The sequence below is a fragment of the Paraburkholderia sediminicola genome (assembly GCF_046026855.1).
GTDB classification, from domain to species: domain Bacteria; phylum Pseudomonadota; class Gammaproteobacteria; order Burkholderiales; family Burkholderiaceae; genus Paraburkholderia; species Paraburkholderia sediminicola_A.
Genome location: NZ_JAQQET010000026.1, coordinates 57,672 through 115,342 on the forward strand (window position 1 = coordinate 57,672; position 57,671 = coordinate 115,342).

Consider the following 57,671-nt stretch of genomic DNA (forward strand, 5'->3'; position numbering starts at 1 on the left):
AAAATGTTCCCCCCGTGGAGGAGGCACGCCGGAACTCCCTTCTTGCTGATTTTTGCACGAACATGATCGCTGAGACTGACGTTCTTTCATTTTCTCTACGCGGTCGCCAAAAGAACACAATCATCTTTCGAAACTTCACGTCGAAGGCCGCGCTCGCGAACTATTGCAGGCCTTGCAGTGGGAAAATACTAGGGCATCGGCATTTTTTCGTAGTTTTGCCGGTGCTTGATTGCGCATTCTATGAAAGTTGGGACAATACTTACCACTTCTTTTTTACCAAGCCCGGCATTGCCGATGCCGCGCTAGATTGGGCAAAGCAAAGCAACGTATATCTACTAGCACATAAATAGTCGGCCCCGCAAAATGCAGTTTGCGTAGCGAGCTATGCCGAGGGTGCGGCCTGTTGACGAATGGTAATCAGCCCATCGAAAGTGGTTGTGACGAGCAAGCGCAGGCCTCAGCATGATATTGGCGAGCCAATGCAGCAACGCGAGGGTAAAAAATACTCGACGTCCTGTCCGTTTGGATTTATCCGAAAGCCGCCCGGCTCGTTACCGGTTAGAGGTGACCGCGAGCTAATTCCAGAAGGTCCGAATAGGAAACCGGATTGCCGATGACGTAAGCATACGCGTTCGTCTGCCCATTCGCCCAGCCAATCGGGTCTTCACTTATGAACCTTCCGGTCGTCGGGTCGTAGTACCCATTGCGGTCGTAATGTGTCAAGCAACGGATGCCAGACGAAATGCCGATCTATGAGCATTCGTACGCACCACAGTGACGCCTTATCAGGTCAGGTCGGTGCTGTTGCAATCTTGAATAACGCCTCATCGTGCGTGACCAGAAACAACGTTGGACATCCCGCTCCGAGTACGTGCAGAGGGACACGTCTCATGACTTGATCCCAGAAGATGTTCGTATGCTCATCGTCTGAATTGAGAACGCTAAATCCCTAACGGTTGACGAAATTTACGTGGGGTGCAAGCCCATTTTTCCTGCTATAGACATGCCACTCATCAAAGCCTGGAGTCGGAAGCTGCGAGACAGTCGCCACCTTCGGGCTGATCGCGAGCGCTCCAACCTTGCTCCATCCGGCTGCAAACTCATCGTCGGTTGGTGTGTATGGGCCGCTATCACAGCTCGCTACGGCGACATACCGTCCTATCAGCAACTGCGGACAGCGTCGCGCAAGGTCATCCATACAAGCGTCCGTTCCGTCGTCCCACTCCACGATCCAATATCCAGCACGGTAGCCCGTTCTCACCATTCTTGCCCCACACGTATAACGTCGATCCACTCTATCCAGTCGGCCCTGAACAATCCAACCCTCGTTCCTGTCCAGCGAACAGGCTCCAATCGATCGTGAACTGACACCTCAAAGGTTGGATCTCTGTCCAACTTTTGGGGTGCAGTTCATCGCGCGCGGCCCTTCGTTCACGTCACGGACTCCTAGCAATAACCGGAACCTTAACCACTACATGCTTCGTTGACGATCCGGAATATCTCGTCTGTGTCGTCTATGACACTTTCATCTCCTGAGAAATAAGACATCTCCAGTATTCCGTCATTGAATACATCAATCTCAATGCGCATGCCGGGTAACGTCAAGGAAACCAGTATCGAGTCCGGACGGTGTCTACTTAAACTGTAGAACACCCGCCGACTGTCGAGTTTTTCCAGCAAGTCATATAACGCGTGAGTCATAGCGCCTCCATCAAAACTCACTTTCTGAACCGACCGTCGTTCAAGAGCTTCCAGGCGGTCTTGGCGTCACGGTCTCCGCTGCGCGCCAACGAATTTACGCAGACATCGCATCTCCGGTTACGCGGGCGTCAGCGGTATGAACTCTATGCGGATATTTCCATCACGAAGGCGCAGGCATTCTGGACTTAAAAATCACAATCCCGAGTCGAACGCCAATCCATATCCCGCACGCCATTCCGAATGGGAACAATGCCAACGTAGCCTCACGCCACCCGTGCTTCGCCCACAGAGAAAGTCCACTACTGGCAACCACTACCAGCAAAACCGCCGAGTAGAAATCAATCAGTTGCCACGGTGATAACAAACCGTTCGACCATCCTGGTAGCCTCCATTTCTTAGCTTTTGGCCAGAAAATATGGTTTAAAAGGAGAGCACACAAAGCCAGGGAAAAGCCCATCGCACCTGCTAGCGCGCCAAGGAATACCCAACTTTCAAACGGCATATTGGCAACAGGTTGCACGGACAATCCTGCCACAAACACTACTGTTAGCACGATCACCTTGATCGCAGGCCAGAACATGAGTTTATTTGCCACGACTATAGGTCACCTCAATGCCAACTGCAGCACAAGCAGCGCCCCCAAAACCTGCACTTGGAAAGCCGATCGCGATACCGCCGCCCGCCCCTCGATAAGGCCGCCCCCCGAATCCCGGAAGGCCTGACGAACCAGACTGGTTGAATTCCACGCCGCTGGAGGCACCGACGCTTGCATTAAAAGGACCTAAGCTAGTGCCCGCCTCCGCAAAACCACCGATAGTTACCGACGAACCATCGCTACTTCTACTTGGTACTGCGCCGTTTGGATCGAAACTAAGCCCTATACCTGCGCCGCGCCCGCCGCGTATCCCCACCCCAGTAATGCTCGAAGCCGTTGGGGCAGAGCCGTCGCCGTAGACGGTGACCTGTACGCCGAAACCCCCATACACACTCCCGCTAACGCTCCAGAAACCGAAAGGGTCGTACAGCGACACGGGATTCCCATTGACATAAGCATACGCATTCGTCTGCCCACTGGCCCACCCAACCGGATCATCGCTAATGAACCTCCCGGTCTGCGGACTGTAATAGCGATTGCGGTAGTAGTACATCGGTACTGCGATGCCCCCAACTGTTCTCAGTTGGGAGGTCGCGTCCTAGTTACACCACTCGGCCGTACGTACCGCTTACTATTGGCGCATGTCGAAGTACAGGTGGCACATCTGTCGGCCATGCAAGCGTCAGTTGACCAGTGCAAGCTCTACGCAGACATTTTGGAGCATGACGAAGCAGGTATTCTTGATTTAAAAATAAAAACCGCGAGTCGAACGCCCACCCACATTCCGCCTCCTATTCCGAAAAATACTAATGATTGGGTAGATTCACGCCATCCATATCTGAGAAAGAGAGCCACCCATTCACCAGCGCTCATTGACAAGATCGCCATTGAGAAAATATGCATCCATTGCCATGGAGACAGCAGGCCATTGGACCATGTTGGCATCCCCCATTTTCTTTTTTTTGGCCAAGCAAGATGGTGAAGCAGGAGAAAACCCAAGGAAAATAGCGCCCCCATTACCGCCCCCACTAGTCCAATAAATGCCCTAACTGCGAGCGGAAAATGGTCAAGCGGTGACGCAAAAAGTCCTGCGACCAGAGCGCCCAGTATCACTACTACCTTGATCGCAGACGAAACCGTGAATTTATTTGCCACGGGTATAGGTCACCTCAACGCCAGCTGCTGCGCAAGCAGAAGCTCTAAATCCGTCACTCGGAAATCCGACCGCCATACCACTGCCGCCCCTCGATAGGGCCTGCCTCCGAATCCCGGAAGACCTGAAGAACCGGACTGGTTAAATTCCACGCCCCTGGAAGCACCAATGCTAGCGCCGAAGGGACCCCAGTTAGCACTCGCCTCTGCAAAGCCACCTATAGTTACCGATGAACCCGTACCGGCTCTACTGGGAGGCGCGCCGTTTGGGTCATAGCTAACTCCCCCACCTGCGCCGAAGCCACCGCGTCCTCCAATGCCCGTAATATTTAAGCCGTCCCATAGACAGTGACCTGTCCTCCGACAACTACGTAGCCGCCGGCGCCGATACTCCAGAGCCCGAAGGGGTCGTACAGCGACACGGGATTCCCATTGACGTAGGCATACGCGTTCGTCTGTCCACTCGCCCAGCCTATGGGGTCTTCGCTAATAAATCTTGCTGTTGTGGGGTTGTAGTACCTATTGCGATAGTAAACCAACGCCCCGACACGAATCCACCCTCACACGGACCGCTTTCCCTTATCAGGCAAGCCTTTGCCGCGCATCGATTTCACCAGTCAGAGAATTTTTTCCAGACGCGATTCTCGATTGATTCGTATCTCGAAACAAGTGTTTATTCAGGAGCGTTACGCGGTAACAGGCGCATGGCCAGCGTTACCGCGTAACGCCTCAGATATCCAGATCCATCCGGCCAGCGTAGTAATCAGCCTGCCCGCGGGGTAACTTCCCTGCCCGCTTCAGCGCCGCCTCTCCGGACGATGGATCGAGACCGCCGGCTTCAAGCCCGGATCCCGCGTGCGTATCACCGTCGAGCACCAGAATCTCATCATTACACCGCTTTAAATACAGAAGGGCCGCTCATCGCGCGGCGCTTCGTTCACGTAACGACGTTAGATCATCGGAGCGCGGCAATTAAACGAGTTGAACCAGCCTTCCGGCCACTCTTCGCGCTCGCTCAACATCCGCCTGCAATCCCATCTGTTCTGTCTCTGCCCATAACAGATATTTGATCACGTCCTCAACCGACTGCCTTTGCGCAATGAGTGCGCAAACCTTGGTGACATAGGCGTCGTATTCATCCTTCGCGGCATCTTCCCCCCCGATACCTATTGGATCCCACTCACGAAGCAGAACCTCTTTGACTGCATCCTGCAAGGCTTGGCTATGCCGCTGTTTTCCGCTCATCGAGTTGCCCCTCTATTGGCCCCAAACCGTTACAACCCGACCTGCTGGGTTCAGCACTACAACGGCACCGGCCCCTGTGTACCTGGTAGTCCCATTCGATCGCTCGGTAACGCTGATTGGATTGTTCACCGCGTCGCACATAGCGCCCGGTGAAACATCTCGGTTAATAGCCTGATTCAAGCCATGCCGCGTAAATCCCGTGATTATCCCTGCCTCACCAAAGGGATCGCTGAACTGCACCGGATTCCCGTTGACGTAGGCGTACGCGTTCGTCTGCCCACTTGCCCAACCGATCGGGTCCTCACTGATGAACCTTCCGGTCGCTGGGTCATAGTACCGATTCCGGTAGTAAACAAACGTTAATGTGGCGCTCCCAACGATCTTGTAGTTGGGAGGTCACGTCGTAGTTGTACTGATCGAACGTACGTACCGCGCGATTGAAGCTTGCCAAACTGCGTTATTGACAGTCATGCGGCATCGGGCGACCAATTCAAACCCTATTCAGATGTTTTCCCGCACGACGAAGCAGGCACTCTCGACTTAAAAATAATGTACCCAAGTCGAATCCCGACCCAAAGCCCGCACGCCATTCCAAATGGAACTAACGCCTGCGTAGATTCACGCCATCCATGTTGAATCAGAAGAGAAAGCAAACAACTCGCGCCTGCCAGCAAAAGACTCAACGAAAAAAAATGCATGAGTTGCCACGGTGACAACAAGCCATTCTTCCATCTCGGCAATCCCCACTTTCTCGATTTCGGCCAAAAAAGATGATTCAACAAAAGAGCAAAAAAAGATACAAAACTCATCACCACGGCTGCAATCAGTCCAATGAATGCGTTAGTTCCAATCGGAAAGTTATCAACTGACGACGCACATAGTCCTGCGACAAGAACCCCTATTAGCACTATTACCTTGATCATAGGCCAGATCATGATCTTATCTCCCACGAGTCCACGTCATCTCTAGACCCGCCGAAGCGCATGCGGAAATACCCTTCGAGCCCGGTGAGCCCACCGTAACGCTGCCGCTCGGCCCTCCATATGGCCTCATCCCAATACCCGGGATACCCGAAGAGCCGGATTGATTGACTTCCACGCCACGCGAATAACCGATGCTCCCGGTAACAGGCCCCCACCCAGCGCTAGCCTCCCCGTAGCCGCCAACAGTAACCGATGAACCTACATTATTTTTGCTTGGGACTGTGCCGTTCGGATCAATGCTAAATCCCCCGCCCAAGCCTATACCCCCACGTATCCCCACTCCCGTTATGCTCCATCCGTCCCCGTAGAGCGTGCCCTGACCGCCCACAACTACGTGCACACCGCCGCTGATGCTCCAGAGACCAAACGGATCGTATAGAGACACTGGATTCCCGTTGACGTAGGCATACGCATTCGTCTGCCCACTGGCCCACCCAACCGGATCCTCGCTAATGAACCTTCCGGTCTGCGGACTGTAATAGCGATTGCGGTAGTAATAAAGCCCGGTCCCGTCATTCTCCCGCCCAGTGTACTGCTGCGGGTTCGCGTCCGCCGCCCCGGCCAGCGTCGTCTTTCCGTATGGCTCGTACCGATACTGCGTCACGATCTGCTGATTCGCGTCCGTGAGCGCAATCACGTTGTTGTTCCCGTCGCGCAGGACATACCGGTCCTTGCTCGCGTCATCACCGATACGCCGGTAAGTCAGTTCGTCCAGTCCTCCTTCAGGATACGGCGAGAACAGGCGCGTGCGCTTCGACCAGTCGTCATCCGGCAGAATCAGGTTCAGCTCGTCGCCAATCCACACAAAACGCGTCTGCTTGCCGTCGACCGTCATGTTCCTGCGACGGCCCGAAGCGTCGTAGCTGAACGCCGCCGTGGTCGCGCCCGTGATCCCGCCTAGCGCTCCCTGCAGGTTCCAGTTGTACTGGTTCAGCCCATCGCCAGTGAGGTTGCCGTTCAGGTCATAGGTGAACGTCTTGCCCGCCCAGCGCGTGAGCTGGTTCGCGCCGTTGTACTGCGCGTCGCTTACCGGCTGCGGCAGATCCACTTTCGCCAGACTGCCGCCCATCTTCGTACGCCGACCCGCCAGGTCATAGCCGTAGGTCAGGTCACCCAGCACGCTGCCGTCGGATCTTTTGTACGTGATGCCCGTCAACTGGCTCGCTGCATCCCACGTATAGGTCGCCGTGACACCGTTCGCGAGCGTCGCCTGTGCAAGACGGCCCAACGCGTCATAGCCATAGCCGAACTGGCGCGGCGCCTCGTCGTTCTCCACCGACTGGATTTGCGTGACCCGATGTTCCGCGTCGCGGCTATAGGTCACCGTCACGCCGAACATGTCAATGCCGTCCAGTTCGCGCGTTAAAGCGTTGTACCGGTACGACCAGCTGCCCGACTGCTGCGGCCACTCATACGTGCTCACGAACTTCCCTGTCACACTGTCGTAGTAGAAGATCGTTGTCGCAGTGCGCCCTTCCCTGCCGCCCGGCTCGGCTCTGGCGTAGTCGTCCAGACCCCGGAGGCGGTCCAGCGTGTTGTCCCACGAGTAATTCCACCTGCGCGTGGACGCAACGCCCGCCGCGGGCTGGAAGGCAGTTCCCTTTAGTCTGCCCGCTTCGTCATACGTGTAACCCGTCACCTGCCCCTTGCGGTCCGTCACGCTCTGCAGTTGCCCCGCTGGCGTCCAGGTATAGGTCTCGCTGCGGCCCAGCGTGTCCGTTTTACTCACTGGACGGCCAATCGTGTTGTACGCGTAGCGCGTCGTGACGCCCTTCGGATCGGCCTGACTCAGCAGGTGACCATTGCGGTCCCACGTGAAGCGGGTCACGCCACCGAGTGCATCGGTGATGTCGGTGGTGCGGTTCAGCGCGTCGAGCGTGCGTGCAGTTTTGTTGCCCAGCGGATCCTGCACAGCCGTCACACGACCCGCTGCGTCGGTAGTGAACTGCGTGGTGCGATTCAGCGCATCGGTGACGCCAGTCAGATCCGGCCCGGTCCAGGCGTACTTCGTCACACCCTTCAGCGCGTCGGTTACCGTGAGCGGACGCCCCTGGCCGTCGTTCGTCAGCGTCGTGCGTTTACCCGTGCGGTCTGTGATGGTCAGCAGGTTGCCGTTCGTGTCGTAGGTATAGACGGTGCTTACGCCGCGCTGCGGATCGCCTGCCTGCGCTTCTGTCAGCAACTGGCTATAGCTGTCGAAGGCGCGTGTGACCAGTGTGCCGTACTGATCGGCCGCGCTGATCCGATTGCCGTTCGTATCGTAGGCGTATGTGTACTGACGGTCGGTCTCCGTGAGGTTCGTCACGCGCCCGTTCTGGTCGTACGTGAAGGTCTGCACCTGCTGCATCGGCAGGCCAGCCGGATACGTGTTACGCACCACGCGGCCGTTCGTATCGAACGCAAGGCGTCGAATGCTGCCACGCCGGTCCGTCACGTCGGTCTGCGTGACCTTGCCATCCGCGAATGTGTACGCGAAGCCGAACGTGCTGCCATCGGCAAGCTTCTGGAAAGTGACGCGGTCGTTATCGTCGTAGGTGCTGGTGACCTGGAGATTGCCCTCGGGGTCGGTGACACTCACCAGTCGCGACTTGCTGTCCCAGCCGTATTTCCACACGCCACCGGCCGCGTCCGTCACCTGGCTGAGGCGGTCCTGGCTGTCGTACTGGTACTTGACCTGCCGGTTCAGCGGATCGGTCACGCGCGAGACCAGCGGCGTGCCGCGGCTGCCGCTAACCGACGTGAACGTCAGCGCCCGGCCATTCGGGCTCGTCACGCTGATGACTGCACCGGTGGCGCCGTCACGGGCGATCACGACCGCGTTGCCGTTGCGGTCCTCGACGCGGCTCAGCCGGTACAGGCCGTTGATCATCGTGAAGCGCCGCATGCGTCCGTCGCGCAGCGTGAGGACCCTGGTGACACCATTGCGGTCCCCATTGACGATACTGGCGTGGTAGTACTCGCCCGGGCTCGTCAGGTTGTCCCACGCCGTGCTGGACCCGGCGCGTACGGTGAATGGGATACGGACTCCGCTTGGCAGGCGCAACTCGATGCGCTGCCGCACGCCGTTGCCGTCCGCAGCGCTGAGCGTCAGATAACTGTCGTAGGCGAACGTCGCCCCGACACCGAAGGCGCCGGCCATCGGTCTGCCCGAGGTGTCGTAGGCGCTGCTGCGATAGACCCGGGCGAGATCCACGTCAATGACGTCGGCCAAGTGCAGATCGTGGGCGACCTGATGGAACTGGCCGGTGTACAGGTTGACGGGATCGCCACCCGAGGTACTGCTGCCACAGCCGGCCGTCGCATTGCCCCCGCAGCCTCCACCGCCGCCGGCGCTGTCCGTGCCGTCTGAGCCGCCGATGTCCCCGAAGCCACCTGAGCCGCCACCGCCCCCGCCCCCGCCACCGCCCATACCGCCAGAATTGCCGTCCACCCCATCGCCATCACCGGTCACGGTCCCCTCAGGCGAGAACGGTTCATCCGTGCCGCCACGGGAGGGCCCTGTGCAGTAAGCGTGAATGACGCCGGTGTTGTAGCAGGCCATGCCGTGAACGTTGGCTGAAGCCGTCAATTCGCAGCCCGGATCACCCGGATAGGCACCGGCTGCAACATAGGCGTCGGTGCAATCGTCGGCATGCGCGCGCGGCGCGACAAACCACGAAAGCAGGACAAACAGGAACAGCAGGAACGAGCGCCGCACAGGCTGGCAACGCGCGACAGAGGCGTAGATGGCGTGCATAAGGAAAGGCGTGTGGAACCGGACGGACAACAGGATGGGAAACCCGGAAACAATCAACGGCCCGCTCAACGCGCGGCAGTCTGATCGGCGGGAACACGCGGCGCTTCATCCGTGCGGGCCGCGAAGATCGCGCCCTGCCGACGGATCGCGGTGATATTGCCCGCCGCGTCGTAGTCGTAATACGCGGTGTTGCCGGATACCGTTACCGACACCAGACGGCCCAACGCGTCATAGCCATAAGTGATGTCATCGGCATGGGCGAGCGCGGACGACAGCAGCAGAACAACAATCCCGCAGCCGCCAGCAAGACGCTCGATCACTTTTATTCGCATACCGTACGAATCTGTTGAAACCGATCGCTCAACGACATGAACCTCATTCATCGATAACCCCTCTAATGATATTTAGCAAGGCTTACTTAATATCAATGAAAGATATCGACAATCGATACGGATTGCCATCTCCTTTGTGTCAAATTTGGTCAAGACACAAAAGCGCGATTCAGATCAAGACTTCTGCCACTGAGTCATGGGCTCGACGACTGTTTATCGTCTTGGCCTGTTAGCGCGCCCGCCCACTCGCCCCGGTCGCAACAAGCGCAACCTCCTGCTCGGAACAGCACCAGATCAGCAAGCCCAAACCGCCCGAAATCCCCGCGTGCCCCGTCCCAACCCCAAAAACCCGCACCCCCCTCCCTTTCCGTTAAAATCTACGGTTTAGCACTTCGCTCCACGGCCAGCTCGCGCGCTTCGGCGTTTGCGGCGCGGCCCTATGCCCGAAAGGCACTTCATGCTCACGTTTCAGCAAATCATCCTGACACTGCAGTCCTACTGGGATAAGCAGGGTTGCGCGTTGCTCCAGCCGATCGACATGGAAGTCGGCGCGGGCACGTCCCACGTCCACACCTTCCTGCGCGCAATCGGTCCGGAACCGTGGCGAGCAGCCTATGTGCAGCCGTCGCGTCGCCCGAAAGACGGCCGCTATGGCGAGAACCCGAACCGCTTGCAGCATTACTACCAGTACCAGGTCGTGCTGAAACCGGCGCCGGAAAATATCCTCGACCTGTACCTCGGTTCACTCGAAGCCCTCGGTTTCGACCTGAAGCAGAACGACGTGCGCTTCGTCGAAGACGACTGGGAAAACCCCACGCTCGGCGCCTGGGGCCTTGGCTGGGAAGTGTGGCTGAACGGTATGGAAGTCACCCAGTTCACCTACTTCCAGCAAGTCGGCGGTCTGGATTGCAAGCCGGTGCTGGGCGAAATCACCTACGGTCTCGAACGTCTCGCGATGTACCTGCAGAAGGTCGAGAACGTCTACGATCTGGTCTGGACCGAGTGGGAAGAGCAGGGCCCGAACGGCCCGGAACTACGCCGCCTGACTTACGGCGACGTGTACCACCAGAACGAAGTCGAACAGTCGACCTACAACTTCGAGCATGCGAACGTCGATCTGCTGTTCACGTTCTTCAACAGCTACGAAGCGGAAGCGAAGCGCATGATCGAAGCGCAGATCGCGCTGCCCGCTTATGAACTGGTGCTGAAGGCCGGCCACACGTTCAATCTGCTGGACGCTCGCGGTGCGATCTCCGTCACGGAACGCGCGGCGTACATTGGCCGGATTCGCGCGCTGTCGCGTCTGGTCGCACAGGCTTACTACGAGTCGCGCGAAAAGCTCGGTTTCCCGATGCTCGGCAATCCGGTGCACGGCGTGCCCGGCCTCACGACCGACGCACAAGATGCTGCGATGCCCGCGTGGGCGCCGCCGCTGAAAATCGAACGCAAGATCGATCCGGACTGACGAGAACATCAAGAAATGACTCAACCCCATCAAGCTACCCTGCTCGTCGAACTGCTGACCGAAGAACTACCGCCGAAAGCGCTCGCGCGTCTGGGCGACGCTTTCGCTGAAGGCATTGCGCAGCGCCTCGCGGCGCGCGACCTGGTCGAAGGCGAACTGTCGTTCGAACGTTATGCGACGCCGCGCCGCCTCGCCGTCACGATCAGGAACGTGCGTTCGGTCGCGCCGGAAAAACACGTGCGCGAAAAAGTGCTGCCGGTTTCCGTCGCGCTCGATAAAGACGGCCAGCCCACCGCGCCGCTCGCCAAGAAACTGGCCGCGCTCGGCTTCCCCGATTTTTCGGTGAATGATCTGGAACGCGCACAAGACGGTAAGGCCGAAGCCTTCTTCCTGCGCTACGCCGCGCCGGGCGCCACGCTCGCTGAAGGCCTGCAAAGCGCGCTCGACGAAACGATCGCCAAGTTGCCGATTCCGAAGCCGATGACGTATCAGCGCCCGGACGGCACCAGTGTGCAGTTCGTGCGCCCAGCGCACCGTCTGACCACCTTGCACGGCGAACAGGTCGTGCCGGTCACGGCACTGGGCGTCGATGCCGACGACACCACACTCGGCCACCGCTTCCTGTCCGAAGGCTTCGTGCAGATCCAGCACGCGGATTCGTACGCCGACACCCTGCTGCACAAAGGGCATGTGGTCGCGAGTTTCGCCGACCGCAAGGAAACCATCCGCACGCATCTGCTCGCGCAAGCCGACGGCGACCAGGTCGTCATGCCTGAATCGCTGCTGGATGAAGTGAATTCGCTGGTCGAATGGCCAGTGGTCTACGCCTGCCGCTTCGAGGACGAATTCCTGCAAGTGCCGCAGGAATGTCTGATCCTGACGATGCAGACGAACCAGAAATACTTCGCGTTGACGGACGCGAACGGCAAGCTGCGCTCGCGCTTCCTGATCGTGTCGAATATCGAAACGGCCACGCCGGGCGATATCGTCGAAGGTAACGAGCGCGTGGTGCGTCCGCGTCTGGCCGATGCAAAGTTCTTCTTCGAGCAGGACAAGAAGAAGCCGCTCGCCGATCGGGTGCCGCTGCTCGCCAACGTCGTGTATCACAACAGGCTGGGTTCGGCGCTGCAACGCGTCGAGCGCGTCGAAGCGCTGGCCGGCGCGATTGCCGGACTGATCGGCGCAGATGTGGCCCTCGCGAAGCGCGCCGCGCGTCTCGCCAAGGCCGATCTGATCACCGACATGGTCGGTGAATTCCCCGAGCTGCAAGGCACGATGGGCACGTACTACGCACGCCACGACGGCGAGCCGGAAGAAGTCGCGCTGGCATGCTCGGAACACTATCAACCGCGTTTCTCCGGCGATGCGTTGCCGGCCACGGCAACCGGCACCGTCGTCGCGCTCGCCGACAAGCTCGAAACGCTGGTCGGTATCTGGGGCATCGGTCTGCAACCGACCGGCGAGAAAGATCCGTTCGCGCTACGCCGTCATGCGCTCGGCGTGCTGCGGATCCTGGTCGAGAAGCAACTGCCGGTCGACCTGGTCGAACTGCTGCGCACCGCTTACGCGCAATTCACCGCCGTGCCGGGCGTCGCCGATTCGACGCAAGCGATCTACGAATTCAGCATGGACCGTCTGCGCGGCCTGCTGCGCGAACGCGGCTACGCGCCGGGTGAAATCGACGCAGTACTGGCACTGAACCCGACGCGCCTCGACGACATCGTCGCGCGTCTGGATGCGGTGCGCGAATTCGCGGCACTGCCGGAAGCGGCATCGCTCGCGGCAGCCAACAAGCGCATTTCGAACATCCTGAAGAAGTCGGAAAGCGCCACGAACGGTGGCGTGCAGGTCACGCTGCTGACCGAAGCGGCGGAAAAAGCCTTGCATGCACAGCTCGAACAGGTCGCGCCGCGCGTGCAATCGCAACTCGCCGCACGCGACTACACAGGCGCGCTGACCGCGCTTGCCGCGCTGCGCGAACCGGTCGACACGTTCTTCAACGACGTGATGGTCAACGCCGAAGATCCGGCGTTGCGCGCCAACCGTCTGGCCTTGCTCGGCGCACTGCATCAGCAGATGAATTGCGTCGCCGACATTTCCCGACTCGCCGCCTGAGCCCCGCGCCATGCCGACCAAAAAAGTGGTGATCCTCGACCGCGACGGCGTGATCAACGTCGATTCCGACGCGTTCATCAAGTCGCCGGACGAATGGGTTGCCCTGCCCGGTTCGCTCGAAGCGATCGCGCGGCTGAACCAGGCGGGTTATCGCGTTGCTGTCGCGACTAACCAGTCTGGCATCGGCCGCGGCCTCTTCGACATGAACGCGCTCAATGCAATGCATCTGAAAATGCATCGCATGGCGGCAGCGGTCGGCGGTCGCATCGACGCGGTGTTCTTCTGCCCGCATACGGCGGAAGATCACTGCGAATGTCGCAAGCCGAAGCCCGGTATGCTGAAGATGATCGCTGAACGTTTCGAAGTCGATCCGCAGAATACGCCAGTGGTCGGCGACGCGATGCGCGACCTGCAAGCGGGCGCGTCGCTCGGACATCCGACTCATCTGGTGCTGACCGGCAAGGGCCGCAAGACGCTCCAGGCCGGCGACTTGCCAGAAGGCACGCGCGTGCACAACGACCTGCGCGCGTTCGCCCTCGACTTTCTTTCCGACGCTCAAGAGTGATGCGCACCACGCGCGTCCCCAACCCTCACTGACCACGCCGATGCGCTTCATTCGTTCTTTGCTGCTGCTGATCTACTTCGTGCTCTTCACGGTGCCGTACGCGACCGCCTGCTTCATCGCGTTTCCGTTCATGCGCGCCGACAATCGCTACTGGATGGCGGCCGGCTGGTGCCGCGCCACCCTCCACACAGTGCGCTGGCTGAATGGCATCCGCTACAGGATCGAAGGCTATGAGAACCTGCCCGATGGTCCGGCCGTGCTGCTATCCAAGCATCAATCGGCTTGGGAAACGCTGGCGTTTCCGGCTCTGATGCCGCGGCCGCTGTGCTACGTGTTCAAGCGCGAACTGCTATTTGTGCCGTTCTTCGGCTGGGCGCTCGGCATGCTGAAGATGGTTCACATCGACCGCAAGGAAGGCAAGTACGCGTTCGATTCGGTCATCAAGCAAGGCAAGCAGCGCATGGCAGAAGGTGCCTGGGTGATCATGTTTCCGGAAGGCACACGTACGCCGACCGGCAAGCAAGGCAAGTACAAAACTGGCGGTGCGCGTTTCGCGATTGCGACCGGCGCACCAGTCGTGCCGATCGCGCACAACGCCGGACGTGTGTGGCCGCGCAACTCGTTTCTCAAATATGCGGGTATAGTCACAGTGTCGATCGGCAAGCCGATCGACACGACGGGGCTCACGCCCGACGAAGTGAACACGCGCGTCGAAAAGTGGATCGAAGCTGAAATGCGTCGCATCGATCCTACCGCGTACCGCGCGGCGGAAAGTACTTCCGCCGCCGCACCAATCTGACGCGCCCGCGCCCTCGAAGGCGCATTTGCGCGAAGCCGAATCCGATGCAGAAGTCTCCTACGTCGCAGCCCGCTGCGGCGCTCGATAACCGGCAGCTCGATCTCCCGCTCTTCGCCGAGCCGGGGTCGACGTCGTCGTCCCCTTCACCCTCCGCACCCTCAACGGGTTCGCAAGGAGGGCAGCAGCCGGCCGTGCCGCTCGCGCCGGACGGCAGCAAACTGCGCAGCCTTACCATCGGTTCGCGCACGCTGCACTATGTGCTGAAGCGTTCGGCACGCCGTTCGATCGGCTTTGCGATCGACAGCACCGGCCTGATGATTACCGCACCACGCTGGGTCACGCTCGCCGATATCGAAACCGCGATCACCGAAAAGCAGCGCTGGATTTTTACGAAGCTGATCGAATGGCAAACGCGTGTCGAACAGCGCGCGTTGCCTAAGGTCGACTGGAAAGATGGTGCGGAAGTGCCGTATCTTGGCCAGCCGGTGCGCGTCAAGCTCGGTTCGCCGCAAGGCACGCTCGCGTTCAGTGCGGATGAAGCCGCACTGCAAGTGCCGCTGCCGTTGCAAGCGGACCCGCAGCAAATCAAGGATCGCGTGCAAGGCTGGCTGCAAGGCGAAGCAAAACGCCTGTTCGGCGAACGCCTCGATATCTACTCGGAGAAGCTGGGCGTCAACTATCGCGCGTATGCACTCTCTTCGGCGGCCACGCGGTGGGGCAGTTGTTCGAGCGACGGCAAAATTCGTCTGAACTGGCGGCTGATCCACTTCCCGCTGTCGATCATCGACTATGTTGTCGCGCACGAGCTCGCGCATCTGCGTGAGATGAATCACAGTCCGCGCTTCTGGCAGACGGTCGAATCGATTTTTCCGGAATTCCGTGAAGCGCGGCAGACGTTGAAGTCGCATCCGCCGGAATTGCTGCCGACGCTTTAAAGCTTTCGGGCTTTCTTCGGCCGTTCAAGACTTCAGTCTCCGGCCTTCCGCTATGAAGCCTTGAAACCCGGCGCCTCAACTCGAAGCGCCGGCCTTCTGAAACCCACCGCTCATTCCGCGCAGAAAGTTTCCTGCAGGTGACGCCACGTTACCTTGCCGTGCGCGTCCAGATCCATCACTGCTGTGGAGCGCCGCACGTTCGCATTGCCCGCTTTGTCGCGCTGATACTCACGATATTTGACCACCGCACCCGATGGATACTCGGACACGATCTCCATATCGCGGATCGAGATTTGCGAACCGGGACGCGCGCCGCTCAGCTTCGCAAAAGTCTCGCGCAGGCTCGTGTGGTCCAGTGCGAGACCGGACGGCATGACCAACGTGAACTGCGGAGCGAAGCGCGCCATGATGCGCTCCAGTGCGCCATGATCCGCAGAACCGTCGAACAACGCCTGAATTTCGACGTGGATGTCGTCAAGTTCTTTGAAGTAGGGATTGCTGTTATTCATTGCTTGTCCTCGCCCAGCCGCCTGCGTCACTTTTTCTTCTGGATGAATTCGATCTTGTAGCCGTCCGGGTCCGTCACGAAAGCGATCACGGTGGTGCCGTGTTTCATCGGGCCGGCTTCGCGCACAACCGTGCCGCCTTGTGCCTTGATCTTGTCGCAAGCGGCATAGGCATCGTCGACCTCGACGGCGAGGTGACCGAAGCCGGTGCCAAGGTCATACGACGGCGTGTCCCAGTTGTGCGTGAGTTCAAGAACGGTGCCGTCGCGTTCGTCTTCATAGCCGACGAAGGCGAGCGTGAACTTGCCGTCCGGATAGTCATCCCGGCGCAGCAATTTCATACCGAGCATTTCGGTGTAGAAGGCAATCGAGCGGTCCAGGTCGCCGACCCGGAGCATGGTGTGAAGCAGGCGCATCGTGTACTCCCTAGTGCGTGATGTCGAGAACGACAATGTACCCGGAATCGCGCCGCGCTGCAGAGCGCGCCACACGCGGCGACACGCGTGGCACACCCGTTTTCAACCCGCGCTCTTCGCCTCGTCGCGCAATGCGCGCCGCAAAATCTTGCCGACATTCGTCTTTGGGAGTTCGCTGCGGAACTCGATGATTCTGGGCCGCTTGTAACCCGTCAGTTGTTCCTTACAGAATGCGAAAATGTCCGCATCGGTGAGCGCCGGGTCTTTCTTCACCACGTAAAGCTTCACCGCTTCGCCCGCTTCAGCGTCCGGTACGCCGACCGCCACCACTTCGAACACGCCCGGATGTTTCGCCACCACGTCCTCGATTTCGTTCGGATAGACGTTGAAACCCGACACCAGAATCATGTCTTTCTTGCGATCGACGATCTTCACGAAGCCCTCGTCCGTCATCACGCCGATGTCGCCGGATTTGAAGAAGCCGTCCGGCGTCATCACCTTTGCAGTTTCATCGGGACGATTCCAGTAGCCGGCCATCACCTGCGGCCCGCGAATACAGATTTCGCCGCGCTCGCCGAGCGGCACTTCGTTACCGTCGTCGTCGCGAATCGAAATATCCGTGGACGGCAACGGCAAACCAACCGTCCCGGTGAACGCGGTGGACGTCGGCAGATTGGTGGTCGCGCACGGCGAGGTTTCCGAGAGCCCATAACCTTCGACAATCGGCACGCCGGTGAGCGCCTGCCAGCGTTGTGCGACGGCTTGCTGCACAGCCATGCCACCGCCGTTCGATTGCAGCAGCTTCGAGAAGTCGAGCGTTTTGAAGTCAGGTTCGTTTAGCAGCGCGTTGAACATCGTGTTCACGCCGGGAAACGAGTTGATTGCGTAGCCTTGCAAGACTTTGATCAGCCCCGGCAGATCGCGCGGATTCGGAATCAGAATGCCCATGCCGCCACAACGCATTGTCAGCAAGCCACAGATCGTCAGCCCGAAGATGTGATACAGCGGCAATGCGACTACCGTGATGTACTGCTTGATGTCGGTGCGCCCGCGATAAACCGGCTCGCGCCACAACTCCGATTGCAAAACATTGGCGATCAGATTGCCGTGTAGCAAGGTGGCGCCCTTCGAGACGCCGGTGGTGCCACCGGTGTATTGCAGCACTGCCACATCGCTTTGCGCCAGCGTGACGGGTGTGAAGCCCGCGTCCGAACCACGCGTGATCGCATCGTTCAACGCAATGCGCGACGTTGGCGGCACATTGTCCGCAACCTCAGGACTTCCCGCACCGAGCATTTCGCTGATCGAGGTCAGTACGACATGCCTGATCGACGTATTGGCCTGCACGGCCTCGAGCGTCTTCGCGAACGGTTCGAGCAGCACGATCGCTTCCGCGCCGCTGTCGTTCAACTGATGCTCCAGTTCTCGCGGCGTGTACATCGGATTGACGTTCACCAGCACGTAACCGACACGCAGGATCGCCGCCATGACCACCGGATACTGCAACACGTTCGGCAGCATCACGGCGATGCGCGCGCCGCGCGCGAGGCCCAGCCATTGAAACCACGCGGCAAGATCGCGTGACTTCGCATCGAGTTCGCCGTAGGTCAGTTCGCGACCCATGCAGACGAATGCGCGGTCTGCCGCGTGCGTTTGGAAGCTTTGCTCCAGCAAGTCGCCAACGGAGCTGAACTGCGTAGTGTCAACCTCCGCCGGGACGCCCGGCGGATAGGACTTCAACCAGATTTTTTCCATGTCTCTTCCCTTGATTTCGCAATGCGATGCGCCGATGCACGATGCGCCGCTGCGCCGACGCGCCAATGCGAGCCGCGTTGCGTCTATCGCGTAGTAAGCGCGGGCATACGCCGGGTTGGCCGGTCGAAGCAATCGAAGAAGCTACGCAACTGATCGACTGTGCCACGCTCCAGCATTACTGTGCCGCTCTCGAGACACTTCGGCAACAGCGTCGCCATGTTGTTCAGTATGCTGTACAAGGTGCCGGTTTCAAGCGCAAGTTGAACGTCGATCGTCGAGGGGGTGCGCTCGTGAATCTGCAGCACGCCACGCCGTAGTTCGAGCGCGTGCGTTTCATTGCGATCCGTTACTCGGAATGCGAGTGTCATCCGCACATCGGTGCAACGTTCAGGATCGACGTTCACGCTGAAGCGCTGGAACACATTGCGCAACGGTTGGGCGCGCAACACATCCACCGAGGCGAGACTCGAGCTGCCGCCAAACGGCAATTCGTCGTAGGCGTGTTCGAGTTCGCGCGCCGCGCTCAGATACCAGTTGCGCCAGTTGGTGTTCACCGTGCGGTAGCCCAACTCGCGCAGCGCACTCGCCTTGATGCTGCGAGCGTCGGCGTCAGTTGTATCGAGGCGCACTAGCAGCGTGGCGAGTTCCGCGGCCCAGCGCCAGTCGCCGTCACCCAAAGCGATACGGGCAGCGGTGCGCACCGCCTCCACGCCGCCCATCATCTTCACCATACGTTGCGAACGTTCAGCACGCGGCAACGGATCGAGCGACGCCGGATCGCCATCGAACCAGCCGAGCTGACCGCTATACACCTGGCGTACCGAATGCTTGACCGTACCGTAGTATTCGCCGAGCCACGCATGCTCCGCGAGGTGCGGCGGCAGCGCGGGAACGGCCTCCGCAAGTTCGTCCGGGCTCAGGCCGAAGTTCATGTGGCGGATGGTCTGATCGTGGATGAACTGGATCGCGTCGCGATACACGCACAGCACCTCGGCGACATACTGCGCGCCCGATACCGGCCGGCCATGCGCCGGCACCATATGCGCCGCGCTGAAGCCGCGCATCATGTCGATGGTCTGATACCAGCGCACCGGATCGCGGTAACGTGTACCGCGCAGCGTATGTACGTTCGCGAGACACTCGCCCTGGATCACTTCCGCCGACAGCAGCACGCCGAGTTCGGGTAGCCACATGACGATTTCGTCGTCGGCTTCCGAAGGCGCGTAACGAAACTCGAAGCGCACGCCCGCCAGCACGATGTCGAGCTTGTCGTCGAACACGCGGGTCGGTGCGAAGAAACTCGCCGGCTCGGCGATCAGCACCGGTCCGATGCCCGCGTTGACCTTGCCCGTCGCGCCGGGCGGCAGCAGCGTGCCGAAGCTGTAGGCCGAACGCGTGGCGAGAATCGGCGCCACGAGGTTCGCGTTGTTGATCACTGTATCCATCAACGAACGGTGCGCGATGATCTCGACGCTGCCGGCTTCGAGCGCGACCTCGTCGACGAAGGCGCGCACGCCGCCTGTGTGGTCCGTATGGTTGTGCGTGTAGACCACGGCCTTGACCGGCAGCCCGGCGTGCCGGGGATCGATGGCGCAGAAGTCCTCATAAATGCGTTTTGCCGCGGACACCGCCTCGGTCGCATCGATCACCACGATACCGTCGTCGCCCACCACGAAGATAATGTTCGCGATCGCGTAGCCGACCGCGCAATACACGCGCTCGGCTACGCGATAGATGCGCTGCGCCATGCGCTGCGAGTGTTCAGTAAGACGCAGCGGCACGGTCGGCGCGGCAATGGCGAAGGCGAGATTCACGCCGGCGTCGAACGCGACATCGAGCGGTTCGCCGATATGCGGCGCGTCGAAGGCGGGATTACGGACCAGTTCGGGGCAACATGAGTTCATGCGGTGTCTCCTTGAATATTCGGCTGCGCGCAATGGGAATCGCGCTGCACCTGGATCGATCTTCGATTGATAAACCGGAATCTTTATTCCGTTTTTCAGGTAAAAAAATCAGCGGTCCGGCAAACCGAGACAGCGCCGCAACCGGATTTGCAGCCACGTCCGCAGTTGCCGGCTGGAGAGCGATAAAGGACCGGGGTCGTTCAGCACGCTGTTGACCAGCATGCCGAGAATCATTTGCAGGGTGGCGCGCACTTCGAATTCGAGCGACTGGGCAGCGTTGCCTGCAGCCTTGATGCCGCGCGACTGCGCCAATGCGCTGACGAGACGCGGCACGATCAGCGCCAGAACCTCGTCGTTGGTCGACTTCACGGCGTCCCAGCTGGCTTTGCGCTGCGACGCCCGCAGCAACGACGCGTGATACAGCCCGCGATTGCGCCGGAAGGTCGCTACGTAAAACGAAATGACCGCATCGGCAAGCGTGCCCGCGTCGTTCGACCGCCAGGCAGGATCACGCTCGACGGTCTCCCGCACGTGCCCGAGCCCCTCTTCCATTGCCGCGTTCTGGACGACTTCGAAGAAGCTGTCCTTGCTGTCGAAGCGCCGATAGAACGCGCCAATCGACGTACCCGCACGCTCGACGATATCGTTGATCGACAGATCGTCGAGATTGCCGCTCGCTTCGATCAGCTCGCGCCCGGCGAGCAGCATGCGAACGAGCCCCTGCTGGCTGCGCGTCTGACGCGGCGCCGCGATGGCGCTGGGCTGCGCTTCGCGCCCGCGTGGTGAAGTCGTCGTCATGCGGTGTTCAGCTTCGGTTCGCTGCTCTGAGGAAATGAAGATTCACGACAAACCGGAATCTGGATTCCGGATCGTCCGCGATCAGGATTGCCTTGTCAACCGCATTCAGGGTAAACAAGGGGGTAGGTCACGCGATTAATCAGCCGGCCGCTCAGCGGTCCCTTCATGGGGCCCGCGAGTCGGGAGGCAACAAGCTCTGCGCGGCGCGGTTGGCGTTCTCCATCACCTGTTCGGCGAGTCCCAACGCAGAATATGCAGCGGGCGAAGGCGTGCGCTCGGCCAGATACACCAGCGCGAACTCGAGCGCGAGACGCGGCGGATTGGCGAGCGGGATGCGCGCCAGTCGCCGCGCCTCCAGATCGCGCCGCACCGCGGACGCTGTGGCGAACAGCACGGCATCGGTCTGCGCAACGAAGTCCTTCAGTACCGTCACGTCGTTGCATTCGATCTGAAACGGAATCTGCTCGTGCGCGCGATACTTGAGCAGGCGATGCAGGGCGTCCTTCATGAACGCGGGCAAGCTCACCGACACCAGTGGGAACTCGCGCAACGCCGTAAGCTGCACCGTGTCTCGCCCAAACAAGGGATGGTCCGGCCGCGCAAACCAGCCACCCTCGTGACGCGGCAGACGTTGCAACGTGACATCGGGCGTTACGGGCGGCACACGGCGGTCGGCGACCATGAAGTCGATCTGTTCGGCGTGCAGCTTGGCAAGCATCGCATCGCCTTCGCCGAGTTCGATCGACACCTTGATCTTCGGAAAGCGCCGCGCGAACTCCACCAGCAGGTCCGGCAGCAGCACGACGGCCGCATAGGGCCCGAGGCCGATGCGCACCTCGCCGAGCTCGTGCGCCTTCAGCAGTTCGACGTCGCGGAACAGGCAGCGCGTTTCGAACAGCACGCGCCGGGCGCGCTCGACCAGCAGCCGCCCGGCCGCCGTCATCGCGACGCCGCGCGCGGCGCGGTCGAACAGTTTCATGCCGACTTCTTCTTCGAGCGCCTGAATGCTGCGGCTCAAAGCCGGCTGGCTCAGATGAACCCGCTCCGCCGCGCGCGCAAAGCTGCCTTCCTCCGCGAGCGCGATCAGATGGGTAAGGCGGCGGGAATTGACCTCATGCATAGTTTGCAAGCTCCCGATAACGAGAATGCACTTGAACAATTCACTTATACCACCTCAAATGGGCGAAAACCCAGCGCGCCGCGCAAGAAATGGAGACACGCTTTGCCCACTTTCCTCAGCAGCACGAAACGCTGCACGGCGCTTGCCGAAACGGCGCCGACTCATCCCTCCCAGGCACGTGAGCGTGCGCAAGGTCACCGCTGGGTAATCGTCGCCTCGCTGTTCCTGTTCATGCTGATCAACTTCGCCGACAAGGCCGTGCTCGGTCTGGTCGCGATCCCACTGATGCACGACATGCAGCTGACGCACGGTCAATTCGGCCTTGTCGGCAGCGCGTTTTTTGTGTTGTTCTCGATCTCGGGGATCGCCGTCGGCCTGTTCGCCGACCGCGTCAACATGAAATGGCTGCTCGCCGCGCTCGCACTGATCTGGGCGGTGGCGCAATTGCCGCTCGCATGGCCAACCAGCTTTGCGGTGTTGCTGCTGTGCCGCGTCCTGCTGGGGGCAGGCGAAGGACCGGCTTCGCCGCTCGCACTGCATGTGGTCTACACCTGGTTCGACGACGGCGAACGTAATCTCCCTACTGCGATCGTTCAACAGGGGGCGACTGCAGGTGTCATCATCGCCGGACCGTTGCTCACCTACATCTCGCAGCGGTGGCACTGGCACGCAACGTTTCTCACACTCGGGGCTGTCGGCATCGGCTGGACTGTCTTGTGGCTGTGCCTGGGCAAGACGGGCAATCGTCAGCACAACCCATCACCCACGCTTGCAGTCGAATTGGCGGGCCCTCGTGCTGTGTCATTGCGCTTCCGGCGCATGCTGAGCGACCGCACCGTCATTGGTGTGATGCTGCAATGCTTTGTCGGCTATGCGGTAATCGCGATCGGCTTCACCTGGATGCCTGCATATTTCCGGCTTGGCCTGGGTTTTGCCGCGACCCAGGCCGGTTGGCTGTTCGCGCTGCAAGTCGCGGCGCAGATCCCGCTCGGCATCGCGCTCGCAGTGGCATCGCATCGAATGCTCAAGCGCGGTGTGCCGTCGAAGGTGGCGCGCGGCAAAGTGATCAGCGCGGCATGCGTCGTGAGCGGGTTTGCGTACTGCTCACTGTTGTTCGGTGCGCCGCCGTTCGTCAAAGTCGCCTTGATGGGACTCGCCAGCGCGTTGGCGATCCAGACTTTCACCTTCGGTCCGATGCTGGTCGCCGAAGTCGCGCCGGCGGCACGGCGCGGGGCGCTGCTTGCGGTCACGAACTCGATCGTCACCACCGCCGGACTGATCGGACCCGTCGCGATGGGCAAGCTGCTCGGCGTGGCAGGCGACGCGCGTGGCTATGAGATCGGCTTCGCGGTGACCGGCGTGTTACTGCTGGTTGTGGGTATAGGGGGGTTCGCATTGATCGATCCACAACGGTCGAAGCAGCGCATGGAAGCCACGCCTGCGTAAAACTCGCGACCGCGCTTTTGCACGGCTTTCGCGCCCGCCCGCGTCGGAGCGCTCGCGGCAGCGTGTTCGCCACCGCGAGTTACGCCATGAATGTGAACGGCGAGCACCGCAGCACGGTGGAGGGTAATCTGGGCGCGCGCTGGAGTTGGTAAGGGCTCAGAACTGATGCCGTATACCGGCCATCAGGCCGATCTGACTACCCTTCTGCGCAAGACCGACACCATTGACGCCCTGCAACTGCGCCCCGATCAGGTCGCCCCGGTATAGCGAGTAATCGCCCTCCAGATAGACATCCGTGCGCCTCGACAGGTTGTAGTCGGCGACCAGTTGGTACTGCCATGCCGAACCGTCCTGCGCGGCGGTCTTGCCGTCCTGCAAAGTACGCCAGACATTCGCGGCGAAGTGCCACGTGGTGCCGACCTGCTGCGTGATGCCGCCCATGATCATGCGGCGCCGCGAAAAATCCGTGTACTTGAGCGCAGCCAACGCAGGCGCGGTGAACGGCCCGTTGGCGAAATTCGAAAAACCGGCGTCATTCTGATCGACGATATAGCCGACGGAGAAGCGGGTCATGTTCCACGTGTACGAACCGCCGAAGGTCCACGCTTTCGCGGCTGCGCCGTTGACCGAATCTTTCGACTCCTGATACGCGCCGCCGAAGGTGAACGGGCCACCCGGTGCATAAGCAAGCGCCAGGCCGACCTGGCTGCCGTACGAATTGCCTGCGTTACCGCCGAATGCGTAGCCGGCGGCAAGATGGAAGCCGGCATATTTCGCCTGATACTGGACCTGGTTGCTGGTCCAGATACCACCGGTCATGGTCACTTCCGGCTGAAAGCTGAAATCGTATGGAATCCAGAGATTACTGCCGTAGCCGCCGATGGTAATGCCCTCGATCATCACGTTGTACTGACGGCCGAGGATCACTTGACCATAGGAGTCCGAGCGCACGCCCACTTGCGCCTCATTGAAGAACGGCAGGGTGGGATCGCTTTGGCCGCCGTTCATGTAGAAACGGTTTTCGAGCTTGAAGAACGTAGACCAGCCGCCGCCCAGATCCTCGACGCCCCTTATGCCCCAACGGCTCTCGGTCATGCCGCCGTTGCCGAGCCCGATCGACGAATCGCCGGCTGTGTTGGCGTGGGTCAGATATCGCACACTTTCGTCGATCACTCCGTAGAGCGTCACGCTCGATTGAGCATGCGCCATATGGCACGCCAACGCTGCGGGCACAGCTGCCATTGCCCACCTGGATACGTTCTTCATATTGTCTCCTCGTACAGGTTTCCGCTTTTCGCGGATATTTCGACACCGTCACGCCTGATGCAAAGTACCGGCACGCTGCTCATTGAGGCCGCGCAGATCGACGGTCAAGGTGAAGGGCCCACATAGAATCCCTGCACGACGGCCAATGCAGGCCGTTTGAATGACCTGATGAAATGCACGTGGGTGAACCTTAGCGCGAAACCGGGACCGTAAGAAAATAGACTGAAGTAAGTGTTGTTATGTCATCGAAGTGCTTGCAGCTTGCAGGAAGCACGCGTAGACGGTGGGGTCATCGCATCCCGGCGCGGACGATTTTGATATCGTATGAACTATCGCTGCTCTTCTGCTCCTGTTAAGCCGGTTTAAAAGTCAGACTAGCCATTCGGCCGACTACCGCGATCCGTGCCGCGACCGCATACTGACCGCCGACCCTTCACACCGCCCGTTCTTTTCGTCACGCCACAAACCCATGAGCACCACCGCCCCGCCCGCGCGCCGCACTCCAGATAGCTTCGCCATCCTGTTGATGGTCGGCTTGTGTGCGATCTGGGGACTCCAGCAAGTCGCGATCAAGAGCACCAACGCAGCACTGCCGCCGGTATTCCAGGCGGGCCTGCGCTCGGCGATCGCGGCCTTGCTGGTATGGGGCTGGGCACGCTCACGCGGCACGCCGCTCTTTCGCGATGACGGCACATTGGGCGCGGGCTTGCTCGCGGGCGTGCTGTTCGCGGGGGAATTTGTATGCATTTTTCTCGGCCTGACGCTGACCAGCGCGTCGCGCATGGCGGTCTTTCTGTACACCGCACCGTGCTTCACGGCGCTCGGGCTGCACTGGTTCGTCGACGGCGAGCGGATGCGGCGCATTCAGTGGCTCGGCATCCTGGTGGCGTTTGCGGGTATGACGCTGGCGTTCGCGGACGGCTTCCTGCACGGGCATGCGGCGCAGGGGGCGACACTGACGGGTGTCGCCGGTGACGCGCTCGGCGTGCTGGCCGGCATCGCGTGGGCCGCGACCACCGTGGTGGTGCGCGCCACACGCCTCGCCCAATCGAGCGCCAGCAAAACGCTGTTCTATCAATTGATGGTGTCGGCGATCGTCCTGCTCGCACTTGCGCTCGGGCTCGGCCAGGCGCACGTGGCAACCGTCACCCCGCTGGCGGTGGTGAGCCTCGCGTATCAGGCGGTGGTCGTGGCGTTCGTCAGCTATCTGGTGTGGTTCTGGCTGTTGACGCGCTACATCGCGTCGCGCCTGTCGGTGTTCTCGTTCCTGACACCATTGTTCGGCGTGACCTTCGGCGTGCTGTTGCTCGGCGAGTCGTTCAGCCTGCGCTTTCTGATGGCGGCGGTGCTGGTGCTGACCGGCATCGCGCTGGTCAATGCACCGGTGAAGCGGCCAACGGTTTAGAAACGTGGGTGGGATTTCATGCGCGCTGCAGGGCGCAGCGCGCTTGCTTCAAGCCTGAACTGCGCAGTTCACGCCTCGTCAGTTTCTGCGGCGGCGGCCGCTGCGCCGCGCGTCGGCGAAGCCGCCACGATCTGCGCCACACGCACGTACTCAGCCACCGGCACGTCTTCGGCGCGGCGTTGCAGATCGAAGCCTAGCGCCTCGAAATCCACCGAGTCACGAAACGCGGCCAGGGTGTTGCGCAGCATCTTGCGCCGCTGCGAGAAGGCCGCCATCACCACTTCGCCAAGTACACGCTGGTCCACGGGCGGCAGTTCATGCAGTTCGTACGGGATCATCCGCACAATCGCCGAATCAACCTTCGGCGGCGGGTTAAATGCTTCGGGCGGCACGTCGAGCTGCTTGTCGATCACGTAGCGGTATTGCAGCATCACCGAAAGGCGGCTGAACGCCTTGGTGCCCGGCTCCGCCACCATGCGCTCGACGACTTCGTTTTGCAGCATGAAATGCTGATCGATCACGCGATGCGCGAACGCGGTCAGATGAAACAGTAACGGGCTCGAAATGTTGTACGGCAGATTGCCGACAATGCGCAGCGACGCCTTCTCGCCTGGTGCAGCCAGCGTTCCGAAGTCGAACGCGAGCGCATCGCCCGCATGCAGTTCGAGCAGGTCGCCGAATTTTTTCTTGAGGCGGCCGATCAGATCCCGATCCAGTTCCACCGCGTGCAACGGCGCCTCGGGCGTCGCCAAACGCTCGATCAGCGGCTCGGTGAGCGCGCCGAGCCCCGGCCCGATCTCGACCATGCGCTCGCCGCGCTGCGGCCGGATCACGTCGACGATCGAATCGATCACGCCCGTATCGACCAGAAAATTCTGTCCGAAACGCTTGCGCGCGATATGGCCTTGGTGCCGGCCCTGCTGCTGTCTGCTGGTGGACATCGAAGAAACGCTAAGAAAGAGAACTGCTTAAAAGAGAGCAAGCGGAACAACCCGCAATCGCGGCAAACGCTGATAAAACCGTGCGATCTCGCCGCTGAAACGGCCTGCCCGGCAATGCTACGCCATCGACGCCGCTGGATCAGACCGCTCGGCGGGAGGACGCGATCGACACGGCAGTATCAGCCCGCGCGGCGGTGCTGCGCCATCGAAACCGCCGTATCGATCGCGGCGATCAGACTGCCTGCGTCGGCACGGCCGGTGCCGGCCAAGTCGAGCGCTGTGCCGTGATCGACCGAGGTGCGGATGATCGGCAAGCCGAGCGTGACGTTGATGCCTTCGCCGAACGTTGCGTATTTCAACACCGGCAGGCCCTGATCGTGGAACATCGCCAGCACGCAGTCGGCCTGTTCCAGATAACGCGGCTGGAACAATGTATCCGCCGGATAGGGACCGGGCGCGTCGATACCTTGTTCGTTCGCGAGCTTCAGTGCGGGAGAAATCACCTCGATTTCCTCGCGGCCCAGATAACCGTTTTCGCCCGCATGCGGGTTCAAACCCGTCACGAGAATACGCGGCGCGGGCAAACCAAAATGGTGACGCAGATCGTGATCGACGATGCGCAGCGTCTCAACGATGCCTTCGATCGTCAGCGCGGCGGAGACGTCTTTGAGCGGCAGATGCGTGGTAGCAAGCGCAACGCGCAACGGGCGCCTGCCGGTGCCGGCCAGCATCATCACCACGCGCGGCGTGTGTGTGCGCTCGGCCAGATATTCCGTGTGGCCGGTGAACGGCACGCCGGCATCGTTGATGGTGCTTTTTTGCAGCGGCGCGGTGACGATCGCGTCGAACGTGCCAGCCACGGCGCCGTCGATCGCGCAGTCGAGCAGATCGAGCACGTAGCGGCCGTTGGCGGCGTCCAGCTTGCCGGCCAGCGAGGGCGCGCCGAGCGGCCGATGCTGCACCTGCACGCGCTTGCCGTCCGCCACCAGCGCAGCCCAATCGACGCCAACCGCGCGCGCGCGTTCAGCCAGCAAATCCGCATCGCCCAGCACGGTGAACTGTGCTCCCGGCCAGTGCGCCGCCGCGCCCGCCAGCGCCTGCGCGGTCAGTTCGGGGCCTACGCCGGCTGGCTCGCCGGTCGTGATCGCGATCTGCAACGGAAGGCTGGTGGACTGCGCGGCGGTTGTCATGATGCTTATTGCGAGCTGGTCAGAGTGGGCTTCACTTCCACGTAGGCGGTGTCGCGCAGTTCGCGCAGCCAGTCAGCGTAAGCCTGTTCCGCCTTGCGCTGACCGATCGCCTGACGGGCCAGATCCATCTGCTGTGAAACCGAACCTTCCGATTCGCGACGGCCCAGCACCTGAATCAGGTGATAGCCGTATTCGCTGCGCACCGGGTCGCTGATCTGACCGTCCTGCAAGCTGTTCATGGCACGCTCGAATTCCGGCACTGTCTCACCCGGGCTGATCCAGCCGAGGTCGCCACCTTGCGACGACGAACCGTCTTGCGAGTAGGTGTGCGCGAACTTCGCGAAGTCGCCACCTGCGGCGATCTGGTTCTTGATTTCGAGCAGTTTCTGACGTGCCTGCGGTTCGGACATGCCGTCGCCGACGCGCAGCAGGATGTGGCGAACGTGCGTCTGCACGAGCTTCGGTGCATCGGAGCTGGTGCCCTGCCCCGCGCGACGATCGACGAGGCGCACGACTTCGAAGCCATCGTTGGTGCGGATCACATCCGGAGCGACCTCGCCCGGGCGCAGAGCCGAGGCGGCCTTGACGAACTCAGGCGGCAGCTTGGACGGCGGCAGGAAACCCGTATCGCCACCTTTCGACGCATCCGGCGCTTGCGAATTCGACTTCGCCAGTTTTTCGAAGTTGGCGCCGCCCTTGGCTTCAGTCAGCAGGGCCTGAGCCTTTTTCTGCGCGGTTTCGATGTCGGTTTCCGAGGCGTTCAGCGGCGCTTTCACGAAGATGTGCTGAAAGTGCAGATCGCTCGTCAGGCCGGAGTTCGGGCCGCGCTGGCTGGCAATGTAGTTCGCGACTTCGGCGTCCGATACCGTGACCTTGCTGTCCACTTCCTTCTCACGCAGACGCGAGAGCGTGAGCTCGGTGCGCGCGTCGTTCGTGAAGGTGGTCCAGGGCACGCCTTGCGCCTCGATACGCGAGCGATACATGTCGAGCGACATGTTGTTCGCCTGCGCGAGCCGCTCGAGCGTTTTTTGCACGGCGGCGTCGTCGATGTTGATGCCGTCTTCCTTCGCCTTCTGCAACTGGATGCGTTCCAGCACCATCTGGTTGAGCACCTGCTGGCGCAACTGGTCCATCGGCGGGACCGGTGCGTTCTGCTGGTTCAGCCGGTGGGTGATCAGGCCGATGCGCTCGTCGAGCTCGCGCCGCGTGATGACACCATTGTTGACCACTGCGGCAATAGTGTCGACCGTCTGGCCGCTATTGCTGGAGAGCGCCTGCGCCTGAACCGGCGCAACCGACAGGAAAGACGCCACAGCGGCAAAACCGGCCGCAAGCGTTGCCAAGCGAAGCTTTTTCATGATTGCCACAGATACTCCAATGATGTCGGGCGCGCCTGGCCCGTCTTTTCGCATTCTATAAATGATCGGGCGAGCGTCATTCGTAATTGGTGAAACGCGCTTCCGGCGGCGGCGGCGGCGGCAACGGCGTGTACCCCGCCACGCTGGCGCGGAACGCGGAAATCAGCCCGTTGTCGACGCTCGACAAGCCCTTGAACGTCAACTGCGCGAGAAACCGCGTGCCTGTCTGTTGCTGGGAAGAAGTGTTCACCCCGTTCGCATAGCGCTGAATCCCGGCGCCGAGCGTCCAGCAGTCGGCGTCGTATTGCAGGCCGATCAGACCGTCGACGATCCGATGGCCGCCCAGGTCGTAATTGAAGCGGCCTACCCCGTACACACGGTGCGTCAGCGGCCACTGCCCCGAGATCAGCACCTGATTGATCGGCTGGTTGTCCAGCGTGGTGTTCGCGCGGGTGTAGCGATACGCGACATTGATCACCTTGCTGGTAGCCGGACTGAACCCGAAGCCGATGCTCGTCTTCGTCAACTGATTGTTGTCGGCATTATATTGGAACGCCGTTTCCGACGCGAAACCGGCGCCGAGCTTGAGCGACGCACCCACGATCAGGTCCGAATGCGTGGCCTGCGTGCTGGTCTGCGTAGGCAGCAGCGTGACGCGCTGATCCTGAAAGTAATACTGCTGCGCGATCACGAAGCGCGCGCGTTCGTCACCCGTGGCCGGGTTGATGAAGCGCGTGGTAATCGCCGCGGTCAGACGGTTCGCGTCGGCGATCCGGTCGTTACCGACGAATGTGTTCGGCGTGAAGATTTCCGCCAGCCCGAAGTCGGAGTCGGCCGTATCGAACAGCGGCGCGTTTTCCTGGTTGCGGTACGGCGTGTAGACGTAGTAGAGCCGCGGCTCCAGCGTCTGGATGTAATCCTCGCCGAAGATCCGCACCGAACGGTCGAAAATCAGCCCGGTGTCGAAGGAGAGCGTCGGGATCGACTCGGTGAAATTCTTCGGCGTACCGGGTGTAGCAATATTGTTCAGGTTGTACGACGCAAAGTGCCACTGCACCTTCGGCGTCACAAAGTAACCCGGCCCGACCACCGAATACGACAGGTACGGGTTGAACATCACCCGTTGACCCTGGGTCGTGTCCGCGGTGGTGATGCGGAAATTCGAGTAGTCGGCTTCCGCGCCGTAGTCGAAGCCGCCGACGTTGTACTTCGCGTACTTCACGTTCAACTGCGGCTCGCGGCCGTATGGCGCCACCGAAGGCGTCAGCGTCTGCCAGTGCTGTTCGCGGGCGAGCACCGACCACGGGCCGTTGTTGTACGTCAACCCTGCTTCCTGTTGATACAGGAGCTGGGTGCCGTTCATGAACTGGCTGACCGACGACGACAGATCTTCCGGATACGTGTTGTCCGAGACCTTGTTGTAGTAGATATAACCGCCGAACCCGTTGCCGAAGTTCTGGTTGTGCTGGATGTACAGCGCGTAGCGGTTGGTGTGGGTCAGGTGGTCGTCCGGCAGATACTCGCCGGTGATCGAACCGGAATACGTGGGCGACAGGTAGCGGAACGTGGTCTGCAACTGCACACCGCGCTTCGAAATCAGGCGCGGCGTGACCATCAGATCGCGATTCGGCGCGATGTTGAAGTAATACGGTACCGACAGTTCGAAGCCGTTCGACGAACTGAGCGAGAACGTGGGCGGCAGCACCCCGCTGCGCCGTTCGCCCGACAGCGGGAACGACAGCCACGGCGACGCGAATACCGGCACGCCCTGGAAGAACAGCACGCTGTTATACGCGACGCCTTCGTCCGCGCCGGTGTCGAAATCGAACTCGCTGCCCTTGATGTACCAGGCCGGATTCTCCGTGCACGAGCACGCTGTGTACGTACCCTTCGTGAACACCGAGCGCTCGTTGTCGAGCAGGTCGACGCGCTCCGCGCTGCCCGAGCCACCCGTTACGTTGAAGTGGTACTTCGGCGCGGACATGAAGCCTTCGCTCGAGTCCACCCGCATATGCGCTTCCGGGCCGGCGAACGTGGCGCCGTTGTTGTTCAGGTGAACCTGGCCATATGCGTCGGCCATGTCCGTGTCCTGATCGTAGTGCAGCGCGTCGGCCTTGATCACGAAAGTGTTACGCCGCACCTCGGCCGAGCCTTTCGCGGCCATGTCCTGGTCGGTGGTGCCGCTCGTCGTGTCGCCGAGCACGAAGGTGGCCGGCTTCTGGCCTGATTGCAATGGATGTTCTTCGAGCTGTGGGGCAAGCTGCATGCCCCAGGGCGCGTCGATAGGTTGCGGCTGCGCGGCTTCCCCCACTAGCTGGGCGTGGGCAAGCGCGGGCATCAGGCCCGGAACGGCGATCAACGCCGCTACGAGCCGCCTTTTGCGCGGCACTACGGCACAAGAGGGAGTCGTTTGGGAAAGCTGTCTAGGCGGCATGTATCGTTTGGCGAATCGACCCGTCCATCAGCTCCTGCAGTCACGATCCACCGCCTGCACATCCCGACCGTGACAGTCGGCTGCACATCAATGTTTACAATCTGTCGAACGATGAGGCGGGCGGTAAAGCAGAATGCGCGAAAACTGGCGTGAGTCGCGTCAAAAAAGTCGTGGGGTATTATATGGCAAGACGTTGCCCCTCTGAATTTGCTGCCGGTTTTCATGACGCTCCCCCCTTCCAAAGACACTACCCAAGATTTCACCGACTGCCGCCTCGAACTGCTCAAGGCCTGGCTGAACGCCCATGCAGCGCGCTATGCGCTTGATCTCGACACGCTTCTCCCGGCTTCGTCCGACGCCAGTTTTCGCCGTTATTTCCGGCTTGCCGGTAAGGCGGCGGAAGGTGAAGGCATCGGCACCCTGATCGCCGTCGATGCCCCGCCGCCCGAAAAGTGCCGCGAATTTGTGCAGATCGCGCAATTGCTCGACGCTGCCGACGTGCATGTGCCGCGCGTGCTGGAGGTCGATTTCGACGCCGGGTTCATGCTCGTCACCGATCTGGGCACCGATTCGTACCTCGGCGCGCTGACGCAAGCGCAAAGCGCGGATGAACCCCGCCGTGCCCGCTCGCTGATGCATGACGCGCTCGATGCGCTGATCCGCTGGCAGCTCACGTCGCGCGAAGACGTGCTGCCGCCGTTCGATGAAGCTTTCCTGCGCCGCGAGATGGAGTTGCTGCCGGAGTGGTTCATCGGCCGCCATCTGGGCCGCGAGGTCGACGAGAAGACCCGCGGGCTGCTCGATCGCACCTTCGCGCTGCTGATCGCGAGCGCCCGGGCGCAGCCGCAGGTGTTCATGCTGCGCGATTTCATGCCGCGCAATCTGATGATCGCCGCCGCGCCCAATCCCGTGAATCCCGGCGTGCTGGACTTCCAGGACGCGGTATACGGCCCGATCACGTACGACGTCGCCTCGTTGCTGCGCGATGCGTTCCTCAGCTGGGACGAAGAGTTCGAGTTGGATTGCTTCGTGTACTACTGGGAGCGCGCGAGAAAAGCGGGCCTGCCGGTCGATCCGGATTTCGGCGAGTTCTACCGCCAGCTCGAATGGATGGGGCTGCAACGGCACATCAAGGTGCTGGGCCTGTTCTGCCGGATCAACTACCGCGACGGCAAACCGCATTACATGAAGGATCTGCCGCGTTTCATCGGCTATGCCCGCAAGGTCGCGGAACGCTATGCGCCGCTGCGTCCGTTCGCAAAGCTGCTCGACGAACTCGAAGGCCGCGCGAATGAAGTCGGCTACACGTTCTGACCGATGACGATGTCTCTGAAGAAAGCGATGATTTTCGCCGCCGGGCGCGGCGAGCGCATGCGTCCATTGACCGACACGCGCCCGAAGCCTTTGCTCGAAGTGGGCGGCAAGCCGTTGATCGTGTGGCAGATCGAACGCCTCGCGAAGGCAGGGTTTCAAACCATCGTGATCAATCACGCATGGCTCGGTGAACAGATCGAGGCCGCGCTCGGCGACGGTTCGCGTTGGGGTGTACAACTGCGCTACTCGGCCGAGCATGAAGCGTTGGAAACCGCGGGCGGAATCGTGCAGGCGTTGCCGCTGCTCGAAGATGACGGTACGAGTGAAGTGTTCGTCGCGGTCAGCGGTGACGTGTGTGCGGATTTCGATTACGCAACGCTGAATACTCGCGCTGCAAAACTCGCGGCAATGCCCGAGCCCGGTATGCACCTCGTGATGGTGCCGAACCCGGCATTCCATCCGAACGGTGACTTCGGTTTGGTCGATGGAATGCTATCGCTCGACGCCCAGCCGCGCTTCACGTTCGGCAATATCGGTCTATACGACACCCGCATGTTCCGCGATCTGCCGCGCGGCACGCGGCGCGCGCTGACACCCTACTACCGCGAGACGATTGCACGCGGTCTCGCGAGCGGCGAATTGTATGAAGGTTTGTGGGAGAACGTCGGCACACCCGCGCAACTACAGGCTTTGGATCAGCGTCTGAACGAACGCTGATCGCGGCAAGACGTTGAGCGGCACCATGCGATAACGCGGCGCTCAACATACAACGACCAAGGCCAGGAGGTCGGCGCTGAAGGCCAGGCGCTCCGCGCCGGGCACGCTACACGTGCCATCCAACAAGCACACGCGGCACACCCCGCCGCCGCAAAACTCACCGCCCGCCGTCCCCCGCCCCCACCGTTTCAGCCGACTCCGGCGCCTCTGCGGCACGCTGCTGCAGTGCCCACATCTGCGCGAACAAGCCGTTCGCACGCAGCAATTCGGCGTGCGTCCCACGCTCGACGATGCGCCCCTTGTCCATCACGATGATCTGCTGCGCATGCACCACCGTCGAAAGACGGTGCGCGATGATCAGCGTCGTGCGCTCGCGGGCGATCTGATCGAGCTCATGCTGGATCGCGCGCTCCGAACGCGAATCGAGCGCCGACGTGGCCTCATCGAACAGCAGGATCGGCGGATTCTTGAGGATGGTCCGCGCAATCGCAACACGCTGCTTTTCTCCGCCTGACAACTTCAGGCCACGCTCGCCGACCGGCGTTTCGTAACCCTTCGGCAGCCCTTCGATGAAGTCGTGAATATGCGCCGCGCGCGCCGCCGCAATCACTTCTTCACGCGTGGCCGACGGACGACCGTAAGCGATGTTGTAGTAAATGGAATCGTTGAACAGCACCGTATCCTGCGGCACGATGCCGATCGAAGCACGCAGTGAATCCTGCGTGACGTCGCGAATATCCTGACCGTCGATGGTGATCGCGCCGCCCGTCGCGCGGTCCAGATCGTAGAAGCGGAACATAAGCCGCGCGAGCGTCGATTTGCCTGAGCCGCTATGGCCGACCACCGCCGTGGTACTTCCCGCCGGAATTGTGAAGCTCACGTCGTGCAGAATCTTCCGCGCCGGCTCATACGAAAAGTTCACATGCTCGAAGCGCACCTGCGCACCGCTCACCCGCAACTCTGGCGCGTCCGGCACATCGGGCACCTCCTGGGCCGCGCCAAGCAGCGTGAACATGCGGTCCATATCGGTGAGGCTTTGCTTCAGTTCCCGATACACGACGCCGAGAAAATTCAGCGGAATGTAGAGCTGCAACATGAAGGTGTTGATCAACACCAGGTCGCCGAGCGTGAGGCGCCCAGCCATCACGCCTTCGGTCGCGCGCCACAAAATGAACACGAGACCCGTGCCGATAATCGCCTGCTGCCCGAAGTTCAGCGCCGACAGCGAACGCTGCGATTTGATCGCAGCCGTGCGATAGCGTTTGAGATTTTCGTCGTAACGTTGCGCTTCCCACTCTTCGTTGCCGAAGTACTTCACTGTCTCGTAGTTGAGCAATGAATCGATCGCGCGCGAATTCGCCTTTGAATCGAGATCGTTCATCGTGCGGCGAAAATGCGTACGCCATTCGGTGACTTTCACGGTGAATATGATGTACGCGGCGAGCGCAATGAACGTGACAATCGCGTAATACGCCTCATATTTGATGACGAAAAACCCGAGCACGAGACCGACTTCGACCAGTGTCGGCAGAATGCTGTAGAGCGAATACGAAATCAGCTGCGTAATGCCGCGCGTGCCGCGTTCGATATCGCGCGACATGCCGCCCGTCTGCCGATCGAGATGAAACCGCAACGACAGTGCATGCAGATGGCGGAACACTTTCAGCGCGAGCTGCCGCACCGCGCTTTCGGTCACCTTCGCAAACAGAATTTCGCGCAGCTCGGTGAAAAGCGAGGTGGACAGCCGCACCACTGCATAGGCGACCACCATCAAACCGACCCCGCCAAGCAGCACGATGCCCGGTGAATCATGCGCGCGGCCGAGCGCGGTGAGATGCTTCACCGAGGCGAGGCCGTCGATGATCCGCTTCATCACGATCGGCACGCCGAGATTGGCGACCTTCGCGCCAATCAGGCAGCTCAACGCAAAGCCCACGCGCCATTTATAGGTGGCGAGATATGGGAGCAGCGACAGGATCGTTTGCCAGTCGTTGCGCGGCTGGGTCGAGATCGGTGAAGGTTCGGACGAGGGCGTACGGCGCATGGGATCGGCTACTGGGGAGAGTGTGGAAGCGACGGAGTTCGCAGCGGCGCGTCGACCGGCAGCGTGCAAACCCTGCACCCTGCTTTATGGCTCGCGACCCGGCTGGGCGCTTTCCCGTACAATTCCTGATCTTTCTATTGTCGCAGAAGCTGGCTGGCGCCGCTTTTCATGGGTTGTCCGGCCGTCGGTTGCACGTGGGTCGTGCGGCTGTGCGGTGTCGCTGCGTCGTGCAGTCGTCGTGAAATCCCCCGCCAGCCTGTCGAGCCGACCGAGCCATTACGAATTTCAAGGGTGCCCCGATGACCGATATTCTTCAACTTCCGCAAAAGCATTGCGCGCTGCGCGTCGTGCCGCAACCGTCGGACGCGAATGTCCACGGCGACGTGTTCGGCGGCTGGATCATGGCGCAAGTGGACATTGCCGGTTCGATTCCGGCAAGCCGCCGTGCCAACGGGCGGGTGGCGACCATCGCGGTCAACTCGTTCGTCTTCAAGCAACCGGTTTTCGTCGGCGATCTGCTGAGCTTTTACGCGGATATCGTCAAGACGGGCAACACGTCGGTGACGGTGTCGGTCGAGGTCTACGCGCAACGCATGAGCCTGACCGAAGAGGTCGTGAAGGTCACCGAAGCGACCCTGACCTACGTCGCAACCGATAGCGACCGGCGCCCGCGTGCGCTGCCGGTGCTGGACTGAGCGGCACACACTAACGAAAACGAGGCGCCTGAGCGCCTCGTTTAGCTTCGTAGGTTGTGTTTGCCGGGTTGCGGTTGCCGGCTCAGCGCAAGCACCGCGGAGCCGGTAACCGCTGCCCGGCCTGCAGCCGGCTTGCTGGCTTATTGGCTCGCCGCCGCGCCCGCCGCCGCCTTCTTCTGCGCGTTCTGGAGATCCGTCGGATAGTTCGGATCGTTGCGCGACGGGTTATACCCGTTGCTCTCCAATTGCTTCAGCTCGGCGTTCTTCTTCGCCCGCGCCTGCTTGCGCGCGGCCTTGCGCTGGGCCTTGGTGGTGGTTGCCTTGGAAGCGGCCACCGGCTTGGCGGCATCGGAGTCACTGCCCGCCGAACCACCGCCAGCGCCGCCGCTTTGCGCGAACGCAGGTGCAACAGAAGCCACGCTCAGTACAACCGATGCCAGCAACACAGCCCATTTCTTTGCAGGTGAAGAAGTCATTGTTCTCTCCAGTCGTATTAGAAGATATTTGACGGCGAAACGCCCTTGACGGAGTGCGAGCAGCGAAAGGCGGGCGCAACGCCACGTGAATCGATGCTTCATGGTTCCCGGCGAAGTCTGAGACGGGAAACCTGAATATATACGACTGCCACTCGCCCGGAAACCGCTTTGCACGGTGAAACGCCGCCTAAGTGCCGCCTGAACGGCGCGAGGCGATACTGGCGCTCAGTCGTCGCCATGCAAATAGGCGTCAACCTGCGCTTCGATCCACTGCGCAAAATGTGCCTGTTTCGCGTTCAGAATTTCGCGTTGCTGCCACACCAGCCAGTACGGATAGCGGTACGGCACGCGAATATCAGTGATCTGCACCAGATCGCCCTTTGCGAGCGCATGCGCGACCAGACTGCGCCGTTCAAGCGCGATGCCCTGCCCCAGCAAAACCGCGCCCAGCACGATGTTCGAATCGTTCGCCGACAGCACGACTGCCTCGGCGGCCGGCTCCGCCACTTGCGCCGCCTGACACCATTCGGTCCACGGCGTGTTGGGGCTGGAGATCAACGGACACGCGATCACGTCCTCAGCGGTGACGGGAAGGCGGCCGCCCGGCGCGAGCGTGAAGTGCGGCGCCGCGACTACCAGCACTTCGTCGTCGAACAGTTTCTGCTGTGCAACATCGGGCCAATGCCCTTGCCCCATGCGAATGCCGATGTCACTCACGCCTTGGCGCAAATCCTCGACCTGCAGATTCGTCAGCAGACGGATTCGATAGTACGGATGCGTCTCGCGGAAACTCGCGAGACGCGGCACGAGCCAATGCTGCGCAAACGACGGCACGGTCGCGATGACCAGCTCGCTTTCGTGTGGGCGGGCCTGCGCGCGGCGGGTTGCATGCGTGATGTCGCGCAACGCCGAACGTATTTCGAGCGAGTAGAGCCGGCCTTCATCGGTGAGCCGCAGGCCGCGCGCTTCCCGCACGAACAGCGCGATGCCCATTGACTCTTCCAGCACCTTAATCTGCTGACTCACCGCCGAATGCGTGACATGCAACTCCCGCGCGGCCGGCGTGACGCCGCCGAGCCGGGCAACGGCTTCGAAGCAGCGCAGAGCAGTAAGCGGCGGAATGGGCTTCATGTAAGAAATTCTGACGTAAACCGTCGATTAATGTCGCTTTTTTTGCCTCGGCGAGACGGTTAATCTATGGTTTCATCGCTCTGCAAGTATTGCCTGACAGGCGAACGACCGCATACTTGCCTGCTCAGGCGACTCATATAGATCTTCTAACGGGAATGAGATGAAACTGATTGGAATGCTGGATTCGCCCTACGTGCGTCGCGTCGCTATCTGTATGAAGTTGCTGAAGCTCGACTTCGAGCACCAGTCGATTTCAGTGTTCAGCACGTATGAGGCGTTCGCGAAGATCAACCCGGTCGTGAAAGCGCCGACCCTGATCCTCGACAACGGTCAGCGCGTGATGGACTCGACGGTGATCCTGCAGTACCTCGCCACGCTCGCCGCGCCGGATCAACAGATCTTCCCTTCGCAACCGGAGCATTGCCTGCGCGCCGCGCGCCTCACGGGCCTTGCGCTGGCCGCTTCTGAAAAGAGCGTGCAGATCGTCTACGAACGCAATCTGCGTCCGGCGGACAAACAGCATGAGCCGTGGGTCAATCGCGTGACCGAGCAATTGCACGCCGCTTACCGCGAACTCGAAGAGGAACTCGCATCGGCCCCGCTGCCGGTCGAGCCGAATCATTTCGGCGCGGCCGACGTGGCGGTGGCCGTCGCATGGAATTTCACGCAGATGTTCTTGCCGGAGATCGTCACCAAGGCGGACCATCCACACTTGCAGGCGTTTTCCGAGGCGGCGGAGCAGTTGCCGGTGTTCGTCGCAACGCCAGCGGTATAAACGGCGCGCGAGCGTCGTACTGGCGAAGCGGCATGCTTCGCTGACTGATTTGATGACGCCGCGCATCGCATTCTGTTCGGACAGAAACGCTAAAGCAGCGAACGCGGTGGACATCGGCGCAGCGCAGCGAGCCATCGAACGGTAAGCGCGGCCAGCAACTGGCTTCGCTCATGGCCCATTGCAGACACCGAGACGCCCTGCCGTGATTTTGCCGCCGGCTCGCGCACGGCCCAGGCGTACCGCATTGATGCCGATGCACAGCAGTGTGCCAACCAACAGCGCAGCAGCCGCCCACGGCAGCGCGACCGCGCCGCACCGGTCGATTGCAATGCCGCCGAACGCCCCGCCGCCCGCGATCGCGAGGTTCCAGACCGTGACGATCATCGATTGCGCGACGTCGGCGCCCTCGCCCGCAGCGCGCGCCGACGCGGTTTGAAAGAGCGTGGCGGCGCCGCCGAACGCGAGCCCCCACACACCCACGCCGACATAGACAACAGCCGGCAGATCGCTCGCCAGACCGAGCATCACGGCTGCTACGCCGAACAGCACGACACTGATCAGCGTCAGCCGGCGCAGATGCCGGTCCACCAGCACACCGACGATCGCGATGCTCGCAAGGGCCATCACGCCGAACAGGAGCAATACGGCATCCACGCGCTCCTGCAAATGCGCGAGCGCGAGGAACGGCGAGACGTAGGTGTAAAGGATGGTGTGCGCGAGCACGTAAGCGAACATCACGGCGAGTACGGCCTTGAGGCCCGGCGAGGCGAGCACGCCAAGCAACGTCGTTCGCCGCCCGGCCGGCTGACCAGCGAAGTCGGGCACCTGCCAGCGCACCCAGCCGAGCAGCACGACCGTCAGCACACTCATCGCGCCGAACGTGTAACGCCATCCAATCGAAGCGCCCATCAGCGTCCCGAACGGAATGCCAAGTGACAACGCCACCGGCACGCCCGTCATCGCCACGGCGATTGCACGGCCTTGCAGATGCGCGGGCGCCATACGCGCCGCGTAGCCGGAGAGTAGAGCCCATACCAGGCCGGCCGACACGCCTGCAAAGAACCGCGCGACCAGCGTGAGCGTGTAGTTGGTCGACAACGTCGTTACCGTATTGACGACGACGAAACCCGCGATCGCCATCAGCAGCAGCGGACGACGGCGCCAGCCGCGCGTCGCGATCGCGAGTGGAATCGCCGCCAGCAACGACCCCGCCGCGTACACGGTGACGAGCTGCCCGATCAGTGCCGCCGATACTCCGAAGTCACCGCTCATTTCACGCAGCAACCCGGCGGGCAATGCCTCGGTCAGGATGGTAATAAAACCGGCCGTGGCGAGCGCGAGCAAACCAGACAGCGGCAAGCGATCGGACGATTGTGTCGAGTGTGCCGGGCGCACCGCGGCGCCGGCCCGATCCAGGTCGAATTCGCTCATGGCCGGCTCGACTCCTGAACTCCGGACGAGAGCAGCGCAGCATGGGGAGAAGCGTTGGACAATTCGGACATGGCAGTTCCAATGAATGGGGATGCGGCCATCATACGAACCCGGCAATCGAAGAAAAACTGGGATAGAGTTCCTCAGTCTGCGGACATATATGTCCGGAATCGGAGGCGACGGTGGAAAGTTTGAGTGGGTTTCTGGTATTCGTGCAGGTGGCCGAAACACGCAGCTTCGTCACGGCCGGGCGGCTGCTCGGCGTGTCTGCGTCGGCGGTCGGCAAGCGCATCGCGCGCCTCGAAGAACGGCTCGGCGTGCGGCTGTTTCATCGCAGCACACGCAGCATCACGCTCACCACCGACGGCATGCAATTTCTCGAACGCAGCCGGCGCATCCTCGCCGAAATCGAAGCAGCGCAACTGGAGATGTCGCAAAGCGCCGGCTTGCCGCGCGGGCGCTTGCGCGTGAGTCTGCCGCTGGTCGGTTCGCTGGTGCTGCCGGTACTCGCCGATTTCATGCTGGCGTATCCGGAGATCGAACTGGATCTGGACTTCAGCGACCGCGTGGTCGACGTGATCGACGAAGGTTTCGACGTCGTCGTGCGCACCGGCTCGCTGGCGGATTCACGGCTTGCCGCGCGGCAAATCGGTTCGTTCGGCGTGGTGCTGGTCGGCGCGCCGGCCTACTTCGCCCGGCACGGCACGCCGCAAAAGCCCACCGATCTCGCGGACCATGTCTGTCTGCACTTCCGCTATCCGACGAGCGGCAAGCTGGAGATCTGGCCATTGCGGCGCGAAACGGGTGAGCGCGAGGTGACCTTGCCGATTTCGATGGTTTGCAACAACGTTGAAACGCGCGTGTGCTTCGCAATGCGCGGCTTGGGAATCGCCTGCATGCCGGATTTTTCAGTGCGGCAAGCGTTGAAGGACGGCTCGCTTTGCATAGTGCTCGACGATTACGTGGAGCGGGCGATCGATCTGAGCATTGTCTGGCCGGCCGGACGCAGCGTGCCGCCCCGGTTGCGGGTGTTCATCGATTTCATGGCCGCGCGGATTCTGGCGGACGGCGAGCCGTAACGCTACGCGAATCTCGCATAGCGCTCCGCTGAGTTACACCGCTGCGGGCTCGCGTGCAGCACCACTCAGGAACAACGCCGAAATCGCATCCGTCGACAACGGCTTCGCAAAGTAGAAGCCCTGCATTTCGTCGCACGCACGCTCTTTCAGAAAGTCGAGTTGCGCCGACGTCTCCACACCTTCGGCAATCACCTGCAATTTCAGCGAATGCGCGAGCGCGATAATCGCCGAGGTGATCGTTTCATCGTCGCCCGACACGCCGATATCCGACACGAACGAGCGGTCGATCTTCAAACGGTCCACCGGGAAGCGCTTCAGATAGCTGAGGCTCGAATAGCCGGTACCGAAGTCGTCGATGGCGAGACCGATGCCGAGTGCGTGCAGCTCGTTGAGCATCGACACCGCCTCCTCGGCATTACGCATGATGGTGCTTTCGGTGAGTTCGAGTTCGAGATACTGCGGCTCAAGACCTGTCTCGGCGAGCACCTGCATGACAAGCTTCGCGATATCGCGCTGCTGAAAAACGCGTGCCGACAGATTCACCGACACCCGTGTCGGCGGCAAACCTTCGTCCTGCCATGCCTTGTTCTGGCGACACGCCTCACGTAACACCCATTCCGACAGCGGCCCGATCAAGCCGCTTTCTTCGGCGACCGGAATGAACAGCGACGGCATCACCAGCCCGACTTCCGGATCGTGCCAGCGCACCAGCGCCTCGGTGCCGACAATCTGTCCGCTCTCGATATCCACCTGCGGCTGGTAGTGCAGCAGAAATTCGTTGTCGCGCAAGGCACGGCGCAAACGCCGTTCGAGATTCAGGCGCGCACCCGCGCTCGCATTCATCTCCGGCTGGTAGAACTGGAACGTGTTGCGGCCCATGTCCTTCGCGCGATACATCGCGAGGTCGGCCTTTTTCATCAGCGTTTCCGCGTCTTCGCCGTCCTGCGGGAAGAGGCTCGCGCCCATGCTGCAGCCGACATACAACTCGGTGCCGTCGAGCCACACCGGTTCGGAAATCGACGCGCGCACCCGCTCCATCCACGCGATCAGCGACTGCTCGTCCACGGTATCGGTCATCACAATGACGAACTCGTCGCCGCCGTGCCGCGCCACCGTGTCGGTGGTTCGCGAGCAGCGCGCGAGCCGCTCGGCTACCACGCTCAGCAAGCGGTCGCCCACGCTATGGCCGAGGCTGTCGTTGACGTTCTTGAAGCCATCCAGATCGATGAACACGACCGCAACGCCCTTGTGATGCCGCTGCGCCACGATTAACGCATGCTGCAGACGATCGCGCAGCAGGTTGCGATTCGGCAGCCGCGTAAGACTGTCGTAGTTGGCCTGATATTCGAGCTGCTCCTGATAGCGGATCAGGTCGGTCACGTCGTTGATTACACCGATGTGATGCGTGATCACGCCCTCCGCGTTCGGCACCGGTGCAATGAACAGCTGATTCCAGAACAGTGCGCCGTCCTTGCGATAGTTGCGCATCACTGCGCTGACTTCACGGTTCGCCTCGAGCGCTTGACGAATTAACGCGACGCCTTCCTGGGCGCGGTCGTCGCGCTGCAGCACACGGCAATCCTGGCCGATCACTTCGGCGGGATCGTAACCGGTGATACGCTTGAATGCGGGGTTCACGTATTCGATCAGATTGCCCGACGGCGATGGCGCGGTAATCAGAATCGCGTTGACGCTGGCATCGAGTGCGCGGCTTTGCAGACGCAAAGCCAGATCGGCGCGCTTGCGCTCGGTAATGTCCGTGTAGGAACCGAGCACGCCAATCACGCGGCCGTCGTTGTCGGTGAATGGCAGCTTGCTCGTGACCGTGGTGCGGTGCACGCCGTCGATCACCACATCGACCTCGAAGTTCATCTTCGGCACGCCAGTGGTCACCACCTCTTTATCGTGCCCGTTCAGCAGATCGGCGAAGGCGCGCCAAGGCATGTCGCTATCACTCTTGCCCACCACCTGCTCAGGGTAAGAGAGCCCCGCATCGCGCGCGAACGCCATGTTGCAGCCGAGATAGCGCGACGCCTGGTCCTTCCAGAAAATCCGCTGCGGAATATTGTCGATCACCGTCTCAAGCATCTGGTTCGAGCGCTGCGCTTCGGCTTCGGCGTTGATCTGTTCAGTGACGTCATCGGCCAGCACGAAGAAGGAGGCGTGGCCCATGAAGTTGATCGCGTGATACGAAATGTCGGCGCTGATCATTGAACCGTCCTTGCGCCGGTGATGCCAGACGCCCGCCATTGTGCGGCCCTGTTGCAGGACGTCGCTGCGCTGCAGATGCGATTCGAGACGCGAGATTTCGGCATTCGGCCGGATCGCGCGAATCGTCATGCCGAGAAATTCGCTTTCCGTGTAGCCGTATTGCTGGATCGCAGCCGCGTTCACGGCGAGAAAGCGCAGCGTCTCGCGATCGAAAATGTACATCGGTACCGGATGATCATCGAACAGGCCGCGAAACCGTTCGTCGTTGCGGCTGAGTGCGCGGACGCTGCGCAGTTTCGCGCGCGCGCGGCTTTCGCGGGCGCCGAACGTGAAGATCAGGAGTGCGCTGCCGGCCAGCATCGTCACGATCAGCAGGAACATGGCACGCTGGGTCTCGCTCGTGGATGCCGCGAGCGACGCCTGCAACGCCTGATCCTCCTGCTTGCGTAACGTCGCCAGACCGGCTTCCACACGGTCGAGACCCAGCCCGAGATGCGTATAGGTCGACGCCGCCCACGCGCGCGGTTCGGTCGGCGTGGCGCTGCTGCTCTTCAACAGCGCGTCGTCGATGTCGCGTTCCAGCGCGTGACTGTCCGCACTCAGCCTCGCGAGCGTGTCGAGCATGGCCGGTTCGGCGGCGAGCTCTGTGCGTAATTCGCGCTCCAGACCGGCCAGCGAGGCCGCCGTGGCAGTGGCCTCATTGACAGGCGCAGCCTCACCCGAGGCTTCGAAACGACCGAGCGCGGCCAGCCCGCCGTCGAGCGCCGTATGGTAGGCGTCGAGATGCTGACGCACGCTCGTCGAACGCAGCATGCGTGCGTCGGCGTCGCGCTGCCCGCAAATCTGCGTATAGGCGACGAACGCGTTCGCGCCGACTGCCGCGGCGACGACTGCCAGATTGATCAGCAGCCGCTTCGATAAAAAAGGAGTCATGGGTTCCGAACGTCAATCGTTCTGAGGGCGGGAGCGCGGGGTCGCTTTCGACGCGTCGGGTCGCATCGAGTCGAGTCTTTTTACACGCCAACCCATGGATAACGGCAGGGTTCGGAACAGGTTGAGGGGGTATCGCGAAATAATTCGCGGGTTTGGCGGGGGCGGCTGGCCGGGGGTGCCCGGCCGGGATGCCTGGCCAGTCGCACGTAGCCAGCAGCGCCTAGCCGGCCGCACCTAGCCGGCCGCGCCAAATTCCTTCATCGCGGGAATGAAGTCGTGGTTGGCTTCCGCCTTGCGCGACAATTTGGCGAGTACGTAGCGCTTGAACGGTGCGAGTTCGGCCCACTGAGCGACGCCAGGCGCGGGCAGGCCGGCTAGTCCTGCCTGGCGCGCGACACCATCCGGGACGGCATCGGCACGACGCCAGGCGGGCGCCTCCTCCGGCGTGAACCACTCCGGTTCGACGTTGGCGTGCGTGCGCAGCATTTCGAACAATGCATGATCGAAATTCGGCTCGATTTCCGCGTCTTCTTCGACCGGGAAACGCGCCAGCAGCTTGCGATCCTCGAGCGGCAGCAATTGCCACTGCTCGAGCGTAATGCGCAGCCCGAAGCGATCGAGATTGAAGCGCACCGACATCGGGATGTAGGTGAAATTCTCCGAAGACGCGACTTCGAAGTTGAACAGAAGCGGTGCTTCGTTGAGTCCCATGACAGTATTCCTCTTGAGTGACGGGCAACGCGCAAGCCCAGCTTGAGGTATTTTAGAACCTTATTCGCGCGATAGCGGCATGGTCTGGCACCGCTTCGCGCCGCCGGACAAGCCTGCAAGCCTCTCAAACGCGCGCAGCATGAAAGGAGTGAAGTAATTGAACGAACTGGAAACAGCCGGGCAGCCGGGCGCGGTGGAGCGACAAGTGCACCGGCATCGCGGTGCAGCGGTCGAAACCGTCACGGATCACGTCGGTCAGGAGTGGCCGGTTGCGCTCGTCTTCAACGGCATCTCGCACGCAGTGATGATGTGCACGCCGCGCGACCTGGAAGCGTTCGCGGTCGGTTTTGCGATTTCGGAAGGGATCGTGGAACGCGGCAGCGACATTCAGGACATCGAGGTCGAGCTACACGACGATGAAGAATTGCCGCATGCCGAAGTGCAATTGAAGGTGGTGCAGCAAGCGTTCGTCGCACTGAAGGAAAAGCGCCGCGCGCTTGCCGGGCGCACCGGCTGCGGCGTATGTGGGATCGAAAGCATCGATCTGCTGGATCTGGAACCGGAACGCGTACCGGACACCGGTTTTCTGCAACGCCTCGCGCCGGATGCGATTGCTCGTGCCGCTCGCGAGTTGCCGGAACACCAGGCATTGACGCGGCTGACCGGTGGGCTGCACGCTGCCGCATGGTGCGATGCGGCGGGCGCGATCCGCTACGCGTTCGAAGACGTCGGCCGTCACAATGCGCTCGACAAGCTGATCGGCCAACTGGTGCTCGACCGCGCGGATACCAAGGAAGGTTTTGTGTTTCTGTCGAGCCGCGCCAGCTACGAGCTGGTGCGCAAGGCGGCGCGTGTCGACGTGCCGATGGTCGCCACGATTTCGGCGCCGTCGTCGCTGGCGATTGCGATTGCCCGCAAGGCAGGCGTGCGGCTTGTCAGCTTCTGCCGGGAAACCAGCTACGTCGACTACGACACATTGCAGCCGACGCAACCTTGAACGCTCAAGGCGCCCGAAGTATTTTCAGGTGCCTGAACGCAGCCCACTCAATCGAACTGCCGGAAGTCCGGCTTGCGCTTCTCGAAGAACGCCTTGAACGCCTCGCGCGCTTCCGGCGCGAGCAGCATCTTGCCGAAGTGCACCGCTTCTTCGGTCATCTGCGTTTGCAGTTCCTGGCGGCTCGCACGCTTCATCAGACTTTTCGTCACCCGCAGCGACGACGCCGGCAGCGCCGCCAGCTTCGCCGCTTGCGCAGCTGCGAATGCATCGACTTCAGCCACGGGCAGCACGCGATTCACGAAGCCCATGCGTTGCGCCTCGGCGGCGTTAAATGCTTCGCCGAGCAGCAGCTTTTCCGCTGCTGCCTGATAACCGGCCACGCGCTGCAACAGCAAACTCGACGCCGCTTCCGGACACAACCCGAGTTGCGTGAACGGCAGCGAAAAGCTCGCTGTATCCGCGGCATAGACCAGATCGCAGTGCAGCAACAGCGTCGTGCCGATGCCGACCGCCGGGCCTGCCACCGATGCCACGACCGGCTTCTCCGCCGAACTGATCGCGCGCAAGAACTGGAACACCGGAGCATTTTCGCCACCTGGCGGCGTCTTCATGAAATCTTCGAGATCGTTGCCGGCGCTGAAAATACCCACGCTGCCGCGAATCAGAATCGCTCGAATCGACGCATCGCCGTGCGCTTCGACCAGGGCATCGGCCATCGTCTGATACATCGCGGCCGTGATCGCATTTTTCTTGTCGGGCCGGTTGAAGGCAATCGTCAGTACGCCATCGGCGCGCTCGACCAGAATATCCATTGTCATCTCCTCGTACTCCTGGTTGCTGCTGAATGGAAAAAACGGTTCGCAAGCCACGCGGCCTGCGAACCGTTTCTGCGGTCCTTGGGGGATCACCGCAAGGACCATGGCAAACACGATTACAGACGTTCGATGATGCCCGCTGCGCCCATGCCGGTGCCAACGCACATCGTCACCATGCCGTACTTGAAGTTGCGGCGGCGCAGGCCGTGCACAACCGTCGAGGCACGAATCGCACCGGTCGCACCCAGCGGGTGGCCGAGCGCGATCGCGCCGCCGAGCGGGTTGATCTTCGACGGGTCGAGACCGAGGTCCTGAATCACCGCCAGCGATTGCGCGGCGAACGCTTCGTTCAGTTCAATCCAGTCCATGTCGTCGATCTTCAGGCCGGCGGCCTTCAGTGCAGCCGGAATCGCCTCCTTCGGACCGATGCCCATGATTTCCGGCGGCACGCCGCGCACGGCGAAGCTGACGAAACGGGCGAGCGGCGTCAGGTTGAATTCCTTCAGCATCTTTTCCGACACGACGATCAGTGCACCCGCGCCGTCCGACGTTTGCGAGCTGTTGCCCGCCGTCACCGAACCCTTGTTCGCGAACACCGCGCGCAGTTTTGCCAGACCTTCCAGCGACGTTTCCGCACGCGGGCCTTCGTCGAGCGCGATTTCACGCGTCTTGATACGCACTTCGCCGGTAGCGAGGTCGGGGAAACGCTCGGTAATCGTGTACGCGGCGATTTCGTCGTTGAACTCACCGGCTTGCTGCGCGGCGATCGCGCGACGGTGCGATTCGACGGAGAACTGGTCTTGTGCTTCGCGGCTGATCTTCCAGCGCTCGGCGACCTTCTCGGCGGTCAGGCCCATGCCATAGGCGATGCCGATGTCTTCGTTGCGATCGAAGATATGCGGCGACATCGACGGCTTGTTGCCCATCATCGGCACCATGCTCATCGATTCGCATCCGCCCGCGATCATTGCGTCGGATTCGCCGACACGGATACGGTCAGCCGCCATAGCCAGCGCGGTCAGACCCGACGCACAGAAGCGGTTCACCGTGACACCGCCGACCGTGTTCGGCAGGCCCGCCAGCAGCGCGCCCATCCGCGCGACGTTCAGCCCCTGTTCCGCCTCCGGAATCGCGCAGCCGATGATGGCGTCTTCGATCACCTTCGTATCGAGACCGGGCACTTGCGCCACGGCCGACCTGATGGCGTGCACCAGCAGTTCGTCCGGGCGCGTGTTTTTGAACATGCCGCGCGGCGCCTTGCCGATCGGCGTACGGCTCGCGGCGACGATGTATGCGTCTTGCAATTGCTTTGTCATTTAAAGCTCCTATGTCGACGGGAGTTAGCGCTTTAGCGCTTACTCCCGTCCCATGCAGTCTTATCGCGATCGATCGGAGTTGGTGCTTCAGCGCCTTACTCCGATCCCATGCTCGTCGCTTAGTTGCGTACCGGCTTGCCGGTTTGCAGCATGCCCATGATCCGTTCCTGCGTCTTTTGCGTGCCGAGCAGATCGACGAACGCTTGACGCTCGAGTTTGAGCAGCCATTCTTCGTCGACGAGGCTGCCTGCTTCCACGTCACCGCCGCACACTGCTTCCGCGATGCGGCTGGCGATCAGGTAATCGTGCTCGCTGATGAAACGGCCGTCGCGCATGTTGACGAGCGATGCCTTGATGGTCGCAATCGCCGAACGGCCGGCCACCGGCACTTGCGTGACGCGCAGCGGCGGACGGTAGCCCGCGGCGGACAGCGCACGCGCTTCCTTCTTCGCGATGTCGAGCAGTTCGAACACGTTGAAGACGATCGTATCGGACGGCTTCAGGTAGCCCATTGCGCGGGCGTCGAGTGCGGAGGCCGAGACCTTCGCCATTGCCGCGTTTTCAAACGACTTCTGCACGAACTTCAGCAGGTCGTTGGTCGCGCCGGCTGCGCTCGCGGCTTCCGCTGCGCGCAGTGCCGCTTCCTTCAGACCACCGCCTGCCGGCACGAGACCCACGCCGACTTCGACCAGACCGATATAACTTTCGATGTGCGCGACACGCTTCGCGCTATGCAGCGCCAGCTCGCACCCGCCGCCGAGCGCGATGCCCGACACAGCCGAGATGACCGGCACGCTCGCGTACTTCACGCGCAGCATGCCTTGCTGGAACTTCTTCACGAACGGCTCGATGCCCTTCGCACCGCCCATCATGAACGCAGGCATGGCTTCTTCGAGGTTGGCACCTGCGGAGAACGGGCCGCCTGGCGTGCCGAGTTTCAGCGACGTCGGCTGCCACACGACAAGACCCTTGTAGTCCTTCTCGGCCAGTTCGATGGCTTGCGTCAAACCGTCGATCACCGACGGTCCGATTGTGTTCATCTTGCTCTTGAACGACACGATCAGGACGTCGTTCTCGCCTGCACGATCGTCGACCCAGGCGCGCACGGCGTCGGTTTCGAACAGCGTCTTGCCGTAGGTCTTCGGATCAGCCGAGGTTTCGCCGACCAGCGGTGCACGGAACACCTGCTTGTCGTAGACGGACAGCGACGAACGCGGCACGAACGTCTTCGAAGCCGGCGACCACGAACCTTCGTTCGTATGCACACCGCCCTTCTCTGCAACCGGACCTTCCAGCACCCACGACGGCAGCGGCACATTCGACAACGCCTTGCCTGCCGCGATGTCTTCCTGCACCCATTCGGCGACCTGCTTCCAGCCGGCCGTTTGCCAGCCTTCGAACGGACCTTCGTTCCAGCCGAAGCCCCAACGGATTGCGAGGTCGACGTCACGTGCGTTGTCAGCGATCGATTCCAGATGCACGCCGATGTAGTGATACACGTCGCGGAAAATCGACCACAGGAATTGCGCTTGGGGGTGCTCCGATTCACGCAGCAACTTCAGACGCTCTGCCGGCGGACGCTTCAGAATACGGCCCACCAGATCGTCGGCTTTCGCTCCGCCGTCGACATACTCGCCCGTCTTCGGGTCGAGCACCTTGATCGCCTTGCCTTCCTTCTTGTAGAAGCCGCCACCGGTCTTCTGACCCAGCGCGCCCTTCTTCACCAGTTCAGCCAGCACAGGCGGCGTTTCGTAGACCGGGAAGAACGGATCGTCCTTCAGCGTGTCCTGCATCGTCTTGATGACGTGCGCCATCGTGTCGAGACCGACCACGTCAGCCGTGCGGAACGTTGCCGACTTCGCGCGGCCCAGACGTGAGCCCGTCAGGTCGTCCACTTCGTCGAAACGCAGACCGAACTTGGCGGCTTCGGTAATCACGGCGAGGATCGAGAAAATACCGACGCGGTTAGCGATGAAGTTCGGCGTATCTTTCGCCCGCACGACACCCTTGCCGACCACGCTCGTCAGGAACGATTCGAGTTGATCGAGGATTTCCGGACGCGTCGCTGAGGTCGGGATCAGTTCGACCAGGTGCATGTAGCGCGGCGGATTGAAGAAGTGCACGCCGCAGAAGCGTGCTTTCAACTCATCCGAGAAACCATTCGACAGCTCAGTGATCGACAGACCCGAGGTGTTGGTCGCGAAGATCGCATTCGGTGCGAGGTGCGGCGAGACCTTCTTGTACAGGTCGTGCTTCCAGTCCATGCGTTCGGCGATCGCTTCGATCACGAGGTCGCACTCGGCGAGCTTCTCGATGTCGTCGTCGTAATTCGCGGGCTGGATGTACTGCGCGTCGTCCTTCACGCCGAACGGCGCGGGCGACAGCTTCTTCAGATTCTCGATCGCCTTCAGGGCAATCGCGTTCTTCGGGCCTTCCTTGGCGGGCAGGTCGAACAGCAGCACGGGCACCTTGGCGTTGATCAGGTGCGCAGCGATCTGCGCGCCCATCACGCCGGCGCCGAGCACGGCTACCTTGCGAATGATCAGATTGCTCACGTCGTTCCTCCGGGGAGTTATGCGGTGTCGCGAAGGTGTCTCTTATGTTTCGCGATGTGTGGCTTGTGGCGGTGGAAGGCGCCACGCCGCTTGAGGGCGTGGCGCTTGCCGGAAGGGTTGTGCCTTAGAACAGCGACTCTTCGACGTCCATCATCGACTTCGAGCCGGCGCGTGCCTGACGGATCGTCATGGCCGTTTCCGGCAGCAGCTTCGCGAAGTAGAAGCGTGCGGTAGCGAGCTTCGCCTTGTAGAACGGATCGCCCGATGCTTCGTTGTCCAGCGCGATACGTGCCATGCGCGCCCAGAAGTACGAGAACACCAGATGGCCGACGGTGCGCAGATACGGCACGGCGGCGGCGCCGACTTCGTCCGGGTTCTGCATGGCCTTCATGCCGATTTCCATCGTCAGCTTCTGCACCTTTTCACCAATGTCGGCGAGCGGGTTGATGAACTCCTGCATTTCCGGCTTCACGCCTTCGGCTTCGACGAAATCCGACACCAGCTTGCCGAATTTCTTCATCTTCGCGCCCATGTCGCCGAGGATCTTGCGGCCCAGCAGGTCGAGCGCCTGAATCGCGTTGGTGCCTTCGTAGATCATGTTGATACGCGCGTCGCGCACGTACTGCTCCATGCCCCACTCGGTGACGAAACCGTGGCCGCCGTAGATCTGCATGGCGTGGTTGGTGCTCTCGAACGCGTTGTCCGACAGGAACGCCTTCAGGATCGGCGTGAGCAGCGCGACCAGATCCGCAGCTTCTTTACGCACCGATTCGTCGGCGTGCGACAGTTCCTTGTCGATGTGCAGCGCGGACCAGTACGAGAATGCGCGCGCGCCTTCGGCGTACGCCTTCTGCGTGAGCAGCATGCGGCGCACGTCCGGGTGCACGATGATCGGGTCAGCGGCTTTTTCCGGCGCCTTCGGGCCGGTCAGCGAACGCATCTGCAGACGCTCTTTCGCATACACCAGCGAGTTCTGGTAACCGATTTCGGTCAGGCCCAGACTCTGCATGCCGACGCCCAGACGCGCTGCGTTCATCATCACGAACATCGCGTTCAAGCCCTTGTTCGGCTCACCGACCAACCAGCCCTTCGCGTTGTCGAGGTTGATCACTGCGGTCGCGTTGCCGTGAATGCCCATCTTGTGTTCGATGGAGCCGCACTTCACGCCGTTGCGCTCGCCCGGTTCGCCGGCCTCGTTCGGAATGAACTTCGGCACGATGAAGAGCGAAATACCCTTGGTGCCATTCGGTGCGCCCGGCAGACGCGCGAGCACCAGGTGAACGATGTTCTCCGCGAGATCGTGTTCGCCGCTGGAGATGAAAATCTTCGTGCCGCTGATTGCGTACGAGCCGTCGCTGTTCGGTTCGGCCTTGGTGCGCAGAATGCCGAGGTCGGTGCCGCAGTGCGGCTCGGTCAGACACATCGTGCCGGTCCAGACGCCCGCGACCAGCTTCGGCAGATAACGTTGCTGCAGTTCCGGCGTGCCGTGCGCATGCAGACATTCGTACGCGCCGTGCGACAGGCCCGGGTACATCGTCCACGCCTGGTTCGCCGAGTTCAGCATTTCATACAGCGCGTTGTTGACGAACGCGGGCAGGCCCTGGCCGCCGTAGTCCGGATCGCAGCCGAGTGCCGGCCAGCCGGCTTCCACGTATTGCCTGTAGGCTTCCTTGAAGCCCTTCGGCGTGGTCACGACGCCGTCGCCAACGTAGGTGCAGCCTTCCTGGTCCCCGCTGTGATTGAGCGGGAACAGCACTTCGGAGCAGAACTTGCCGGCCTCTTCGAGCACGGCGTTGATCGTGTCCGCATCGAGATCCGCGTGCTTCGGCATCTGCTTGATCTCGGCTTCGACGTTAAGCAGCTCGTGCAACACGAATTGCATGTCGCGCAGCGGCGCGGCGTACTGTCCCATGACTCTCTCTCCCAAGTTTGACAAGGAGCCAGGCCGTTAGCTGAGTCCGTGGATCGGATCTTTCAGCGCCGCTGAATCTGCTTGAAGTTCGGCGGTTCTGCTAACGGCTTTCGCTCTGATACGAAACAATCAATTTTTCCAGCGCGGCCCAGGTGAGACGCACTGCATCCGGCAAATGCAGGAAGCGCGCGTCGTGATGCAGGCCGAGCGTGACGCTGTAAAGTTCGAACAGCATCAGCTGCGGATCGGTATCAGCGCGCAGATGCCCTTCTTCCATTGCCTGCGAAATTGCACGCGTGAGCGCCGCACGCCAGATCGTTACGCTCGACACCAGTTGCTCACGCACCGGGTTGTCCCCGCGGTCGTCGTACTCGACGGCGCCGCTGATGTAGATGCAACCAGTCGTGACTTCCTGAATGCGTTTCTCGATCCAGCGGGAAATCATCGCGCGCAAGCGCGGCAATCCACGAGGCTCGCGCAAGCTCGGGAAAAACACCTCGTCTTCAAAACGACGGTGGTATTCGCGCACGACTTCGACCTGCAAATCCTCGCGCGACCCGAAATGCGCGAACACACCGCTTTTGCTCATCTGCATGCGCTCGGCCAGTAATCCAATCGTCAGACCTTCCAGTCCGTCGCGGCTTGCCAGATCAAGTGCTGCTTCGAGAATCGCGACTCGTGTTTGTTCGCCTTTTCGCATAGCTTTTTACCGTTCTAATGTGACCGAAAGAAAATCGAACGGCCGTACTATTATTGAGTGCCGCCGTCCGCGAAACAAGGACTTTATTAGAAACCGGTTTCTAACCCGGTTTCAATTCTGCGGCATCCGTCAATCGGAAGAAGGAGATTTTTTAGAGGCGTTTGCCTTCTTTTGTTTCCTTTCATTGACGCCGCGCCCTTGCGCCTTACGTGAGAAAGAAAGAAGCGCTAGTCATAACCGCCCACCGTCAACAGCTTCATCACAGCCCTGTAGCTGGTATAAGCGAGCCAGTTGAGGAGGCGCTCGCCAGCCGGACGGGCCTCGTAGCGCGCCTCGTCGATCCGGCGTGAATCCTTGAACGCGACGAGAATCGCTTCGCGCAGCGCACCGATCGACGGGTCGTTCACCAGCACCACGTTGGCCTCGTTGTTGAGCATCAGGCTCAATGCGTCGAGGTTCGACGAACCGACTGTCCCCCAGTTCGAATCCACCACCGCAACCTTGCCGTGCAGCAGGGTTTTCTCGTACTCGGCGATCTGCGCGCCGGCTTTGAGCAGCGCACGATACAGGAACGGCACCGCGTAATCGAGCGCCTTGAATTCCTTGCGCCCGATGATGAGCTTCACGTCGACGCCGCGCCGCGCCGCGAACACCAGCGCGCGCCGCAGCTTACGACCCGGCATGAAGTACGGGTTGGCCAGCAGCACTTCGCTGCGCGCCTGGCCGATCGCGGTCAGGTACGCCTTTTCGATGGCGCGGCGGTTGATCAGGTTGTCACGTGCGACGAAAGCCACGCACGGCTGACCGCCGGCCCATAGCGCCTCGTTGCGGTTACGGCGCCGTCGGCGCAGCGTGCCGAGCGACGCCATGGTTTTCGGCCCGAGATCGGGTTCAAGCGACTCCAGAGGCCGATGGCCGAGGCGAATGCGCCGCCATTGCAGATCGAACGCCTGGCGGATATCGGCGACCACCGGCCCATGCAGTTCCACCGCGAAATCCCAGCGCCGGTAGGGCAGCTTCTCGCCATTGTTCTCGTAATCGTCGACGATGTTGATGCCGCCGCAGTAGCCGAATTGGTCATCCACCACCGCGATCTTGCGGTGCGTACGCGAGAAGCCGAAGCGGCCGAACAGATGCGGGTTGTAGATGCGATGGTCGATGCCGGCGAGCGGCCATTCGTTGAACATCTCGAGGCGCGCGGTGCCGATACCGTCGGTAATCACGCGCACCGTTACGCCGCGTGTGGCCGCGCGCTGCAAAGCCGCGCTGACGGCCTGCCCTGCGCTGTCGTTACAGAAGATATAGGTTTCGAGAACGACGTCGCGCTGGGCCGCGTCGATGCGTTCGATCAGTGCGGCAAAGAATTCGTCGCCGGAACGCAGTAGCTTGACGTCGTTACCGCTGGTGAAACGGTAGCGCTGCCAGTAGCGGCGGCCGAGCAGCGATTGCCGGAGTCGCGCAAAACGGCGCGCGCCGCCGACGCTCACCGGGCACGCCCCTCGGGCTGGCCATTCAGGCGCCCAGCGAGCCGCTTCGGCAATTGCAGGATCGCATCCGCATTCGACGACGAAAAACAGCGCGAGGCGGCCTCTTCGTAAGGCAGCCACAGGAACGCGGTGTGCTCGCGCGGCGCGAGTGTCACCTCGAGTTGCTCGGGCACTTCCAGGCTGAACCAGTGCTCGGTGTTGTGGATCACACCCTCGGCATAGCGATGCCGGAATTGCGGATAGATCTCATATTCGATCGAGTACTGCCAGTCGAACAGCGCGCTTTGCGGCACGAGCGTCGTGCCGACCACGATGCCGGTTTCCTCGGCAACTTCGCGCGCCGCGGTCTCAACGAAGGGTTCGTCGAACTGGTCTTTCGAACCGGTCACTGATTGCCAGAAATCCGCGTGATCGGCACGCCGGATCAACAGCACGTCGAGCGCGGGCGTATGGATGACGACGAGTACGGATTGCGGGATCTTCGGCGGTTTCGGCATGGCGTAAAAACTGGGCGCAACGCTTGCGCGGTACATGTCGGCGAGGGGTCCAATGATCGGTGGGGATCGGTTGCTTCGACTGTAACGCAAAAAACGAAAAAGGCGCATCACGCGCCTTTTTCGTTTGCTTCTTCGTTCCACTGTGGCTGCCAGTCTTCAGGCAGCCAGCGTTCGGCCCAGCTTAGACCTTCGGTTCCGGCTGACGCAGACGGATGTGCAACTCGCGCAACTGGCGCTCGTCCACTTCGCTCGGCGCCTGCGTGAGCAGACACTGCGCGCGTTGCGTCTTCGGAAACGCGATCACGTCGCGGATCGAATCGGCGCCGGCCATCATCGTGATGATGCGGTCCAGACCGAATGCGATACCGCCGTGCGGCGGCGCGCCATATTGCAGCGCGTCGAGCAGGAAGCCGAACTTGGCTTGCGCTTCTTCCGCGTTGATCTTCAGCGCGCGGAACACCTTGCTCTGCACTTCTTCACGGTGGATACGCACCGAACCGCCGCCGATTTCCCAGCCGTTCAGCACCATGTCGTAGGCCTTGGCGAGGCAGCGCGCCGGATCCGTTTCCAGATACTCGAGGTGCTCGTCCTTCGGGCTTGTGAACGGGTGATGCGCGGCGACGTAGCGGTTGTCTTCCTCGTCGTACTCGAACATCGGGAAGTCGACCACCCACAGCGGCTTCCAGCCGGATTCAACCAGGCCGTTGGCCTTGCCGAATTCGGAATGACCGATCTTCAGACGCAGTGCGCCCAGGCTGTCGTTCACCACCTTCGCGCGATCCGCCGCGAAGAAAATGATATCGCCGTCTTGCGCGCCGGTGCGCTCGATGATCGCCTTGACCGCTTCGTCGTGCAGGTTCTTGACGATCGGGCTTTGCAGACCGTCACGGCCCTTTGCCACTTCGTTGACCTTGATCCACGCCAGACCCTTCGCGCCATAGATGCGCACGAATTCCGTGTAGCTGTCGATGTCGCCACGCGAGAGCTCACCACCCTTCGGCACGCGAATCGCCGCGACGCGGCCATCTTTCGTGTTGGCCGGCGTGCTGAATACCTTGAAGTCGACGTCCTTGACGGCATCCGTCAGGTCCGTGAACTCGAGCTTGACGCGCAAGTCCGGCTTATCCGAACCGAAGCGGCGCATGGCTTCCGAATACAGCATGACCGGGAATTTCTCGTCGAGCGAAACGCCGATCGTTTCCTTGAAGACGTGACGGATCATCGCTTCGAACAGATCGCGGATTTCCTGTTCCGACAGGAACGAGGTTTCGCAGTCGATCTGCGTGAATTCCGGCTGACGGTCGGCGCGCAGGTCTTCGTCGCGGAAGCACTTGACGATCTGGTAGTAGCGATCGAAGTTGGCGACCATCAGCAACTGCTTGAACAGTTGCGGCGACTGCGGCAACGCGAAGAACTGCCCCGGGTTGGTACGCGACGGCACGAGGTAGTCGCGCGCGCCTTCCGGCGTGCTCTTGGTGAGCATCGGCGTTTCGATGTCGATAAAGCCCAGCGAATCCAGGTACTTGCGCACTTCGATCGCGACGCGGTAACGCAGACGCAGGTTGTGCTGCATCTGCGGACGGCGCAGGTCGAGCACGCGGTGCGTGAGACGCGTGGTTTCCGACAGGTTGTCGTCGTCGAGCTGGAACGGCGGGGTGATCGACGGGTTCAGCACGATCAGCTCGTGGCACAGCACTTCGATCTTGCCGCTCT

The 57,671-nt window shown here is 61.4% G+C and carries 50 protein-coding genes (2 of these 50 cut by a window edge); 15 read left to right on the plus strand and 35 right to left on the minus strand.

The annotated features are described in order from the left end of the window. Positions 1 to 350, plus strand: the 3' portion of a protein-coding gene (locus tag PQR40_RS26155; RefSeq protein WP_408510131.1) for a hypothetical protein. The gene continues 172 nt to the left of window position 1, outside the view; only the last 350 of its 522 coding nucleotides appear in the window; its start codon lies beyond the left edge, outside the window; it ends in the stop codon at positions 348 to 350. A 208-nt stretch (positions 351 to 558) separates the two neighbouring features. Here the strand turns inward: PQR40_RS26155 and PQR40_RS26160 are convergent, their stop codons facing one another. The 5 genes from PQR40_RS26160 to PQR40_RS26180 all read right to left on the minus strand — a co-directional run bounded on the left by PQR40_RS26160 (position 559) and on the right by PQR40_RS26180 (position 3,987). After that, on the minus strand, positions 559 to 723 hold the full coding sequence (locus tag PQR40_RS26160) for an RHS repeat-associated core domain-containing protein (protein ID WP_408238875.1): 165 nt from the start codon (positions 721 to 723) through the stop codon (positions 559 to 561). Between the two features lie 1,138 nt (positions 724 to 1,861). Then, on the minus strand, positions 1,862 to 2,296 hold the full coding sequence (locus tag PQR40_RS26165; RefSeq protein ID WP_408510132.1) for a hypothetical protein: 435 nt from the start codon (positions 2,294 to 2,296) through the stop codon (positions 1,862 to 1,864). Then, positions 2,286 to 2,849 carry an RHS repeat-associated core domain-containing protein gene (locus tag PQR40_RS26170; RefSeq protein ID WP_408510133.1) on the minus strand — a complete coding sequence of 188 codons (564 nt, stop codon included), beginning with the start codon at positions 2,847 to 2,849 and terminating at the stop codon, positions 2,286 to 2,288. Before PQR40_RS26170 ends, PQR40_RS26165 begins: the two co-directional genes overlap by 11 nt. A gap of 149 nt (positions 2,850 to 2,998) precedes the next feature. After that, on the minus strand, positions 2,999 to 3,451 hold the full coding sequence (locus PQR40_RS26175) for a hypothetical protein (protein WP_408510134.1): 453 nt from the start codon (positions 3,449 to 3,451) through the stop codon (positions 2,999 to 3,001). A gap of 326 nt (positions 3,452 to 3,777) precedes the next feature. Further along, on the minus strand, positions 3,778 to 3,987 hold the full coding sequence (locus PQR40_RS26180) for an RHS repeat-associated core domain-containing protein (protein WP_408510135.1): 210 nt from the start codon (positions 3,985 to 3,987) through the stop codon (positions 3,778 to 3,780). 283 nt (positions 3,988 to 4,270) lie between these two features. Between PQR40_RS26180 and PQR40_RS26185 the strand changes: the two genes are divergently transcribed. Continuing rightward, on the plus strand, positions 4,271 to 4,351 hold the full coding sequence (locus PQR40_RS26185; protein ID WP_408238923.1) for a SymE family type I addiction module toxin: 81 nt from the start codon (positions 4,271 to 4,273) through the stop codon (positions 4,349 to 4,351). Between the two features lie 69 nt (positions 4,352 to 4,420). Here PQR40_RS26185 and PQR40_RS26190 read toward each other — a convergent pair whose 3' ends face one another. The 5 genes from PQR40_RS26190 to PQR40_RS26210 all read right to left on the minus strand — a co-directional run bounded on the left by PQR40_RS26190 (position 4,421) and on the right by PQR40_RS26210 (position 9,795). After that, complete coding sequence (locus PQR40_RS26190) at positions 4,421 to 4,693, minus strand: hypothetical protein (RefSeq protein WP_408238866.1); 273 nt, start codon at positions 4,691 to 4,693, stop codon at positions 4,421 to 4,423. Positions 4,694 to 4,705: 12 nt separating this feature from the next. Continuing rightward, the gene (locus tag PQR40_RS26195) at positions 4,706 to 5,074 is read right to left on the minus strand and encodes an RHS repeat-associated core domain-containing protein (RefSeq protein ID WP_408510159.1); all 369 of its coding nucleotides are present in this window, start codon (positions 5,072 to 5,074) and stop codon (positions 4,706 to 4,708) included. Between the two features lie 237 nt (positions 5,075 to 5,311). Beyond that, complete coding sequence (locus PQR40_RS26200) at positions 5,312 to 5,458, minus strand: hypothetical protein (protein WP_408238863.1); 147 nt, start codon at positions 5,456 to 5,458, stop codon at positions 5,312 to 5,314. Positions 5,459 to 5,632: 174 nt separating this feature from the next. Then, a complete protein-coding gene (locus PQR40_RS26205; protein WP_408510136.1) occupies positions 5,633 to 9,412 on the minus strand; it encodes an RHS repeat-associated core domain-containing protein in 3,780 nt (1,259 codons plus the stop codon). Between the two features lie 65 nt (positions 9,413 to 9,477). Next, a complete protein-coding gene (locus PQR40_RS26210) occupies positions 9,478 to 9,795 on the minus strand; it encodes a hypothetical protein (RefSeq protein WP_408238857.1) in 318 nt (105 codons plus the stop codon). A 406-nt stretch (positions 9,796 to 10,201) separates the two neighbouring features. On the opposite strand from PQR40_RS26210, the gene glyQ reads away from it, so the two are divergent. The 5 genes from glyQ to PQR40_RS26235 are packed head-to-tail and all read left to right on the plus strand — an operon-like array spanning position 10,202 to position 15,623. Continuing rightward, entirely contained in the window at positions 10,202 to 11,209 is a 1,008-nt protein-coding gene (gene glyQ, locus PQR40_RS26215) for a glycine--tRNA ligase subunit alpha (RefSeq protein ID WP_408238917.1), read from the plus strand. A 15-nt stretch (positions 11,210 to 11,224) separates the two neighbouring features. Then, positions 11,225 to 13,324 (plus strand): glycine--tRNA ligase subunit beta, encoded by a 2,100-nt coding sequence (gene glyS / locus PQR40_RS26220; protein ID WP_408510137.1) that lies wholly within the window; start codon positions 11,225 to 11,227, stop codon positions 13,322 to 13,324. Between the two features lie 10 nt (positions 13,325 to 13,334). Next, positions 13,335 to 13,889 carry a D-glycero-beta-D-manno-heptose 1,7-bisphosphate 7-phosphatase gene (gene gmhB, locus PQR40_RS26225; RefSeq protein ID WP_408390716.1) on the plus strand — a complete coding sequence of 185 codons (555 nt, stop codon included), beginning with the start codon at positions 13,335 to 13,337 and terminating at the stop codon, positions 13,887 to 13,889. Between the two features lie 40 nt (positions 13,890 to 13,929). Then, entirely contained in the window at positions 13,930 to 14,688 is a 759-nt protein-coding gene (locus tag PQR40_RS26230; protein WP_408238848.1) for a lysophospholipid acyltransferase family protein, read from the plus strand. Positions 14,689 to 14,732: 44 nt separating this feature from the next. Beyond that, a complete protein-coding gene (locus PQR40_RS26235) occupies positions 14,733 to 15,623 on the plus strand; it encodes a M48 family metallopeptidase (RefSeq protein WP_408238845.1) in 891 nt (296 codons plus the stop codon). Positions 15,624 to 15,733: 110 nt separating this feature from the next. On the opposite strand, the gene PQR40_RS26240 is transcribed toward PQR40_RS26235, so the two are convergent. The 6 genes from PQR40_RS26240 to PQR40_RS26265 form a co-directional block, all read right to left on the minus strand. Next, positions 15,734 to 16,132: a hypothetical protein gene (locus tag PQR40_RS26240; protein ID WP_408510138.1), complete on the minus strand. Its 399-nt coding sequence runs from the start codon at positions 16,130 to 16,132 to the stop codon at positions 15,734 to 15,736. A gap of 26 nt (positions 16,133 to 16,158) precedes the next feature. Continuing rightward, positions 16,159 to 16,545, minus strand: a complete 387-nt coding sequence (gene gloA, locus PQR40_RS26245) for a lactoylglutathione lyase (protein WP_408238840.1) — start codon at positions 16,543 to 16,545, stop codon at positions 16,159 to 16,161. Between the two features lie 102 nt (positions 16,546 to 16,647). Next, the gene (locus PQR40_RS26250) at positions 16,648 to 18,300 is read right to left on the minus strand and encodes a long-chain-fatty-acid--CoA ligase (RefSeq protein WP_408510139.1); all 1,653 of its coding nucleotides are present in this window, start codon (positions 18,298 to 18,300) and stop codon (positions 16,648 to 16,650) included. 83 nt (positions 18,301 to 18,383) lie between these two features. Next, on the minus strand, positions 18,384 to 20,204 hold the full coding sequence (locus PQR40_RS26255; RefSeq protein ID WP_408510140.1) for an alkyl sulfatase dimerization domain-containing protein: 1,821 nt from the start codon (positions 20,202 to 20,204) through the stop codon (positions 18,384 to 18,386). A 108-nt stretch (positions 20,205 to 20,312) separates the two neighbouring features. Continuing rightward, positions 20,313 to 21,002: a TetR/AcrR family transcriptional regulator gene (locus PQR40_RS26260; protein WP_408510141.1), complete on the minus strand. Its 690-nt coding sequence runs from the start codon at positions 21,000 to 21,002 to the stop codon at positions 20,313 to 20,315. A 163-nt stretch (positions 21,003 to 21,165) separates the two neighbouring features. Beyond that, positions 21,166 to 22,122 (minus strand): LysR family transcriptional regulator, encoded by a 957-nt coding sequence (locus tag PQR40_RS26265; protein WP_408238828.1) that lies wholly within the window; start codon positions 22,120 to 22,122, stop codon positions 21,166 to 21,168. 102 nt (positions 22,123 to 22,224) lie between these two features. On the opposite strand from PQR40_RS26265, the gene PQR40_RS26270 reads away from it, so the two are divergent. Continuing rightward, positions 22,225 to 23,568 (plus strand): MFS transporter, encoded by a 1,344-nt coding sequence (locus tag PQR40_RS26270; protein WP_408510142.1) that lies wholly within the window; start codon positions 22,225 to 22,227, stop codon positions 23,566 to 23,568. Between the two features lie 156 nt (positions 23,569 to 23,724). Here the strand turns inward: PQR40_RS26270 and PQR40_RS26275 are convergent, their stop codons facing one another. Continuing rightward, positions 23,725 to 24,834, minus strand: a complete 1,110-nt coding sequence (locus PQR40_RS26275) for a porin (RefSeq protein WP_408238822.1) — start codon at positions 24,832 to 24,834, stop codon at positions 23,725 to 23,727. 469 nt (positions 24,835 to 25,303) lie between these two features. Here PQR40_RS26275 and PQR40_RS26280 point away from each other — a divergent pair, with 469 nt between their 5' ends. Beyond that, the gene (locus PQR40_RS26280; protein WP_408510143.1) at positions 25,304 to 26,239 is read left to right on the plus strand and encodes a DMT family transporter; all 936 of its coding nucleotides are present in this window, start codon (positions 25,304 to 25,306) and stop codon (positions 26,237 to 26,239) included. Between the two features lie 68 nt (positions 26,240 to 26,307). Here PQR40_RS26280 and rsmA read toward each other — a convergent pair whose 3' ends face one another. From rsmA to lptD, 4 genes are all read right to left on the minus strand, one after another. After that, positions 26,308 to 27,180 carry a 16S rRNA (adenine(1518)-N(6)/adenine(1519)-N(6))-dimethyltransferase RsmA gene (rsmA, locus tag PQR40_RS26285; RefSeq protein ID WP_408510144.1) on the minus strand — a complete coding sequence of 291 codons (873 nt, stop codon included), beginning with the start codon at positions 27,178 to 27,180 and terminating at the stop codon, positions 26,308 to 26,310. Positions 27,181 to 27,359: 179 nt separating this feature from the next. Then, on the minus strand, positions 27,360 to 28,370 hold the full coding sequence (gene pdxA, locus PQR40_RS26290) for a 4-hydroxythreonine-4-phosphate dehydrogenase PdxA (RefSeq protein WP_408238813.1): 1,011 nt from the start codon (positions 28,368 to 28,370) through the stop codon (positions 27,360 to 27,362). A 5-nt stretch (positions 28,371 to 28,375) separates the two neighbouring features. Continuing rightward, positions 28,376 to 29,737, minus strand: coding sequence for a peptidylprolyl isomerase (locus PQR40_RS26295; RefSeq protein ID WP_408333220.1), 1,362 nt, complete (start codon positions 29,735 to 29,737; stop codon positions 28,376 to 28,378). Positions 29,738 to 29,804: 67 nt separating this feature from the next. Further along, entirely contained in the window at positions 29,805 to 32,162 is a 2,358-nt protein-coding gene (gene lptD / locus PQR40_RS26300; protein ID WP_408510145.1) for an LPS-assembly protein LptD, read from the minus strand. 222 nt (positions 32,163 to 32,384) lie between these two features. Here lptD and PQR40_RS26305 point away from each other — a divergent pair, with 222 nt between their 5' ends. Beyond that, positions 32,385 to 33,476, plus strand: a complete 1,092-nt coding sequence (locus tag PQR40_RS26305; protein ID WP_408510146.1) for an aminoglycoside phosphotransferase family protein — start codon at positions 32,385 to 32,387, stop codon at positions 33,474 to 33,476. Between the two features lie 3 nt (positions 33,477 to 33,479). Beyond that, the gene (gene murU / locus PQR40_RS26310) at positions 33,480 to 34,193 is read left to right on the plus strand and encodes an N-acetylmuramate alpha-1-phosphate uridylyltransferase MurU (protein ID WP_408510147.1); all 714 of its coding nucleotides are present in this window, start codon (positions 33,480 to 33,482) and stop codon (positions 34,191 to 34,193) included. A gap of 157 nt (positions 34,194 to 34,350) precedes the next feature. Here murU and PQR40_RS26315 read toward each other — a convergent pair whose 3' ends face one another. After that, positions 34,351 to 36,237 carry an ABCB family ABC transporter ATP-binding protein/permease gene (locus tag PQR40_RS26315; protein WP_408238798.1) on the minus strand — a complete coding sequence of 629 codons (1,887 nt, stop codon included), beginning with the start codon at positions 36,235 to 36,237 and terminating at the stop codon, positions 34,351 to 34,353. A 299-nt stretch (positions 36,238 to 36,536) separates the two neighbouring features. Here PQR40_RS26315 and PQR40_RS26320 point away from each other — a divergent pair, with 299 nt between their 5' ends. After that, positions 36,537 to 36,932 (plus strand): acyl-CoA thioesterase, encoded by a 396-nt coding sequence (locus PQR40_RS26320; protein ID WP_408510148.1) that lies wholly within the window; start codon positions 36,537 to 36,539, stop codon positions 36,930 to 36,932. Positions 36,933 to 37,072: 140 nt separating this feature from the next. Here the strand turns inward: PQR40_RS26320 and PQR40_RS26325 are convergent, their stop codons facing one another. Next, positions 37,073 to 37,408: a DUF4148 domain-containing protein gene (locus tag PQR40_RS26325; RefSeq protein ID WP_408215903.1), complete on the minus strand. Its 336-nt coding sequence runs from the start codon at positions 37,406 to 37,408 to the stop codon at positions 37,073 to 37,075. A 225-nt stretch (positions 37,409 to 37,633) separates the two neighbouring features. Further along, positions 37,634 to 38,539 carry a LysR substrate-binding domain-containing protein gene (locus tag PQR40_RS26330; protein WP_408510149.1) on the minus strand — a complete coding sequence of 302 codons (906 nt, stop codon included), beginning with the start codon at positions 38,537 to 38,539 and terminating at the stop codon, positions 37,634 to 37,636. Positions 38,540 to 38,699: 160 nt separating this feature from the next. Here PQR40_RS26330 and PQR40_RS26335 point away from each other — a divergent pair, with 160 nt between their 5' ends. Next, positions 38,700 to 39,314 (plus strand): glutathione S-transferase, encoded by a 615-nt coding sequence (locus tag PQR40_RS26335; RefSeq protein ID WP_408510150.1) that lies wholly within the window; start codon positions 38,700 to 38,702, stop codon positions 39,312 to 39,314. Positions 39,315 to 39,482: 168 nt separating this feature from the next. Here PQR40_RS26335 and PQR40_RS26340 read toward each other — a convergent pair whose 3' ends face one another. After that, on the minus strand, positions 39,483 to 40,745 hold the full coding sequence (locus PQR40_RS26340) for an MFS transporter (protein ID WP_408510151.1): 1,263 nt from the start codon (positions 40,743 to 40,745) through the stop codon (positions 39,483 to 39,485). A 182-nt stretch (positions 40,746 to 40,927) separates the two neighbouring features. Here PQR40_RS26340 and PQR40_RS26345 point away from each other — a divergent pair, with 182 nt between their 5' ends. Next, a complete protein-coding gene (locus PQR40_RS26345) occupies positions 40,928 to 41,824 on the plus strand; it encodes a LysR family transcriptional regulator (RefSeq protein ID WP_408238781.1) in 897 nt (298 codons plus the stop codon). Between the two features lie 33 nt (positions 41,825 to 41,857). On the opposite strand, the gene PQR40_RS26350 is transcribed toward PQR40_RS26345, so the two are convergent. Then, complete coding sequence (locus tag PQR40_RS26350) at positions 41,858 to 44,968, minus strand: sensor domain-containing protein (RefSeq protein ID WP_408510152.1); 3,111 nt, start codon at positions 44,966 to 44,968, stop codon at positions 41,858 to 41,860. A gap of 234 nt (positions 44,969 to 45,202) precedes the next feature. Then, on the minus strand, positions 45,203 to 45,679 hold the full coding sequence (locus PQR40_RS26355; protein WP_408238775.1) for a nitrate reductase associated protein: 477 nt from the start codon (positions 45,677 to 45,679) through the stop codon (positions 45,203 to 45,205). Positions 45,680 to 45,836: 157 nt separating this feature from the next. On the opposite strand from PQR40_RS26355, the gene fdhD reads away from it, so the two are divergent. Further along, complete coding sequence (gene fdhD, locus PQR40_RS26360; RefSeq protein WP_408333246.1) at positions 45,837 to 46,676, plus strand: formate dehydrogenase accessory sulfurtransferase FdhD; 840 nt, start codon at positions 45,837 to 45,839, stop codon at positions 46,674 to 46,676. Positions 46,677 to 46,723: 47 nt separating this feature from the next. Here the strand turns inward: fdhD and PQR40_RS26365 are convergent, their stop codons facing one another. From PQR40_RS26365 to aspS, 8 genes are all read right to left on the minus strand, one after another. After that, the gene (locus PQR40_RS26365) at positions 46,724 to 47,494 is read right to left on the minus strand and encodes an enoyl-CoA hydratase (protein ID WP_408333249.1); all 771 of its coding nucleotides are present in this window, start codon (positions 47,492 to 47,494) and stop codon (positions 46,724 to 46,726) included. 113 nt (positions 47,495 to 47,607) lie between these two features. Next, the gene (locus PQR40_RS26370) at positions 47,608 to 48,807 is read right to left on the minus strand and encodes an acetyl-CoA C-acyltransferase (RefSeq protein ID WP_408333252.1); all 1,200 of its coding nucleotides are present in this window, start codon (positions 48,805 to 48,807) and stop codon (positions 47,608 to 47,610) included. Between the two features lie 119 nt (positions 48,808 to 48,926). Beyond that, positions 48,927 to 51,362: a 3-hydroxyacyl-CoA dehydrogenase/enoyl-CoA hydratase family protein gene (locus PQR40_RS26375; RefSeq protein ID WP_408333255.1), complete on the minus strand. Its 2,436-nt coding sequence runs from the start codon at positions 51,360 to 51,362 to the stop codon at positions 48,927 to 48,929. A 124-nt stretch (positions 51,363 to 51,486) separates the two neighbouring features. Further along, positions 51,487 to 53,274 carry an acyl-CoA dehydrogenase C-terminal domain-containing protein gene (locus tag PQR40_RS26380; protein WP_408510153.1) on the minus strand — a complete coding sequence of 596 codons (1,788 nt, stop codon included), beginning with the start codon at positions 53,272 to 53,274 and terminating at the stop codon, positions 51,487 to 51,489. 100 nt (positions 53,275 to 53,374) lie between these two features. Beyond that, positions 53,375 to 53,974, minus strand: coding sequence for a TetR/AcrR family transcriptional regulator (locus PQR40_RS26385; RefSeq protein WP_169490252.1), 600 nt, complete (start codon positions 53,972 to 53,974; stop codon positions 53,375 to 53,377). Positions 53,975 to 54,201: 227 nt separating this feature from the next. Continuing rightward, positions 54,202 to 55,461, minus strand: a complete 1,260-nt coding sequence (gene clsB / locus PQR40_RS26390; RefSeq protein ID WP_408238758.1) for a cardiolipin synthase ClsB — start codon at positions 55,459 to 55,461, stop codon at positions 54,202 to 54,204. Beyond that, positions 55,458 to 55,994: a dihydroneopterin triphosphate diphosphatase gene (gene nudB, locus PQR40_RS26395; RefSeq protein WP_408333258.1), complete on the minus strand. Its 537-nt coding sequence runs from the start codon at positions 55,992 to 55,994 to the stop codon at positions 55,458 to 55,460. The genes clsB and nudB overlap by 4 nt, the downstream gene beginning before the upstream one ends. Before the next feature lie 145 nt (positions 55,995 to 56,139). After that, positions 56,140 to 57,671: the 3' portion of an aspartate--tRNA ligase gene (aspS, locus tag PQR40_RS26400; protein ID WP_408238752.1), read on the minus strand. Its footprint extends 268 nt past the window's final position; the window shows 1,532 of its 1,800 coding nt (coding positions 269–1,800); its start codon lies off the right edge, out of view — the gene reads right to left on this strand; the stop codon is at positions 56,140 to 56,142.

Bases quoted from the DNA above. Each gene is read 5' to 3' on its own strand.
- PQR40_RS26170 (WP_408510133.1), bottom strand. From the start codon at position 2,849: ATGTACTACTACCGCAATCGCTATTACAGTCCGCAGACCGGGAGGTTC.
- PQR40_RS26190 (WP_408238866.1), bottom strand. From the start codon at position 4,693: ATGAGCGGAAAACAGCGGCATAGCCAAGCCTTGCAGGATGCAGTCAAA.
- PQR40_RS26205 (WP_408510136.1), bottom strand. From the start codon at position 9,412: ATGCACGCCATCTACGCCTCTGTCGCGCGTTGCCAGCCTGTGCGGCGC.
- PQR40_RS26210 (WP_408238857.1), bottom strand. From the start codon at position 9,795: ATGAATGAGGTTCATGTCGTTGAGCGATCGGTTTCAACAGATTCGTAC.
- glyQ (WP_408238917.1), top strand. From the start codon at position 10,202: ATGCTCACGTTTCAGCAAATCATCCTGACACTGCAGTCCTACTGGGAT.
- glyS (WP_408510137.1), top strand. From the start codon at position 11,225: ATGACTCAACCCCATCAAGCTACCCTGCTCGTCGAACTGCTGACCGAA.
- gmhB (WP_408390716.1), top strand. From the start codon at position 13,335: ATGCCGACCAAAAAAGTGGTGATCCTCGACCGCGACGGCGTGATCAAC.
- PQR40_RS26230 (WP_408238848.1), top strand. From the start codon at position 13,930: ATGCGCTTCATTCGTTCTTTGCTGCTGCTGATCTACTTCGTGCTCTTC.
- PQR40_RS26235 (WP_408238845.1), top strand. From the start codon at position 14,733: ATGCAGAAGTCTCCTACGTCGCAGCCCGCTGCGGCGCTCGATAACCGG.
- PQR40_RS26240 (WP_408510138.1), bottom strand. From the start codon at position 16,132: ATGAATAACAGCAATCCCTACTTCAAAGAACTTGACGACATCCACGTC.
- gloA (WP_408238840.1), bottom strand. From the start codon at position 16,545: ATGCGCCTGCTTCACACCATGCTCCGGGTCGGCGACCTGGACCGCTCG.
- PQR40_RS26250 (WP_408510139.1), bottom strand. From the start codon at position 18,300: ATGGAAAAAATCTGGTTGAAGTCCTATCCGCCGGGCGTCCCGGCGGAG.
- PQR40_RS26255 (WP_408510140.1), bottom strand. From the start codon at position 20,204: ATGAACTCATGTTGCCCCGAACTGGTCCGTAATCCCGCCTTCGACGCG.
- PQR40_RS26260 (WP_408510141.1), bottom strand. From the start codon at position 21,002: ATGACGACGACTTCACCACGCGGGCGCGAAGCGCAGCCCAGCGCCATC.
- PQR40_RS26265 (WP_408238828.1), bottom strand. From the start codon at position 22,122: ATGCATGAGGTCAATTCCCGCCGCCTTACCCATCTGATCGCGCTCGCG.
- PQR40_RS26275 (WP_408238822.1), bottom strand. From the start codon at position 24,834: ATGAAGAACGTATCCAGGTGGGCAATGGCAGCTGTGCCCGCAGCGTTG.
- PQR40_RS26280 (WP_408510143.1), top strand. From the start codon at position 25,304: ATGAGCACCACCGCCCCGCCCGCGCGCCGCACTCCAGATAGCTTCGCC.
- rsmA (WP_408510144.1), bottom strand. From the start codon at position 27,180: ATGTCCACCAGCAGACAGCAGCAGGGCCGGCACCAAGGCCATATCGCG.
- pdxA (WP_408238813.1), bottom strand. From the start codon at position 28,370: ATGACAACCGCCGCGCAGTCCACCAGCCTTCCGTTGCAGATCGCGATC.
- lptD (WP_408510145.1), bottom strand. From the start codon at position 32,162: ATGCCGCCTAGACAGCTTTCCCAAACGACTCCCTCTTGTGCCGTAGTG.
- PQR40_RS26305 (WP_408510146.1), top strand. From the start codon at position 32,385: ATGACGCTCCCCCCTTCCAAAGACACTACCCAAGATTTCACCGACTGC.
- murU (WP_408510147.1), top strand. From the start codon at position 33,480: ATGACGATGTCTCTGAAGAAAGCGATGATTTTCGCCGCCGGGCGCGGC.
- PQR40_RS26315 (WP_408238798.1), bottom strand. From the start codon at position 36,237: ATGCGCCGTACGCCCTCGTCCGAACCTTCACCGATCTCGACCCAGCCG.
- PQR40_RS26320 (WP_408510148.1), top strand. From the start codon at position 36,537: ATGACCGATATTCTTCAACTTCCGCAAAAGCATTGCGCGCTGCGCGTC.
- PQR40_RS26325 (WP_408215903.1), bottom strand. From the start codon at position 37,408: ATGACTTCTTCACCTGCAAAGAAATGGGCTGTGTTGCTGGCATCGGTT.
- PQR40_RS26330 (WP_408510149.1), bottom strand. From the start codon at position 38,539: ATGAAGCCCATTCCGCCGCTTACTGCTCTGCGCTGCTTCGAAGCCGTT.
- PQR40_RS26335 (WP_408510150.1), top strand. From the start codon at position 38,700: ATGAAACTGATTGGAATGCTGGATTCGCCCTACGTGCGTCGCGTCGCT.
- PQR40_RS26340 (WP_408510151.1), bottom strand. From the start codon at position 40,745: ATGAGCGAATTCGACCTGGATCGGGCCGGCGCCGCGGTGCGCCCGGCA.
- PQR40_RS26350 (WP_408510152.1), bottom strand. From the start codon at position 44,968: ATGACTCCTTTTTTATCGAAGCGGCTGCTGATCAATCTGGCAGTCGTC.
- PQR40_RS26355 (WP_408238775.1), bottom strand. From the start codon at position 45,679: ATGGGACTCAACGAAGCACCGCTTCTGTTCAACTTCGAAGTCGCGTCT.
- PQR40_RS26365 (WP_408333249.1), bottom strand. From the start codon at position 47,494: ATGACAATGGATATTCTGGTCGAGCGCGCCGATGGCGTACTGACGATT.
- PQR40_RS26370 (WP_408333252.1), bottom strand. From the start codon at position 48,807: ATGACAAAGCAATTGCAAGACGCATACATCGTCGCCGCGAGCCGTACG.
- PQR40_RS26380 (WP_408510153.1), bottom strand. From the start codon at position 53,274: ATGGGACAGTACGCCGCGCCGCTGCGCGACATGCAATTCGTGTTGCAC.
- PQR40_RS26385 (WP_169490252.1), bottom strand. From the start codon at position 53,974: ATGCGAAAAGGCGAACAAACACGAGTCGCGATTCTCGAAGCAGCACTT.
- nudB (WP_408333258.1), bottom strand. From the start codon at position 55,994: ATGTACCGCGCAAGCGTTGCGCCCAGTTTTTACGCCATGCCGAAACCG.